The 56,695-nt window shown below is 65.7% G+C and carries 49 protein-coding genes; 29 read left to right on the plus strand and 20 right to left on the minus strand.

The window, feature by feature from the left end:
* The 6 genes from BLS55_RS10150 to sucD form a co-directional block, all read left to right on the plus strand.
* Positions 1-216, plus strand: a 216-nt coding sequence (locus BLS55_RS10150) for an indolepyruvate ferredoxin oxidoreductase subunit alpha (RefSeq protein ID WP_257243200.1), incomplete at its 5' end; no start/stop codon positions are given.
* A complete protein-coding gene (locus BLS55_RS10155; protein ID WP_092153120.1) occupies positions 213-1,364 on the plus strand; it encodes a 2-oxoacid:acceptor oxidoreductase subunit alpha in 1,152 nt (383 codons plus the stop codon). The genes BLS55_RS10150 and BLS55_RS10155, both read left to right, overlap by 4 nt.
* Before the next feature lies 1 nt (position 1,365).
* Positions 1,366-2,163: a 2-oxoacid:ferredoxin oxidoreductase subunit beta gene (locus BLS55_RS10160; protein WP_092153121.1), complete on the plus strand. Its 798-nt coding sequence runs from the start codon at positions 1,366-1,368 to the stop codon at positions 2,161-2,163.
* A gap of 4 nt (positions 2,164-2,167) precedes the next feature.
* On the plus strand, positions 2,168-2,725 hold the full coding sequence (locus BLS55_RS10165; protein ID WP_092153122.1) for a 2-oxoacid:acceptor oxidoreductase family protein: 558 nt from the start codon (positions 2,168-2,170) through the stop codon (positions 2,723-2,725).
* A 215-nt stretch (positions 2,726-2,940) separates the two neighbouring features.
* Complete coding sequence (gene sucC / locus BLS55_RS10170; protein WP_092153123.1) at positions 2,941-4,113, plus strand: ADP-forming succinate--CoA ligase subunit beta; 1,173 nt, start codon at positions 2,941-2,943, stop codon at positions 4,111-4,113.
* Positions 4,110-4,985: a succinate--CoA ligase subunit alpha gene (gene sucD, locus BLS55_RS10175; protein ID WP_092153124.1), complete on the plus strand. Its 876-nt coding sequence runs from the start codon at positions 4,110-4,112 to the stop codon at positions 4,983-4,985. Before sucC ends, sucD begins: the two co-directional genes overlap by 4 nt.
* Positions 4,986-5,224: 239 nt before the next feature.
* Here sucD and BLS55_RS10180 read toward each other — a convergent pair whose 3' ends face one another.
* A complete protein-coding gene (locus tag BLS55_RS10180; protein WP_257243215.1) occupies positions 5,225-5,686 on the minus strand; it encodes a nuclear transport factor 2 family protein in 462 nt (153 codons plus the stop codon).
* Positions 5,687-5,933: 247 nt separating this feature from the next.
* Here BLS55_RS10180 and cysK point away from each other — a divergent pair, with 247 nt between their 5' ends.
* Positions 5,934-6,848, plus strand: coding sequence for a cysteine synthase A (cysK, locus tag BLS55_RS10185; protein WP_092154867.1), 915 nt, complete (start codon positions 5,934-5,936; stop codon positions 6,846-6,848).
* Positions 6,849-7,081: 233 nt separating this feature from the next.
* On the opposite strand, the gene BLS55_RS10190 is transcribed toward cysK, so the two are convergent.
* Together BLS55_RS10190 and BLS55_RS10195 are read right to left on the minus strand one after the other, a co-directional pair.
* Positions 7,082-7,306, minus strand: coding sequence for a hypothetical protein (locus BLS55_RS10190; protein ID WP_092154869.1), 225 nt, complete (start codon positions 7,304-7,306; stop codon positions 7,082-7,084).
* A 62-nt stretch (positions 7,307-7,368) separates the two neighbouring features.
* Positions 7,369-8,859 (minus strand): M23 family metallopeptidase, encoded by a 1,491-nt coding sequence (locus BLS55_RS10195; protein ID WP_092154871.1) that lies wholly within the window; start codon positions 8,857-8,859, stop codon positions 7,369-7,371.
* A gap of 240 nt (positions 8,860-9,099) precedes the next feature.
* Here BLS55_RS10195 and BLS55_RS10200 point away from each other — a divergent pair, with 240 nt between their 5' ends.
* The 12 genes from BLS55_RS10200 (at position 9,100) to BLS55_RS10255 (ending at position 26,639) form a co-directional block, all read left to right on the plus strand.
* A complete protein-coding gene (locus tag BLS55_RS10200; protein WP_092154873.1) occupies positions 9,100-10,413 on the plus strand; it encodes a helix-turn-helix domain-containing protein in 1,314 nt (437 codons plus the stop codon).
* A gap of 145 nt (positions 10,414-10,558) precedes the next feature.
* Complete coding sequence (dnaN, locus tag BLS55_RS10205; RefSeq protein ID WP_092154875.1) at positions 10,559-11,713, plus strand: DNA polymerase III subunit beta; 1,155 nt, start codon at positions 10,559-10,561, stop codon at positions 11,711-11,713.
* Positions 11,713-14,118, plus strand: coding sequence for a DNA topoisomerase (ATP-hydrolyzing) subunit B (gyrB, locus tag BLS55_RS10210; protein WP_092154877.1), 2,406 nt, complete (start codon positions 11,713-11,715; stop codon positions 14,116-14,118). Before dnaN ends, gyrB begins: the two co-directional genes overlap by 1 nt.
* Positions 14,119-14,328: 210 nt before the next feature.
* Positions 14,329-16,869, plus strand: coding sequence for a DNA gyrase subunit A (gyrA, locus tag BLS55_RS10215; protein ID WP_092154879.1), 2,541 nt, complete (start codon positions 14,329-14,331; stop codon positions 16,867-16,869).
* A gap of 135 nt (positions 16,870-17,004) precedes the next feature.
* Entirely contained in the window at positions 17,005-17,766 is a 762-nt protein-coding gene (locus BLS55_RS10220; RefSeq protein WP_257243218.1) for a tetratricopeptide repeat protein, read from the plus strand.
* Positions 17,767-17,772: 6 nt separating this feature from the next.
* Complete coding sequence (gene purF / locus BLS55_RS10225; protein WP_092154881.1) at positions 17,773-19,176, plus strand: amidophosphoribosyltransferase; 1,404 nt, start codon at positions 17,773-17,775, stop codon at positions 19,174-19,176.
* Positions 19,177-19,413: 237 nt separating this feature from the next.
* Complete coding sequence (gene hisS / locus BLS55_RS10230) at positions 19,414-20,679, plus strand: histidine--tRNA ligase (protein WP_092154883.1); 1,266 nt, start codon at positions 19,414-19,416, stop codon at positions 20,677-20,679.
* The gene (aspS, locus tag BLS55_RS10235) at positions 20,672-22,549 is read left to right on the plus strand and encodes an aspartate--tRNA ligase (RefSeq protein WP_257243216.1); all 1,878 of its coding nucleotides are present in this window, start codon (positions 20,672-20,674) and stop codon (positions 22,547-22,549) included. The genes hisS and aspS overlap by 8 nt, the downstream gene beginning before the upstream one ends.
* Before the next feature lie 159 nt (positions 22,550-22,708).
* A complete protein-coding gene (gene def / locus BLS55_RS10240) occupies positions 22,709-23,227 on the plus strand; it encodes a peptide deformylase (RefSeq protein ID WP_092154885.1) in 519 nt (172 codons plus the stop codon).
* Positions 23,200-24,189 carry a methionyl-tRNA formyltransferase gene (gene fmt, locus BLS55_RS10245; RefSeq protein ID WP_092154887.1) on the plus strand — a complete coding sequence of 330 codons (990 nt, stop codon included), beginning with the start codon at positions 23,200-23,202 and terminating at the stop codon, positions 24,187-24,189. The genes def and fmt overlap by 28 nt, the downstream gene beginning before the upstream one ends.
* Positions 24,190-24,426: 237 nt before the next feature.
* The gene (locus BLS55_RS10250; RefSeq protein ID WP_092154889.1) at positions 24,427-25,293 is read left to right on the plus strand and encodes a DUF116 domain-containing protein; all 867 of its coding nucleotides are present in this window, start codon (positions 24,427-24,429) and stop codon (positions 25,291-25,293) included.
* Positions 25,293-26,639, plus strand: coding sequence for a transcription antitermination factor NusB (locus tag BLS55_RS10255; protein WP_092154891.1), 1,347 nt, complete (start codon positions 25,293-25,295; stop codon positions 26,637-26,639). Before BLS55_RS10250 ends, BLS55_RS10255 begins: the two co-directional genes overlap by 1 nt.
* A gap of 50 nt (positions 26,640-26,689) precedes the next feature.
* Here the strand turns inward: BLS55_RS10255 and BLS55_RS10260 are convergent, their stop codons facing one another.
* The 5 genes from BLS55_RS10260 to BLS55_RS10280 form a co-directional block, all read right to left on the minus strand.
* Positions 26,690-27,700 carry a glycosyltransferase family 2 protein gene (locus BLS55_RS10260; protein ID WP_092154893.1) on the minus strand — a complete coding sequence of 337 codons (1,011 nt, stop codon included), beginning with the start codon at positions 27,698-27,700 and terminating at the stop codon, positions 26,690-26,692.
* A gap of 5 nt (positions 27,701-27,705) precedes the next feature.
* A complete protein-coding gene (locus BLS55_RS10265; RefSeq protein WP_092154939.1) occupies positions 27,706-28,842 on the minus strand; it encodes a DegT/DnrJ/EryC1/StrS family aminotransferase in 1,137 nt (378 codons plus the stop codon).
* A gap of 28 nt (positions 28,843-28,870) precedes the next feature.
* Positions 28,871-29,389, minus strand: coding sequence for a chemotaxis protein CheW (locus tag BLS55_RS10270; RefSeq protein ID WP_092154895.1), 519 nt, complete (start codon positions 29,387-29,389; stop codon positions 28,871-28,873).
* A 102-nt stretch (positions 29,390-29,491) separates the two neighbouring features.
* A complete protein-coding gene (locus tag BLS55_RS10275; RefSeq protein WP_092154897.1) occupies positions 29,492-30,319 on the minus strand; it encodes a glycosyltransferase in 828 nt (275 codons plus the stop codon).
* Entirely contained in the window at positions 30,316-33,138 is a 2,823-nt protein-coding gene (locus tag BLS55_RS10280) for a sensor histidine kinase (RefSeq protein WP_180365450.1), read from the minus strand. The genes BLS55_RS10275 and BLS55_RS10280 overlap by 4 nt, the downstream gene beginning before the upstream one ends.
* Before the next feature lie 129 nt (positions 33,139-33,267).
* On the opposite strand from BLS55_RS10280, the gene BLS55_RS10285 reads away from it, so the two are divergent.
* A complete protein-coding gene (locus BLS55_RS10285) occupies positions 33,268-34,185 on the plus strand; it encodes a DMT family transporter (protein ID WP_092154941.1) in 918 nt (305 codons plus the stop codon).
* A gap of 295 nt (positions 34,186-34,480) precedes the next feature.
* On the opposite strand, the gene BLS55_RS10290 is transcribed toward BLS55_RS10285, so the two are convergent.
* From BLS55_RS10290 to BLS55_RS10310, 5 genes are all read right to left on the minus strand, one after another.
* A complete protein-coding gene (locus tag BLS55_RS10290) occupies positions 34,481-34,843 on the minus strand; it encodes a hypothetical protein (protein ID WP_092154900.1) in 363 nt (120 codons plus the stop codon).
* Positions 34,844-34,947: 104 nt separating this feature from the next.
* Positions 34,948-35,325 carry a NifB/NifX family molybdenum-iron cluster-binding protein gene (locus tag BLS55_RS10295; RefSeq protein WP_092154902.1) on the minus strand — a complete coding sequence of 126 codons (378 nt, stop codon included), beginning with the start codon at positions 35,323-35,325 and terminating at the stop codon, positions 34,948-34,950.
* A 24-nt stretch (positions 35,326-35,349) separates the two neighbouring features.
* Positions 35,350-36,282 carry an ATP-binding protein gene (locus BLS55_RS10300; protein ID WP_092154903.1) on the minus strand — a complete coding sequence of 311 codons (933 nt, stop codon included), beginning with the start codon at positions 36,280-36,282 and terminating at the stop codon, positions 35,350-35,352.
* The gene (locus tag BLS55_RS10305) at positions 36,275-37,189 is read right to left on the minus strand and encodes a nucleotide-binding protein (protein WP_092154905.1); all 915 of its coding nucleotides are present in this window, start codon (positions 37,187-37,189) and stop codon (positions 36,275-36,277) included. The genes BLS55_RS10300 and BLS55_RS10305 overlap by 8 nt, the downstream gene beginning before the upstream one ends.
* Before the next feature lies 1 nt (position 37,190).
* Positions 37,191-37,559 (minus strand): NifB/NifX family molybdenum-iron cluster-binding protein, encoded by a 369-nt coding sequence (locus BLS55_RS10310; RefSeq protein ID WP_092154907.1) that lies wholly within the window; start codon positions 37,557-37,559, stop codon positions 37,191-37,193.
* Between the two features lie 367 nt (positions 37,560-37,926).
* Between BLS55_RS10310 and BLS55_RS10315 the strand changes: the two genes are divergently transcribed.
* The 5 genes from BLS55_RS10315 to BLS55_RS10335 all read left to right on the plus strand — a co-directional run bounded on the left by BLS55_RS10315 (position 37,927) and on the right by BLS55_RS10335 (position 42,273).
* Positions 37,927-38,178 (plus strand): hypothetical protein, encoded by a 252-nt coding sequence (locus BLS55_RS10315; RefSeq protein ID WP_092154909.1) that lies wholly within the window; start codon positions 37,927-37,929, stop codon positions 38,176-38,178.
* A gap of 278 nt (positions 38,179-38,456) precedes the next feature.
* Positions 38,457-39,617, plus strand: a complete 1,161-nt coding sequence (gene hflK / locus BLS55_RS10320; protein ID WP_092154911.1) for an FtsH protease activity modulator HflK — start codon at positions 38,457-38,459, stop codon at positions 39,615-39,617.
* Positions 39,617-40,462 carry a protease modulator HflC gene (gene hflC / locus BLS55_RS10325; protein ID WP_092154913.1) on the plus strand — a complete coding sequence of 282 codons (846 nt, stop codon included), beginning with the start codon at positions 39,617-39,619 and terminating at the stop codon, positions 40,460-40,462. Before hflK ends, hflC begins: the two co-directional genes overlap by 1 nt.
* A gap of 36 nt (positions 40,463-40,498) precedes the next feature.
* Positions 40,499-41,191 carry a LexA family transcriptional regulator gene (locus tag BLS55_RS10330; protein ID WP_092154915.1) on the plus strand — a complete coding sequence of 231 codons (693 nt, stop codon included), beginning with the start codon at positions 40,499-40,501 and terminating at the stop codon, positions 41,189-41,191.
* A 68-nt stretch (positions 41,192-41,259) separates the two neighbouring features.
* Positions 41,260-42,273 carry a lytic murein transglycosylase gene (locus BLS55_RS10335; protein WP_257243217.1) on the plus strand — a complete coding sequence of 338 codons (1,014 nt, stop codon included), beginning with the start codon at positions 41,260-41,262 and terminating at the stop codon, positions 42,271-42,273.
* Positions 42,274-42,612: 339 nt separating this feature from the next.
* On the opposite strand, the gene BLS55_RS10340 is transcribed toward BLS55_RS10335, so the two are convergent.
* From BLS55_RS10340 to BLS55_RS10350, 3 genes are all read right to left on the minus strand, one after another.
* A complete protein-coding gene (locus BLS55_RS10340; protein ID WP_092154919.1) occupies positions 42,613-44,202 on the minus strand; it encodes an NFACT RNA binding domain-containing protein in 1,590 nt (529 codons plus the stop codon).
* A 123-nt stretch (positions 44,203-44,325) separates the two neighbouring features.
* Positions 44,326-44,688 carry an RNA polymerase-binding protein DksA gene (dksA, locus tag BLS55_RS10345; protein WP_092154921.1) on the minus strand — a complete coding sequence of 121 codons (363 nt, stop codon included), beginning with the start codon at positions 44,686-44,688 and terminating at the stop codon, positions 44,326-44,328.
* A 165-nt stretch (positions 44,689-44,853) separates the two neighbouring features.
* Positions 44,854-45,921: a tRNA(5-methylaminomethyl-2-thiouridylate) methyltransferase gene (locus BLS55_RS10350; protein WP_092154922.1), complete on the minus strand. Its 1,068-nt coding sequence runs from the start codon at positions 45,919-45,921 to the stop codon at positions 44,854-44,856.
* Between the two features lie 134 nt (positions 45,922-46,055).
* Here BLS55_RS10350 and BLS55_RS10355 point away from each other — a divergent pair, with 134 nt between their 5' ends.
* The gene (locus BLS55_RS10355) at positions 46,056-47,516 is read left to right on the plus strand and encodes a sigma-54-dependent transcriptional regulator (protein ID WP_092154924.1); all 1,461 of its coding nucleotides are present in this window, start codon (positions 46,056-46,058) and stop codon (positions 47,514-47,516) included.
* A 726-nt stretch (positions 47,517-48,242) separates the two neighbouring features.
* Here BLS55_RS10355 and BLS55_RS10360 read toward each other — a convergent pair.
* The 4 genes from BLS55_RS10360 to BLS55_RS10375 all read right to left on the minus strand — a co-directional run bounded on the left by BLS55_RS10360 (position 48,243) and on the right by BLS55_RS10375 (position 52,954).
* Complete coding sequence (locus BLS55_RS10360; protein WP_092154926.1) at positions 48,243-50,681, minus strand: penicillin-binding protein 1A; 2,439 nt, start codon at positions 50,679-50,681, stop codon at positions 48,243-48,245.
* A 310-nt stretch (positions 50,682-50,991) separates the two neighbouring features.
* Positions 50,992-51,672 (minus strand): septal ring lytic transglycosylase RlpA family protein, encoded by a 681-nt coding sequence (locus BLS55_RS10365; RefSeq protein WP_092154943.1) that lies wholly within the window; start codon positions 51,670-51,672, stop codon positions 50,992-50,994.
* 74 nt (positions 51,673-51,746) lie between these two features.
* On the minus strand, positions 51,747-52,688 hold the full coding sequence (locus BLS55_RS10370; protein WP_180365451.1) for a hypothetical protein: 942 nt from the start codon (positions 52,686-52,688) through the stop codon (positions 51,747-51,749).
* Positions 52,685-52,954: a hypothetical protein gene (locus BLS55_RS10375; protein WP_092154947.1), complete on the minus strand. Its 270-nt coding sequence runs from the start codon at positions 52,952-52,954 to the stop codon at positions 52,685-52,687. The genes BLS55_RS10370 and BLS55_RS10375 overlap by 4 nt, the downstream gene beginning before the upstream one ends.
* Positions 52,955-53,568: 614 nt before the next feature.
* On the opposite strand from BLS55_RS10375, the gene dsrA reads away from it, so the two are divergent.
* The 3 genes from dsrA to BLS55_RS10390 are packed head-to-tail and all read left to right on the plus strand — an operon-like array spanning position 53,569 to position 56,338.
* Positions 53,569-54,882 (plus strand): dissimilatory-type sulfite reductase subunit alpha, encoded by a 1,314-nt coding sequence (gene dsrA / locus BLS55_RS10380; protein ID WP_092154927.1) that lies wholly within the window; start codon positions 53,569-53,571, stop codon positions 54,880-54,882.
* Positions 54,883-54,900: 18 nt separating this feature from the next.
* Entirely contained in the window at positions 54,901-56,046 is a 1,146-nt protein-coding gene (dsrB, locus tag BLS55_RS10385; RefSeq protein ID WP_092154929.1) for a dissimilatory-type sulfite reductase subunit beta, read from the plus strand.
* 55 nt (positions 56,047-56,101) lie between these two features.
* Positions 56,102-56,338 carry a dissimilatory sulfite reductase D family protein gene (locus BLS55_RS10390; protein ID WP_092154931.1) on the plus strand — a complete coding sequence of 79 codons (237 nt, stop codon included), beginning with the start codon at positions 56,102-56,104 and terminating at the stop codon, positions 56,336-56,338.
* Positions 56,339-56,695 lie beyond the last annotated feature (357 nt).

A 56,695-nucleotide genomic window follows, 5' to 3' on the forward strand; every position in this document is an offset into this window, starting at 1 on the left:
GTCTACATCAATCGCCAATGGTGCAAAGGCTGCGGCATCTGCGTGGCCTTTTGTCCCAAGAAGGCGCTGTCTCTGGATGACGCGGGCAAGGCCTGCCATGATCCTGAGCTGTGCGTGGAGTGTGGCATGTGCGAACAGTACTGTCCCGACCTGGCCGTGACGGTGGAAAAAACCGCCAGGGCAAGCAAGGCCGGCAACGGCAAGGAGGCCGCATGAGCGAGGGCGAAATCCGTTTCGTGCAGGGCAACGAGGCCTGTGTGCGCGGCGCTCTGTATGCCGGGGTGCGTTTTTTTGCGGGCTACCCCATCACCCCATCCACCGAGGTGGCCGAGCACCTGGCGGAGCAGCTGCCCCGCGTGGGCGGCAAGTTTGTGCAGATGGAGGATGAAATCGCCTCCATGTGCGCGGTGTGCGGGGCTTCCCTGGCCGGGTCCAAGGCCATGACCGCCACCAGCGGGCCGGGCTTTTCCCTCAAGCAGGAGGCCATCGGCTATGCGGTCATGGCCGAGATTCCCTGCGTGGTGGTCAACGTGCAGCGCGGCGGGCCTTCCACAGGCCTGCCCACCAAGGTGGCCCAGGGCGACGTGAACCAAGCCCGCTGGGGCACCCACGGCGACCACGCCATCATCGTGCTCACGGCGTCCACCATTCAGGACGTGTTCAGCATCACGGTGGAGGCCTTCAACCTGGCCGAAACCTACCGCACGCCGGTCATCCTGCTGTTTGACGAGGTGGTGGGCCACATGCGCGAAAAGCTCTTCATCCCGCCGGCGGGCGAGCTGCCCGTGGTGGAGCGCCTGCGTACGGACGTGGCCGCGGGGGTCAACTACCACCCCTACCTGCCGCGCGAGGACGGCCGCCTGCCCATGTCGGACTTCGGCGGCGTGCACCGCTACAACGTCACGGGCCTGTTCCACGACATCTGGGGCTTCCCCACGGAGAATCCGGAACAGGTCAGCAAGCTGGCCTACCACCTGGTGGACAAGATCGAAAACCGCGCCCACCTGCTGGCCCGCTGGAAGGAATTCTACCTGGAGGATGCGGAGCACATCATCATCTCCTACGGCTCCTCGGCGCGCAGCGCGCGGCACCTGGTGGAGACCCGCCGCGCCAAGGGCGACCGCATCGGCCTGCTGGAGCTGCAGACCCTCTGGCCCTTCCCGGCCCAGCTGGTGCGGGAAAAAACCGCCCACGCCCGCAACATTTTTGTGGTGGAGATGAACATGGGCCAGGTCACCACCCAGGTGAAGCAGGTGGTGCAGAAGCCGGACCGCGTGTTCCTGGTCAACCGCATGGACGGCATCATGGTCACGCCCACGGATATCGGCAAAGTCATGCGGGTTATTGAAGGAAGGGGGTTCTGAGATGAGCGTGCAGAATATCCGGGAGCGGTTCTTCCCCCACATCTGGTGTCCCGGCTGCGGCCACGGCACCATCCTTAACAACCTGCTGCACACCGTGCAGGAACTGCAGATAGATCCCTCCAACATGTGCATGGTTTCGGGCATCGGCTGCTCGGCGCGCATTTCCGGCTATGTGGATTTTCACAGCATGCACACCCTGCACGGCCGGGCCCTGGCCTGCGCCACGGGCATCAAGCTGACCCGGCCGGAGCTCAACGTGGTGGTGCCCATGGGCGACGGCGACGCCATGGCCATTGGCGGCAACCACTTTATCCACGCCTGCCGCCGCAATATCGACATGGTGGCCATCATCATGAACAACCGCATCTACGGCATGACCGGCGGGCAGTACTCGCCCCTTTCCGGCGAGGGCATCCTGGCCACCACCGCGCCCTACCACAGCATTGACCACGCCTTTGACACGGTGAAGCTGGCTACTGGCGCGGGGGCCTCCTTTGTGGCCCGCACCACTACCTTCCACGTCAAGGAGATCGTGAGCCTGCTCAAAAAGGCCTTTGCCCACAAGGGCTTCGCCGTGGTGGAAATCCTCACCCAGTGCCCCACCTACTTCGGGCGCAAGAACAAGATGGGCGGGGCCGTGCAGATGCTGGAATGGTACCGCGACAATACCGCCCCCCTGGGCTCCAAAAAGCTGGAGGAGAACCCCAACCTCATTCCCCGCGGCGTGTTCGTGGACGAACAGCGCCCCGAATACTGCGAGGAATACGCCAAAATCATCGCCAAGGCCCACAAGGAGTAGCCCCATGGAAAGATACCGTTTTCTTCTCTCCGGCTCCGGGGGCCAGGGCATCATCACCATGGCCATCCTGCTGGCCGAAGCGGCGGCCCTGTACGAAGGGCTGGTGGCCGTGCAGTCCCAGTCCTACGGCCCGGAAGCCCGCGGCGGGGCCACCCGCTCGGACGTGATTATCGCGGACAGCGAGATCTTCTTCCCCAAGGTCAACCAGCCCAACGTGCTGGTGGCCCTTACCGACGAATCCGCCGCCAAGTACCTGCCGCTTATCCGGCCCGGCGGCATGTGCCTTTACGACAGCGACCTGGTGCACCCCTCGGCCCGCATCGACGCCCGGCGCGTGGGCCTGCCCCTGTTCCACGCCGTAAAGGAAGCCTTTAACGGCAAAACCCAGGCCTTCAACATCTGCGTGCTGGGGGCCCTGGCTACCCTGACCAAGGCCGTGCGCCTGGAATCCCTGGAAAAAGCCCTGGCCGACCGCTTTGCTCCGGCCTTCCACGAAAGCAACAAAAAAGCCCTCCACCTGGGCGCGCAGATGGCCGCGGCCGCGCCTTCGGCCCAGGCGTAAGGGGAAACTGCCTCCGGCGGCCAGGGGGGCACGCCCCCCTGGACCCCCTTTTCACCGCTCCTGGTCCCACAAGGCTTGTTTCAGGGTACGCCCAGCGCGTTTCCTGAGAGAATAAAAGTTTTTGGGGGTGGGGGCGTGGGGGAGGAGACCCTTTTTCAAAAGGGTCCCTCCCCCACAAAAAAACAACAAAATAACAACATAACAAAGGCTTATCCATGAATATTCACGAATACCAGGCAAAGGGCCTGCTGGGCCAGTTCGGCGTGCCCGTGCCCGCGGGAGCGCTGGCGGCCACGGCGGCCGAGGCCCGCGCCGCGGCGGCAGGCCTGCCGGGCCCGGTGTGGGTGGTCAAGGCGCAGATCCACGCGGGCGGCCGGGGCAAAGGCGGCGGCGTGCAGGTCTGCAAGAATCTGGACGCAGTGGAGGCCGCGGCCGGGCACATCATCGGCATGCAGCTCATCACGCACCAGACCGGGCCGGAAGGTAAGAAGGTGCACAAGGTCTGGGTGGAGCAGGGCACGGAGATTGCCCGCGAGCTCTACCTGGCCGTGGTGCTGGACCGGGGCGCGCAGCGCCTGACGGTCATGGCCTCGCCCGACGGCGGCATGGACATTGAAGACGTGGCCGCGCGCACGCCGGAGCGCATTTTTACCACCAGGCTGGACGGCGGGCACCACATCTGGCCGTACCAGGCGCGGCAGCTCTTCTTTGGCTGCGGGCTCACGCCGGAGCAGGTGGGCAAGGGCGCGGCCCTGGTGCAGAACCTGGTGCGCCTGGCCGTGGAAAAGGACGCCGTGCTGGTGGAGATCAATCCCCTGGCCGTGACCACGGCGGGGGACATTGTGGCCCTGGACGCCAAGATGGATTTTGACGAAAGCGCCCTCAAACGCCACCCGGACGTGGCCGCCATGGACGACCCAGAGGAAGGCGACCCCCTGGAGCGCAAGGCGCGGGAGCTGGGCGTGAACTATGTGCGCCTCTCCGGCTATGTGGGCACCATGGTCAACGGCGCGGGCCTGGCCATGGCCACTATGGACGCCATCAAGCAGGCCGGGGCGGCGCCCGCCAACTTTCTGGACGCGGGCGGCGGGGCCAACGAGCAGATGGTGGCCGCGGGCTTTGAAGTCATGCTCTCCGATCCGCATGTGCGGGGCATCCTGATCAATATTTTCGGCGGCATATTGCGCTGCGACATCGTGGCCCAGGGCGTGGTCAACGCGGCCCGCAAGGTGGACCTGCGCCTGCCCCTGGTGGTGCGGCTGGAAGGCACCAATGTGGAAGAAGGCCGGCGCATCCTCAGGGAAAGCGGTCTGAACTTTGAAACGGCGGCCTCCATGAGCGAGGCGGCGCACAAAATTGCGGCCCTCACCGCTGGAGGTGCGGCATGAGCATATTGGTCAACAAAGACACGCGCGTGCTGGTGCAGGGCCTCACGGGGCGCGAAGGCCGCTTCCATACGGAGCAGATGCTGGCCTACGGCACCCAGGTGGTGGCGGGCTGCACGCCGGGCAAGGGCGGACAAAGCGTGCTGGGCGTGCCCGTGTTCAACACCGTGGCTGCGGCCGTGAAGGCAACGGGCGCGGACGTGAGCGTGGTTTTTGTGCCCGCAAGCGTGGCCGCGGACGCCGTGTGTGAGGCCGCAGACGCGGGCCTGCGCCTGGTCATCTGCATTACGGAGCACATCCCGGTGCTGGACATGGTGCGGGTCAAGGCCCGACTCAAGGACACGGGCACGCAGCTGGTGGGCCCCAACTGCCCAGGGGTCATCACTCCCGGCCAGTGCAAGATCGGCATCCAGCCCGGCTACATCCACAAGCCCGGCTCCGTAGGGGTGATCAGCCGCTCCGGCACCCTGACCTATGAGGCCGTGCACCAGCTTACAGCGCAGGGCCTGGGCCAGAGCACCTGCGTGGGCATCGGCGGCGACCCCGTGCCAGGCCTGTACTTTACGGATCTGCTCAAAATGTTCCGGGAAGACCCGGAAACCGAAGCCGTCTGCCTGATCGGCGAAATTGGCGGCGACGGGGAAGAAAAGGCCGCCGCCTACATCAAAGAAAGCGCCTACCCCAAGCCGGTGTTCGGCTTCATTGCCGGGCTTACGGCCCCCAAGGGCAAGCGCATGGGCCACGCCGGGGCCATCATCAGCGGTTCCAAAGGCCGGGGCGAGGACAAAATCGCCGCCCTGGAGGCTGCGGGCGTGACCATCATCCACGAGCTCGGCCGCCTGGGCGAAACCGTAGCCGGAACGTTGCGGGCTTAGCCCTCCAGGCCCGCAGGCGGAGGGGCCTTGTCATGCCGCCCCTTCGCCTTCCATGCGTCCAGCCGGTCAACATGTCTGCACACAGCACGCTTTCAGGCCGCTTTCACGCGCCGTGCGCAGAAGATAAGCAGTGGCCGCTGCAGGCCGCGGGGCCAGCGCACCCCCGGCCTGACGCTCTACGCTACGCCAAAGCGGCGTCTGCCGCCCTTGCGAAAAGGTCTTCGCAAGGGCGGCAAAGTTTATTGGATTTTGCAGTTGCCGTCGGCGCAGTCCACCGAAGGAATGACCGGCGTGGCCTGAAACAGCACCACTTCATCCCGGCCCTTATTCTTGACCAGCACCAGCGTAAAGCGCATCAGGCCCTGGGGCAAAGGCGGCTCGGCCCGGCCCATCAGCGTGCCGTTGCCGGTGATCAGCGTGGCGTCGCCGATAATGGTGGTGCGGGCATTGGTGAAAGAAAGACGGTCAATGACCATTTCCCGATTTTTGATGGTGGTGATGAAGTGCTCCCTATCCTGAATATGCCCGTTGGCGTTGATATGCCAGTAATTGGGGGCCAGCAGGGTTTCCAGCGCCGGGATGTCGCCCGTCATAACGGCTTCGGTGTACAGAGATACGGTGTTGGCCTTGGCCTGGGCCATGGCGGAAATGCCCAGCATCAGAGTCAGAACCAGGGCGGCGGCAGAAAAAATCTTCATCATGTTTTGCTCCGCTGTTCCGCCGCGTCGCCAGCGCGGCACAAGGTGAAATGCTCCCCGCCCCTTGCGGCGGCCGCTTCCGGAACCGGGGTTGCGCGCCCGCCTGGGACTCGGCGTAGGGAAAAATTGCCAAGGCGCGCGCTTTCCTCTATTCTGCACCTCAAGTTTCAGGGAAAAAACATCCGATGTAAAGCGGATTACAATTTTTACGACGGCGCGCACGCCGCTGACGCAACGCGAGGCTTGCACCATGCTGACTACCATTCTTCAGACTATCGGCAATACCCCCATACTGCGGGTAGAACGCTCCCGCGATCTGCCGGGCACCGTCTGGCTTAAGCTGGAAAACCGCAATCCCGGCGGCTCCATCAAAGACAGGGTGGCCTTCCACCTCATTGAGGACGCCCTCCAGGAGGGCCGGGTGGAACCCGGCGGCCTGCTGGTGGAACCCACCAGCGGCAATATGGGCATCGGCATTGCCCTGGTGGCCGCCGTGCGCGGGCTGCACTGCACCCTGACCATGCCTGAATCCATGAGCATTGAACGCCGCAACCTGCTCAAAGCCCTGGGGGCTACCGTGGTTCTTACCCCCGCCGCCCAGGGCATGAGCGGCGCGGTGGCCGAAGCCCAACGCATCGCCGCCGCGGAAAACGGCTGCATCCTCGGCCAGTTCACCAACCCGGAAGCCGTCCAGGCCCACTACAAAACCACCGGACCGGAAATATTCAAAGACAGCGTGGGGCGCATGGACGCCCTGGTGGCCGGCGTGGGCTCCGGATCCTCCATTACCGGCGCGGGCCGCTTTCTCAAAGAACACATCAAGGGCTTCAAAGTCATCGCCGTAGAGCCCGCCGCCTCCCCCGTGCTCTCCGGCGGCAAGGCCGCCCCCCACCTCATCCAGGGCATCGGCGCAGGCTTTATCCCCGACATCCTCGACCGCAGCCTGCTGGATGAAATCCTCCTCGCCGACGGCGAAGAAGCCATGCAAACCTCCCGCGAGCTCATGCGCCAGGGCGTGGTGGCCGGCATCTCCACCGGTGCCAACGTGCGCGCCGCCCTCAGCGTGGCCGCCCGGCCAGAAATGCAGGGCAAAAACATCGTCACCTTCGCCTGCGATACTGGCGAACGCTACATGTCCACCCGTCTGTTCACGGATATGAAGTAACAATATGCGGGGGTAGGGGAAACTTTTGCGCGCTGCTGTCTTAGCCCGAGAGATGGGGAAAGCCTGCGGCCAAGGCGCGGAGAACCGCTGCCCGCGAAGGCTGCGGAACATGAGACATGGAAACAGAGTTTGGCTGTAGGGCCTGCGGTTGTTGCGCCCGGCATAAAGGGGCGCGGGAGCGCAGCTACCCGCGCCAGCCGCGCCAGGCATAGCCGGGCTGTCCTGAACAGCAGTTACGCCCAGCCGCCGGCAATAATCCCTATGCCCAGCATGTTGGCCGCAGCCATGCGCCACTGCGTCTGCATGAAGGAGGCAGCGCTGTCCTGCGAAAGCAACTGATCCGCGGCAGCGGTACTGTCACTGATGATGGAAGGATAGAAGCCAATGACCTCGGTGCTGTCCGGCGGGGTATTCTGCAACACCAGGGTAAGCCCCGTCATGGGGACGAAAACGGTCATGCGTCCTCCGATGGTTGGGCACAGCGCCGCGCATAACGGGCTGCCGGACGCGGCGCGAACCTTCAACGCCGACGGTGGCGACGGGGTTTCTCCCGCTCCGGCGCGGCGTCCTTGTCCGGGCCTGTGCTGAACACGGGCGCTTCCGGCACAATGCTGTCCACCGTGTACAGGCTCAATGACTGCTCGCCCTTGAGGTAGGCCAATTCCTGCGCCTTTACCTTGTCAAAGGCGGACAAGGATTTTTTGCTCACCGGCGCGCCGCGGGGGTTGATGGCTTTGACAGGATTGATGAATTTGCCCCCCTGGCGCAGACGAAAATCCAGGTGCGGCCCGGTGGAAAGGCCCGTGCTGCCCACAAAACCAATAACCTGCCCTTGGCGCACCTTCTGCCCCTGGCGCAGCCCGCGCGCAAAGCCGGAAAGGTGCGAATACAGGGATTCCAGCCCGGAACCGTGGCGCACAATAATCTGGTTGCCGTAGCCGCCTGCCCAGCCCCTGCGGGTCACCACGCCCTGTCCCACAGCCTTGACCGGCGTGCCCGTAGGCGCGGCGTAGTCCACGCCCTGGTGGGGACGGCTATACCCCAATATGGGATGCTTGCGACTGTTTGTAAAGCGGGAAGTGATGCGGGTAAAGGCCAGAGGGGCCTGCAACAGGGCTTTACGCAGATTTTCGCCCTTGGCGTTGTAATACTGCGCCGGATTGTCGCCGTCGCGAAACAGATAGGCCTCGTAGGTGGTGCCCTTATTGGTGAAATGTGCTGCCAGAACGCGGCCGTAGCCTTTGTAATCGCCCTCGCGGTAGCGTTTTTCCACCAGGACGGTAAAACTGTCCCCCGGCTGCAGATCGCGGATAAAGTTGATCTCCGCGCCAAAAAGCTCGGCCATTTTAAGGGCCATCTGCGGGCTTTCGCCTACGTCGGCCACAGCCTGAAATAGATTGTCGCTGATGGTGGCCGTTACCGTGCTGAGCAGGGTAACGTACTCAATGGCCTCCACCCTGGCGGCGGGTTCTTCCAGCCCCTCCACCACCAGCCGCCGCCGGCTGTCGATTTCGTATTCAAAGCGTTTGACCCGGCCCGTGGCCGCGTCCGTGACAATGACGTAGGGCTGCCCCTCCCGAAAAGCCCGCATGGAAAACACGCTGCTGGCGGCGCTCACATATTCCTGCACGCCGTCGCTGCCCGCGTCGGCCAGGAGCTTGCCTACCGTGTCCCCTTTTTCCAGGGTGCCGCGCACCACTTCCTCGCCAGGGGCCGCCCCGGCGTCAGCAGCGTCAGCGGCCTGATCTGCTGCGGCCGCTTCTTTCTCTGCCGGTGCGGCGGCTCCGCCCGCCTCCTGCGGGCCGGAAGCGGTGCCCTCAGCTTCAGGGGCGGGCGCGGCCGGCTCCTGCGGGCTTATCGCCGCGCCCTGTTCCGCTGGGGCCTCTGCCGCCGGGGCCTCTGCCGCCGGGGCCGGATGCGGCGTCTGCCCGGCCTGGCGCACCAACGCCACGGCCAGCAATGCCGCCGCCAACAGTGCTACCAGCCAGATCTTTTTCTTGGGGAACCACATCCTTGCAGCATACCCGCATCAAAATCCCTTGTCCAGACGTCCCCGGCAAGGAGCCAGGGCTTCCGCAAAGCCGCCGCGCCCAAAGATCCGGCGGCCCCACGGCCTTCGGGAAGCCGGGCGCACTTGTTTCATGACTTCTTCTATGGTATGCGCTATCTTTGTTCTTCCACAAAACGGCAGCGGGCAGCCAGAGGAAAAACACGATTTTTGCGCAGGGCCGCGGCAGGGCCCGACCAACCTATGCTGAAACAACCATTGCGGGACATACTGGCGCAACATCCGGCCCTGGCCGGGGAAACCTGGCTGGAGAGCCTCAGCCTGCGCCGGGAAAAAAATATTCTGCTGGTGGGTTTTCCGCACCGGTATTTTGCCCTCTGGTTCGGCCAGCACAAAAAAAAACTGTTTGAGGAAGTCTGCAACCGCTGCTTTGCCGCTGAAAGCCGTCCCCTTATTCTGTATGAACAGGACGCCGCTCCGGCAGGGCCGCCAGCAGAGCGCGAGCCCCTTCCCGCCAACGAAGACGCCGCCCCTCGCCCGCCCGCAACGGAGCAGGAAGAAGATAACCTGTTCGCGGCCTTTCTCTGTAACAACAAAAACCTCTTTCCCCTCACGGCGGCGCGGGAAATAGCCGCCGGCAGAGCCGGGCGCAACTATAACCCCTTTCTGCTCTGCGGCCGCAGCGGCACGGGCAAAAGCCAGCTGTTGCGCTCCATGGCCGCCACCCTGGCCGCAGTCAGGGGCAAAGGCAACGTCATCCACGCCGGCGCGGCCCGCTTCTGCGCAGAAAATCAGGCCATGGCCCGCCAGCCGGAACTGCTCTGGGAGCGGTACCAGGTTCTGATACTGGACGACATTCAGGACTTGGCCGGCGAAACCGCCTGGCAGAGCAAACTTATTGCCTGCATGGACGCCTGCCCCCGCCCCCATGCGGCGGACGCCCCGGCCCCACAGATGGTTTTTGCCTGCTCCGGCAAGCCCCAGGCCCTCAAAGTGCTGGACGAGCGCCTGCGCTCCCGCCTGGAAAGCGGCCTGGTGGTGGAGCTGATGGAACCGGACCTCGACGTGCGCCTGCGCTACCTGCAGCTCTGCTGCAAAGAACGCGGCCTGCGCCTGACCCGCGATCAGCTCCTGTTTCTGGCCCAGCGCTGCACGCAGTTCCGCCTGCTCCAGGGCCTGCTTCTCAAGGTGGAGGCCTTTGCCACGGTCAAGGGCCGCGCCCTGACCCGCACAGACCTGGAAAACATCGTCCGGACGGGCCTGGTAGACAAAACTCCGGACTGTCGGGAAATTCTCAATGAGGTGGCCCTGGCCCTGAACCTGGACCCGGAAGAAACCCTGGCCGGCAGACGCAGGCCGGATCTGGTCCTGGCCCGGCAGGTGGCCATGTACGTCTGCCGCCGCAAACTGGGCCTTTCCTACCCGGAACTGGGGCGGGCCTTTGGCGGCAAAGACCACAGTACAGTCATCCATGCTATTAAAAAGATTAACAAACTTTTAGTTAGTAACAAAAGTGTCCAGCAATTGGTGACAAAGGTGGAAGCAAAGCTGCCATAACCAGCAATACAGCCCGGAGGCCCGCCCGCCTGTGCCTTGCGTTCCTTGCGGCGGCGGCGGCGTGTTCCTAAAAAAATATGTTATTTAAAGCTGTTGCAAAACTTACGAACAAACCGACAACCCTAATAACAAGTAAGGAAATTTTATGAAACTTACTGTAAACAAAGAGCAGATCATCGAAGGCCTGCTGAAGGCCGCGGCCATTCTTCCGGCCAAGGCCGGCACGCAGTACCTGCGCTCCATCTGGCTCAAGGCCGAGGACGGCCGTCTGGAAGTCATGGCCACGGACGCCACCCTGGAATTCACGGGCCGGTATCCGGCGGAAGTGGAGGAACCCGGCCTGGTGGGCGTGCAGGGCCGCGCCTTTGTGGATCTGGTGCGTCAGCTGCCCGGCGGTGTGCTGCGGCTTTCTCTGGACGCGGCCACGGGCAACCTGCACCTGGAGCAGGGCCGCCGCAGCTACAAGCTACCCGTGAGCGGGGCGGAGTGGTTCCAGAACGTTTCCGCTTTTCCTGAAGAGAATGCCGTGGCCTGGTCCGGCGATTTTCTTCAGGACTTGCTGGACAAGGTTTCCTTCTGCATTGACGATGACGACAGCCGCGACGCCATCGCCTGCCTGTGCATGAAGCCGCAGGCCAACGGCCGCATTGACGTCTGCGGGCTCAACGGTCACCAGTTTGCCCTGGTTTCCTTTATCCACGACGACCTGGCCGCCCGCCTGCCGCAGGAGGGCATGCTTATCCAGAAAAAATACCTCCAGGACATCAAAAAATGGCTGGGCGTGGACGAAATTGAGCTCAACCTTACGGACAAACGTCTCTACCTGCGCACGGTCAATGGCGACGAAACTCTGAGCCTGCCCCGGGCCGCCTACCAGTATCCGGACTACAACGTTTTTCTCAGCCGCCTGAGCGAGGAGGACATGCGCCCCATGAGCCTGGACCGCAAAGAGCTTATGGAGGCCCTGGGCCGCATCCTGATTTTTAATACGGAAAGCGACCGCTGCACCTATATGGACCTCAGCGCCGCCGAGGCGCAGCTTTCCGCCCAGGGGCAGGACGTGGGCTCGGCTAACGAAAGCCTGGAAGTGGCCTACAGCGGGGATATTAAGCGCATAGCCTTCCCCACCCGCAACCTGCTGGACATTCTGGGGCACTTTGTTTCCCCCAAGGTGGACATGCTGCTCACGGGCACGGAAGGCCCCTGCGGCATCCGCGGCGCGGACGACTCGGACTACACGGTCATCATCATGCCCATGCGCATTTCTGAAACGACCTATTACAGCGAGGAAGACGTTTAATGGCTCCCGACACCTTCGGCAATGGCGGCTACAACGCCTCTTCCATCACCATTCTTGAGGGCCTTTCGGCCGTGCGCAAGCGCCCGGCCATGTACATAGGCTCCACAGACGCGCGCGGCCTGCACCATCTGGTCTATGAGGTGGTGGACAACTCCATTGACGAGGCCATGGCGGGCTACTGCTCGCACATAACCATTATTCTGCACGCGGACAACAGCGTCACCGTGCGGGACGACGGCCGCGGCATCCCTGTGGACATTCACCCCAAGGAGGGCGTGCCGGCCGTCCAGGTGGTCATGACCAAGCTGCACGCCGGCGGCAAGTTTGATAACTCCAGCTACAAGGTTTCCGGCGGTCTGCACGGTGTGGGCGTCTCCTGCGTCAACGCCTTGTCCGAGGAGCTTACCGTTACCGTGCGGCGCGACGGCAAGCGCTACCGCCAGCACTATGCCCGCGGCGTGCCGCAGGATACCCTTGCGGTCATCAGCGAGGGCGTGGAAGGCCACGGCACCACTGTGACCTTCAAGCCCGACGAAGAAATTTTTGAAGTCCTGGAATTTTCTTACGAGACGCTCAAAAAGCGGTTTGAAGAGCTGGCCTACCTCAACAAAGGCCTGATCATCGAGTGCGTGGACGAACGCACGGGCGAAAACCACCTCTTCCACGCTGAAGGCGGCATCCGCCAGTTTGTGGGCGATCTCAATTCGGGCGAGCAGGGCATCCATCCCATTATCTTCGGCGAGGGCGTGGTGGACAACGTCACCGTGGATTTCGCCCTCCAGTACAATGCAGGCTATAAGGAAAATATCCTTACCTTTGCCAACAACATCCGCACCAAGGAAGGCGGCACCCACCTGGTGGGCTTCCGCACGGCCCTGACCCGCGCCATCAACGCCTATATCAAGAGCCAGCCGGACCTTTCCAAAAAAATGAAGAATACGGCCCTCTCCGGCGACGACGTGCGCGAGGGCCTTACCGCCGTGGTCAGCGTCAAGCTGCCTCAACCCCAGTTTGAAGGGCAGACCAAAACCAAGCTCGGCAACAGCGAAGTGGCCGGCCTGGTTGCCGGCGTGGTCTATGACCGCCTGAACGTGTATTTTGAAGAGAATCCCAAGGACATCCGTCTGATTATTGATAAGGCCGTGGACGCCGCCCGCGCCCGAGACGCCGCCCGCCGCGCCAAAGAGCTGGTGCGCCGCAAAGGCGCGCTCTCGGACAACGCCCTGCCCGGCAAACTGGCGGACTGCCAGAGCAAGGATCCGTCGGAATCCGAACTGTTCATCGTGGAGGGCGATTCCGCAGGCGGTTCGGCCAAGCAGGGCCGCAACCCCAAAAATCAGGCCATTCTGCCCTTGCGCGGCAAAATCCTTAATACTGAGCGCACCCGCTTTGACCGCATGCTGGCCAACAAGGAAGTGAAGGCCCTTATCACGGCCATGGGCGCTGGCATCGGGGAAGAAGACACGGACCTGGACAAGCTGCGCTACCACAAGATCATTATCATGACGGATGCCGACGTGGACGGCGCGCACATCCGCACCCTGCTGCTGACCTTCTTTTTCCGTCAGTATCAGGAAATGGTGGAACGCGGCTTTGTCTACATTGCCCAGCCGCCTCTTTATCGCGTCCACAACGCCCGCCTGGAGCGCTTTATCAAAGACGACGCGGAGCTCAACGAGTTTCTGCTCTCCCGGGTGAGCGAAGACGTGGCCGTGCTGGCCTCCAACGGCAAGACCTACAGCGGCGACGTCATGGTGGAGCTTATGGAACGCATTGAAAAACTGGAAAACCGCATCAACGATGCGGAGCTGGGCGGCAACCCGCGCGAGCTCTTCCTGGCCCTGGTCACCTACCCCCGGCGCATTGATCCGGATTTGCTCCAGAACAAAGACGAAGACCTGATCCAATGGCTCAATGCCCACAACTACATGCTGACCCTGGAGCGGGAACAGAGCGAAGACGAAGAAGAACGTCTTTTTGCCGTCTTTGAGAACACCGGTGGGCACCACACCCGGCGCGGCATGGAATTTTTCAGCTCGCGCCTCTACCGCCAGACCTGGCAGATGTTTGACGACCTGCGCCAGGAGTGCGGCGGGCTCAACTTCCGGCTGCGCCGCAAGGACGGCGAAGCCGAGGCCGAAAGCCTTTTCGGTCTTATGGGCATGGTGCTGGACGAGGCCCGCAAAGGCATCAACATCCAGCGCTACAAAGGCCTGGGCGAAATGAACCCGGAACAGCTCTGGGTTACCACCATGAACCCCGACAACCGTGTGCTCCTCCAGGTCTCCGTGGAGGACGCCAACGAGGCCTCAGACGCTTTTGAAGAGCTCATGGGCGACCGTGTGGAACCCCGCCGGGACTTCATTGAACGCAATGCCCTGGCTGTGCACGATCTGGATATTTAGGATGGAAAACATTGCGGGATGCGGGCCTGTTGTAAAAGGCTCCGGACCCCGCGCCGCAGCTCTGAAAACTGTTATTTTTGGTTCGCAGTGCAACATTCTGGCATAAGAATGTTGCAGCATGCGAGCGTAATAAAGGGGGTTCGGGGGCTTGTTCGCCCCCCGGCCGCCGGAGGTTCTTCTCCCTCCGCATAAAAAGCAACGAGGCCTGTAGTGGCAGAAACGCAGCAGCAAGTCAGTATTGAGAAAGAGCTCCGCAAGTCGTATCTGGAGTATTCGCTTTCAGTGATCATCGGGCGCGCCATACCGGACGCGCGCGATGGTCTCAAGCCCGTGCACCGGCGTATTTTGTATGCGCAGTATGAGCTTTCCAACGCCTATAACCGGCCGCACAAAAAGTCGGCGCGCATTGTGGGCGACGTCATAGGCAAGTACCATCCGCACGGCGATTCTGCGGTTTACGACGCCCTGGTGCGCATGGCGCAGGATTTTTCCATGCGCGATCCCCTGGTGGACGGCCAGGGCAACTTCGGTTCCATTGACGGCGACGCCCCGGCGGCCATGCGTTATACGGAAGTGCGCATGTCGCGGCTGGCGCAGGAGTTTTTGGACGATATCGACAAAAACACCGTCGATTTCCGGCCCAACTACGACAACACCCTGCAAGAGCCTTCGGTAATGCCCACCAAGGTGCCTAATCTGCTGCTCAACGGCAGTTCGGGCATTGCTGTGGGCATGGCCACCAATATTCCGCCGCACAACCTTGGCGAGCTCTGCGAGGCGCTGCTCTATTTGCTGGACAACCCCCAGTGCGGGGTGGACGACCTCATGGACTTCGTCAAAGGGCCGGACTTCCCCACCCGCGGTTTTGTCTATGCGGGCAAGGGCCTGTACGACGCCTACCACACGGGGCGCGGCACGGTGAAGGTGCGCGGCCGGGTGGAAGTGGAGGACCGCAAAAAGGGCGCGCAGGCCATTATCATCAGGGAAATCCCCTTCGGGCTGAACAAGTCCTCCCTGGTGGAAAAGATCGCCGCCCTGGTCAACGACCGCAAGATCGACGGCGTGTCCGATCTGCGGGACGAATCGGACCGCAAGGGCATCCGGGTGGTCATTGACCTCAAGCGCGGCACCATTCCGGATCTGGTCATCAATGGCCTGTACAAGTTCACGCCGCTGGAGACGAGCTTCGGCATCAACATGCTGGCCGTGGTGGACAACCGGCCGCAGCTGCTTACCTTAAAGACGGCGCTCTCCTGCTTTGTGGACCACAGGCGCGAGGTGGTCATCCGCCGCACGCGCTACGACCTGGAAAAAGCCGAAGCCCGCGCCCATATTCTGGAAGGCCTGCGCATTGCCATTGACAATATTGACGAGGTGGTGGCGCTTATCCGCGCCTCGGCCAGCCCGGACGAGGCCCGCGCGGCCCTCATGGCCCGGTTTGAACTTTCCGAGGTGCAGGCCAAGGCCATTCTGGAAATGCGCCTGCAACGCCTTACGGGCCTGCAGCGCGATGAGCTCATGGCCGAATACAAGGATCTTTTGCAGAAAATTCAGTTCTACAAGTCCGTGCTGGACAATCCGGAAGTGCTGCGCGGGGAGCTGAAAAAAGAAATTACGGAAATCCGCGACACTTTTGCCACGCCCCGGCGCACGGAAGTGCTGCGCGAGGCGCTCAACAGCATAGACATCGAAGACCTTATCCCGGACGACGAAATGGTCATCACCCTTTCGCGGCGCGGGTACATGAAGCGCACGGCGCTGGAAAACTACCAGCAGCAGAAGCGCGGCGGCAAGGGCATTGCGGCGCTGCACATTTCTGATGACGACTATGTGCAGGAATTTCTCACCACCACCAACCACCAGTATCTTTGCCTTTTTACCAATAAAGGCCGCATGCACCAGCTCAAGGTGCATCAGGTGCCGGAAGGCAGCCGCACGGCCAAGGGCGTGCATATCAACAATCTGCTGCCGCTGGAGGAAGGGGAGTGGGTCACCACGGTGCTGGCCCTGCGGGAATTTGCCGAGGACAAGTTTTTCCTGTTCGTCACCAAGCGGGGCATGGTCAAGCGGTCTTCGGCTTCCCTGTACGCCCGCTGCCGCAAGACGGGCCTTATGGCCGTGGGCCTGCGTGAGGACGACGAGCTGGTGGTGGTGCGGCCCATCCGCGACAACAGCCACATTGTGCTGGCCACGGCCGACGGCTACGCCATCCGCTTCGCCTGCCAGGACGTGCGGCCCATGGGCCGCGTGGCCACGGGCGTCAAGGGCATTGCCCTCAGGCGGCACGACGCGGTGGTGGCCGGGGTCATCCTTAAGGATGTGGACAGGACCACGGAAATCATGTCCATCTCCGTCAATGGCTACGGCAAGCGCACCAGCGTGGACCTCTACCGGGTGCAGAGCCGCGGCGGCAAGGGCATTATCAACTTTAAGGTGACCGCCAAGACGGGCCCCGTGGTGGGGGCCATGCCCGTGCGGGACAGCGACGGCCTCATCCTGCTCACCTCTACCAACAAGGTAGTGCGCATCGGGGTGGAAGACGTGCGCAGCAAAGGCCGGGCCACCATGGGCGTTATGCTGGTGCGCCTGGACGAAGGCGCGCGGGTGGTGGGCTTTGACCGCGTGGACGAAGGCGGCCAGACCGGCCGGGACGCGGGCGAGGATATGGACGAAGCGCCTCAGGCGCCGCCTGCGCCCGTAACGGAGAAGCCGGCAACGCCGGAATCCGGCCCCGGAGACGGGGAGGACTAGCCCGTGGGGGGGCAGCGGCTTCCTGCGGCGGCCCCCTGGGGCGACCCGGCCCGGCCCGGCCGCGCGATCGTGCCTGCCGCTGCGCCGCTGGCCGCACAAATCGCGCGGCAGCCGCTGTGGGCCGCGTTGGCTGTAGTGCTGCTCTGCCTTGCGTGGATTGCGGGCTGCAACCGGGATCTCACCGGGGACGACCTTACGGAGGCCCGCGCCGCCATGGCCCGGCAGGACTGGTCCCTGGCGGAACGGCTGCTGGAGCGCTTTCTGCGGGAAGAGCAGGATCCGGACCAGCGCTGGGAAGCCTGGCGGCAGCTGCTCACCGTGGTCAACGCGGCGGGGCAGGAGCCCAGGGCCAGCCTGGAACTGCTGGAAACCATGCTGGAAGAATATATGGATAACGACGCCCGCGCGGCCGTCATTCTGCGGCGCATGGGCGAAGTTAACGAGGTTATGCACCGGCACGAGGCCGCGGCCGACGCCTGGAACGCTTATATCGGCCTGGCCGGGCTGACGCCGCGGCAGAGCGTGGAAGGCTACCGCAGGCTGGCGGGCATGCAGTTCAAGCTGCGGCGCTTTGACGCCGCGGAGGATACCTTGCAGCAGTGCCTGGCTCTGCCCGTGGCGGAAAAAGAGACGCTGCTCTGCGCCTATGACCTGGCGGATCAGAATACGGCGCGGGAACGCTGGCAGGAAGCGGCGGACCTTTCGCAGCAGATTCTGGACAGCGACGCGGAAAAGCCCTTGCGGGGGCTTGCTGGCTACCTGCTTGCGGACGCCCTGGAGCAGCTGGGCAAAACCAGGGAAGCCCTGAAACAGTTTGAACTTGCGCGGGACGCCTACCCCAACCCCCCGGTCATTGACAACCGGATTGCGCACCTGCGGAAGAAAATGAAGAAGTAACAGCGTATGATCAAGCACGAATGCGGCGTTTTCGGCATCTATGATCATGAGGACGCGGCGCGTCTGGCCTATTTTGCGCTCTACGCGCAGCAGCACCGCGGGCAGGAAAGCGCGGGCATCGTCACCTGCGACGCGGCGGGCGTGCACGAGCACAAAGGCATGGGCCTTGTGCCGGACGTCTTTGCCGAAGCGGACCTGCAGGCCCTGACCGGGCGCATCGCCGTGGGCCATGTGCGCTATTCCACCACCGGGCGCTCCGTCAGCGCTAACGCCCAGCCTTTTCTGGTGCGCTACAAAGGCCACGACGTGGCCCTGGCCCACAACGGCAACCTGGTCAACGCCGGCGAGCTGCGCGAAGACCTGGAAAACGAAGGGGCCATCTTTTCCACGGGCAACGATACGGAAGTGTTCATGCACCTTCTGGTGCGGGCCCTGCGCCACAACGATATGCCCGGAGCCATCAAGGAGGCCTGCGCCCGCGTGCGCGGGGCCTACTGCCTGCTGGTCATGGTGGACGGGGTGCTGGCGGCCGTGCGCGATCCCCTGGGCTTCCATCCCCTGGCCATGGGCCGCAAAAACGGCAGCGTGGTCTTTGCCTCCGAAACCTGCGCCTTTGACCTCCTGGAGGCCGAATACGAACGCAGCGTGGAGCCGGGTGAGATCGTTATTGCGGATAAAACCGGCGTGCGCAGCGAGTGGCTGCTGGGCCAGCGCCCCGCCCACAAGCGGCAGTGCATCTTTGAGCTGGTCTACTTTGCCCGGCCCGATTCTTACGTTTTTGACGAGCAGGTTTACCTCTGCCGCAAAAAAATGGGCTGGAACCTGGCGGAAGAATCCGCCCCGGATGTGGATTACGTTATGCCCTTCCCGGATTCGGGCGTCTACCCGGCCCTGGGCTTTGCCCAGCGCTCCGGCCTGCCGTATGAGCATGCCATGATCCGCAACCACTATGTGGGCCGCACCTTCATCCAGCCTTCGCAGAGCATGCGCAGCTTCGGCGTGCGGGTCAAAATCAACCCCGTGCGGGCCATGATCGAGGGAAAACGCCTTTGCATCATTGACGATTCCATCGTGCGCGGCACCACCATGACCACCAGGGTCAAAAAACTGCGCGAGCTGGGCGCCAAAGAAGTGCATATCCGCATCTCCTGTCCGCCCGTAAAGTTCCCCTGCCACTACGGCATAGACTTTTCCTCGCGCGGCGAGCTCATCGCCGCCCAGCACAGCCTGCCGGAAATCACCCGCCGACTGGGCGCGGATTCCCTCCACTACCTGAGCGTGGAGGGCCTGCTGGGCTCCGTAAGCCATCCTGAGGATTACTGCCTGGCCTGCTTTACCGGCGATTACCCCGTGCCCTGCGAGGAATGCGGCGGCAAATTCCGCTTCGACGCCCCTTGCGGCCAGCGCTAGTCCAGGATAACTTTACCAAGTTTTGCAAAAATGGAACGCGCAAATGTGTTGCGAAGGGGCTGCAGAAAGCCGCCTCCGGCGGCTAGGGGGGCTTTGCCCCCAGCTTCCCAAATTTTTTGCGACTTCCTTGGGTTTATTGAAGCAGCAGCAAACGTTTAGGGGGTGGGCGCGCGGGGGAGAGACCCTTTTCAAAAGGGTTCCTCCCCCGCACTTCTCCCCGCCTCCCCAGAGGACAGCATGAGCATTACGCGCATCAAGGGTTTTGCGGATATGTTTCCGCCGGAGAGCGACACGTTCACGCGCCTGGAGAACACGGCGCGGGAGGTGTTTTTTCGCTACGGCTTTGTGGAGCTGCGCACGCCCATTGTGGAGTTTACGGAGCTGTTTCAGCGCTCCATCGGCGAGGAAACCGATGTGGTGCAGAAGGAGATGTACACCTTTCCGGACCGCAAAGGGCGGTCGCTCACCCTGCGGCCCGAGGCCACGGCCGGGGTCATGCGGGCGTATATTGAAGCCGGGCTGGTCAACAAGGAGGCCGTGAGCCGTCTGTTCACCACGGGGCCCATGTTCCGTTACGAACGGCCGCAGAAGGGGCGCATGCGCCAGTTCCACCAGATCAACTGCGAGTGCCTGGGCAGCCACAGTCCGTATGCGGATGCGGAGCTCATCAGCATGCTGCTGCGGTTTCTGGGCGCGCTGGGCCTGCGGGAGCTGACGCTGAAGGTCAATTCTCTGGGCTGCGCCCAGTGCAGGCCCCGGTTTCGTGAGGCTTTGCTGGCCTATCTGGCGGGGGTGGACAGGGCGGCGCTCTGCCCGGATTGCGCCCGCCGGGTGGAGACCAACCCGCTGCGCGTGCTGGATTGCAAGCAGCCCGGCTGCCGGGCCATTACGGATCAGGCCCCGCATCTGCTGGACTACAATTGCCCCGATTGCCGGGCGCACTTTGACGTGGTGCTGGATCTGCTTGCCGCGGCGGGCGTGGCTTATGAGCTGGACCACCGCCTGGTGCGCGGGCTGGACTATTACTGCCGCACCACTTTTGAGGTGGTGAGCGGCAGCATCGGCGCGCAGGCGGCGGTGGCGGGCGGCGGCCGGTACGACGGCCTGGTGCAGAGCCTGGGCGGGCCGGACGTGCCCGGCGTGGGCTTTGCCTGCGGCATGGAGCGTCTGGCCCTCATGCTGGAGGCGGGCGCGGCCCCGGCCCCGGCCCCGGATTTTTATCTGGTCTGCATGGATGGGCCGAGCCGCCGCGAGGGCTGGCTGCTGGCGCAGCAGTTGCGTGGCGCGGGCCTGCGCGGCGAGATGAATTTCAGCGAAGGCGGGTTCAAGAGCCTGATGCGCCAGGCGGGCAAATCCGGAGCGCGCTATGGTTTGATTCTGGGGCCGGACGAGCTGGCTCGCGGCGAAGTGGTGGCCAAGCATCTTGAAAGCGGCCGGCAGCAGAGCGTGCCCAGGGCCGGAATTGTGGACTTTTTGCAGGCGGGAGCCGAAACCAATGACTGAGCAGATGGATACGGCGGCGCAAGACCGCCAGCAGCAGGACGTGCAGCAGGAGCACCGCAAATACGTTACCGACCTGGGCGACTGGCGGCGCACGCACCACTGCGGGCAGCTGACCATTGCCGACGACGGGGCGGAGGTCTGCCTCATGGGCTGGGTGCAGTACCGGCGTGACCACGGCGGGCTGATTTTTGTGGACCTGCGCGACCGCGAGGGCCTTACCCAGGTGGTTTTCAGCCCGGATATGGCCCCGGAGGCCCATGCCAACGCGCATATCCTGCGTTCGGAATATGTGCTGGCCGTCAAGGGCAAGGTGCGGCCCCGGCCAGAGGGCATGGTCAACCCCAATCTGGTCACGGGCCAGATTGAGGTGGTGGTCTACGAATGGAAGCTGCTCAATACCTCCAAAACGCCGCCTTTCCCCATTGAGGACCGTTGCGACGCCGGCGAGAACCTGCGCCTGATCTGGCGCTATCTGGACCTGCGGCGGCCACGCATGCAGGCCAACCTGCGCCTGCGCCACCGGGTGGCCCAGTGCCTGCGGCGGTACCTGGACGAGGAGGGCTTTACGGAGGTGGAAACCCCGGTGCTCACCAAATCCACGCCTGAAGGCGCGCGGGACTTTCTGGTGCCCAGCCGTCTTAATCCGGGCGAATTTTACGCCTTGCCGCAGTCTCCGCAGATTTTCAAGCAATTGCTCATGGTGGCCGGCCTGGAGCGCTACTTCCAGATTGTGCGCTGCTTTCGCGACGAAGATCTGCGCGCCGACCGGCAGCCCGAGTTCACCCAGGTGGACATGGAAATGAGCTTTGTGGACGAGGAGCAGGTCATGGCCGTGGCCGAGGGCCTTATGGAGCGCGTGTTCCGGGAGGTCATGGGCCTGGAGATTCCCCGGCCCTTCCCGCGCCTGACCTGGGATGAAGCCATGAGCCGCTACGGCGTGGACAAGCCCGACACCCGCTTTGGTCTGGAGCTGGCGGACGTGACCGCCATTGTGCACGGCAGCGGCTTCAAGCTCTTTGCCGCGGCTCCGCTGGTCAAGGCCATGAAGGTGCCCGGCGGGGAGAGCCTGAGCCGCAAGGAGATCGACGGCTTTACCGAATTTGTGAAGATCTACGGCGCGCAGGGCCTGGCCTGGATCAAAATCAAGGCCGCCGAGTGGCAGTCGCCCATTGCCAAGTTTCTGTCCGAGGAAGAGCGCCAGGGCATCGCCAAAGCGCTGGACCTGCAGGTGGGGGACATTGTCTTTTTCCAGGCGGGCGATCCGGCCATGGTCAACGCCGCGCTGGGCAATCTGCGCGTGCATCTGGCCGGGCATCTGGGGTTGATCCCGGAAAACAGCTTCAATTTCCTCTGGGTGACGGATTTTCCCCTCTTCGAGTACGATGCGGAGGAAAAGCGCTATGTGGCCTGCCACCATCCTTTTACCGCGCCCGCGCCCGGCCATCTGGAGCTCATGTCCGCGGATCCGGCCAAGGCCCGCGCCCGCGCCTATGATATGGTGCTCAACGGCAACGAGGTGGGCGGCGGCTCCATCCGCATCCATACGGGCGAAGTGCAGCGCCGCATGTTCGCGGCCCTGGGCTTTTCGCCGGAGCAGGCCGAGGCCCAGTTCGGCTTTCTTATCCAGGCCCTGGAGCAGGGCGCGCCGCCCCACGGCGGCCTTGCCTTCGGCCTTGATCGCCTTATCATGTTGTTGACAGGGGCGGGCAGCATTCGCGATGTCATCGCCTTCCCCAAAACCCAGAAGGCCACCTGCCTTATGACGGAAGCGCCTTCCCCCGTAGCGGCCAAGCAACTGCGCGAGCTGGGCCTGCGCCTGCGCGAACAGCCGGCGGCGGCCCAGGAAAAAACAGCCGCGCCGCAAAGCTGACCGCCCGGCAGGACAACCGTTCCGGCGGCGTCAGGCCTGCGCCCGCAGCCTTTGGCCGGGAAAAGGCCTGACGCCGTGCAAGGCGGTTTGCGCCTGTTGCGCGCCTGAAGCGCGGTCGGCGCGTTGGCCCTTGCGGCGCGCCGCAAGAAGGATATTGCCATGCTGCTGGACATTGTGACTTACCCGGATCCGCGCCTCAAAGAGGTCTGCGCGCCCGTGCTGGAAGTGACGGAAGAAATCCGCCGCCTGGCGGCGGATATGCTGGAAACCATGTACGCCGCGCCCGGTGTGGGCCTGGCCGCCCCGCAGGTGGGGCGCAGCATCCGGATGCTGGTCATGGATCCCACGGTGCAGGACGGCGAAAAGAATCCCCGCGTGCTGGTCAACCCCGTGCTTTCCCTTTCGGGCGAGGAAGTGCGCAGCGAGGCCGAAGGCTGCCTTTCCGTGCCCATGAATTACCGGGCCGACGTCAGGCGCATGAGCAACGTGCACCTCTCGGCCATGGATCTGGACGGCAACCGTATAGAGGAAGACCTGGAAGGCTTCCCCGCCATTGTGCTGCAGCACGAGTACGACCATCTGGACGGCATCCTGTTCATCGATAAAATCAGCCGTCTGCGGCGCAGCCTGTACGACAGCAAGGTAAAAAAGTGGCTCAAGCGCAAAACTGCCGCCTAGTTTTTATGGGCACGCCGGATTTCGCCGTGCCCACGCTGCGCCGCCTGGCCGCCTGGCCGCACGGCGCGCTCGTCGCCGTCTATACCCAGCCGGACAGGCCCGCCGGGCGCGGGCACAGGCTCGCCATGCCGGCCGTGAAGCAGGCCGCTCTGGAACTGGGCCTGCCCGTGGAACAGCCGGAAAATTTTAAAGATCCCGCCGCCGTGGCCCGGCTGGGCGCTTACGCGCCGGACGTGCTGGTGGTGGCCGCTTACGGCCTGCTGCTGCCCCAGGCCGTGCTGGATCTGCCCCGGCTTGCGCCGCTCAATGTGCATGCCTCCCTCCTGCCGCGCTGGCGCGGGGCCGCACCCATCCAGCGCGCCGTCATGGAGGATTGGCAGCCAGGGGCCCGCACGGGCGTTTCCATCATGCGCGTGGTGCGCCAGCTGGACGCCGGACCCGTGTACGCCCGCGCCTCCCTGCCCCTGGACGACCACACGGCGGGCAGCCTGCACGACGCCCTGGCCCGGATGGGCGCGGAGCTGCTGCCGCAAGTGCTGGACGCCCTGCTGGAGGGCCGCGCCGCGGCTGAGGAGCAGGACGCGGACAGCGTCACCTACGCCGCAAAAATCACCCGTGAAGACAGCTGCATAGACTGGAGCCGCCCCGCCGTCCAGGTCCACGCCCATATCCGCGGCGTCACGCCCTGGCCTGGGGCGCGCGTTGCGCTGCGCTTTGACGGGCAGGACAAAACCTTTCCCTGCACCGTGGCCCCTGGCGCGCCCGGCGCGGCCTGCCCCGGCGCGGCCCCCGGCACGCTTGCCTATGCGGACGAACAACTGCGCGTGGCCTGCGCTGACCGCTGGTATGCGCTTGGCCCCCTGCGCCCCCAGGGCCGCAAAAGCATGTCCGCCCGCGACTTCGTCAACGGCGCGCTGCGCGGCCTGCGGCCCGGCCCGTGCGGCCACGCTGCGGCAGAGTAAGATGCCGCGGCGCTGTGAACTTGCAAAAACGGGAAAGCTGCCTCCGGCGGCCAAAGGGGCGTGTGCCCCCTTGGAATTCCCGCTTCAGGGGCGCTACGGGCAGCACAGGGTCTCTGTCGGTCTGTTTCCTCTGTAACTATCTGCTGCCTGTTCGGATGCCCGCTCGCTGCGCCCCGTAAAGAAAAGGTTTTTCTTCCTCACCGCTTTTCCCCTCCCAACCGTTTTAACCGAGGCCGTATGGCGTTGCTGCACAAGTCTCCGTATTCCTTGCCTCCGACGCAGTACGGCGGGGCGCGCAAACGGGTGTTCATCGGGCTCATGCTGGGTTCGTGCCTGCTGTTGTGCGTGGTTCTGGCGGTGTTTCTCATTTTGCCCTGGACGGGGTTTCTGGGGGTGCGGCACTGGCTGCCGGCGGTGAGCGTTACGGTGGCGGTGGCGGGCATGCTGGCGGTGCTCTGGCTGTGCCTGAGCCTGGTTTTTCATATTTACACGGGCCGCCCTTTGCCGGGGTGCGGCGGTGTGCGCCATGTAACGGTGCGGCTGTTTTTTCCGCTCATGGAGCTGCTGGCCAAGCTGGTGGGCCTGGACAGGGCAGTGGTGCGGCGCTCCTTTGTGAAGGTCAACAATGAGATGGTGCTGGCGGCGCGCGGGCCGGTAAAGCCGGAAGCGCTGCTGGTGCTTTTGCCGCATTGCCTGCAGCGCAGCGCCTGCCCGCACCGGCTGGTGCACAATGCGGACCACTGCCGCCGCTGCGGGGCCTGCCCTGTGGGGGCGCTGCTGGAGCTGCGCGACGCCTACGGCGTGCGCCTGGCCATTGCCACGGGCGGCACCATTGCCCGGCGCATTGTGGTGCAGGCCCGGCCGCGCTGCATCATTGCCGTGGCCTGCGAGCGCGACCTGACCTCCGGCATTCAGGACAGTTATCCCATTCCCGTGTTCGGGGTGCTTAACGAGCGGCCCCACGGCCCCTGCCTGGACACGCTGGCCCCGCTGGACGCCATTGAGTCCGCCATCCGGCTGTTTCTTGGTCTGGGCCCCGCGCCGGGCGCGGCGCTTTCTCGCGCGGCCGCCGGAGCGGGGCGGAACGCAGGGGAGGGGCGCTGATGGGTTTGCCGAAGGGCTGGAAAAGGCTGCGGCTTACGGCCCGCAATGCGGCTTTGCGGACCTTGCTGCTGACGGATGGCGGGCAGCCCGTGCAGGCGGCTCTGGACGCCGTGCTGGCAACGACGGGCGCTGGCCGGGATGACGAGAGCTTGTCCGCGCGGGACAGACACTTGTGCGCGGAACTGGTCTACGGCTGCCTGCGGGCGGAAATCCGCCTTGACTATGTGCTGGGGCAGGTGCTGCCCCGGCCGGGGGATCTGCCGCGGCCTTTGCGGCATGTGCTGGCCCTTGGGGTTTACGGCCTGCTGCTGCAGGAGAAGGTGCCGGACCACGCCGTGCTGCACGAGGCCGTGGAACAAGCGCGGGCTTTGTACGGCCAGGGCCTGGCCCGGCTGACCAACGCGGCCCTGCGCGCGGTGCAGCGCCTGGGGGACGCCCCGCGCGGCGAGGATTTTTATGCCCAGGGCGCGGCGGACGCGCTGGCGGGCCTGGCCGTTTTTTGCGCGGCCCCGGAGTGGCTGGCGCGGCTGTGGGCTCAGGCCTACGGGGAGGCGGACGCGGCTCGGCTGCTGCGGCGCTCCTGCGCCCGGCCCTGGAGCGGCCTGCGGGTCAACGCCCGGCATGTGCGGGCCGCAGCCCTTTTGGCGGCCTTGCGGGCCCTGCCCGGCGCGACGGCCGTGGGCGCTTGGGGCGCGGCACTGGGGCCGGGAAAGCTGCCGGAGGCGGTTCTGGAGCGTCCTTTGGCCGCCTGGCAGGCCGAAGGGGCGCTCTCTTTTCAGGCCGCCGGTTCGCAGGTGGCGCTGGCGGCGCTGGGCGCGGCCGATCTGGCGGGCCCGGTGTGGGACATGTGCGCGGGCTACGGCGGCAAAAGTGCGGCGCTTCTGGAGCAGGGCGCGGCCGTGGGGCTCTGCACGGACAACAGCAGCGCTCGGCTGCGCTCCCTGCCGGGGCTCTGCCGCCGCCTGGGCCTGGACGCGCCGCCCGTGTGCCTGGCGGACGCCGCGCGGCCTCCTCTGGCCCGCTGGCGCGGGGATATGCTGCTGGACGTGCCCTGTTCCGGCCTGGGCGTGCTGGCCCGCCGCCCGGATATCCGCCGCCGCGGGCCGGAGCGCCTGACAACGCTGACCGCCCTGCAGGAACGTTTGCTGCGCAGCGCTGCAACGCTGCTGGAACCGGGCCGCCGCCTGGTTTACATTACCTGCACCCTGAACCCGGCAGAAAACGACCAGGCCGTGGCGCGGCTGCTCGGGGCCTGCCCTGGCCTGCGGCTGGAACAGACCTGGCAGACCCCCCACGACCACCCCTGGCTGGAAGGCATGTTCGGGGCGGTGCTGCGCAGGGGGTAGCGCGTGAGGCTCGCCGCACATCTGCGGCGGGAATTTGAAACGGTTTTTGGTCAGCGGCGCAGGGCGGCGGGCAGGGCGAAGTAGAGGCGGGCGGCCAGGTCAAAGCAGGCTCCTGGCAGGTAGCTGGCCCACCAGAAAAGGCGGTGCTTGCGGCTGGCGCTGCGCCAGGGGCGCAGCACGCTGCGGGCTGCGGCGTTGCGGCCCTGCCGCCAGAGGTCCACGGCCTTCTGGAAGGCGGCGCGGCGGGTCAGCAGGGCTGCCAGGTCGGCGTAGTCCGCATCATAGCCGGGGTAGAGGCGGCGGTGTTTGTCCAGGATGTACAGGGTTTCGTCCGCGAACTGGCCGAATTTGCGGAAGGTGGTGTTGGCCCCGTGCACGCGCCAGAGGGTCAAGGGGGCGTCCACATGGTCCAGTTCCCAGTCGTGGGCGATGCGGTAGAAGACGTCGGCCTCTTCGCAGACGTTGAGGCTCTCGTCAAACCAGCCGCCGTTTTCGCCCGTGCCGGGGGCCACGCCTTTGGGGGAAAGGCCCGTGAGGGCCGTGGCCCGGATCATGGCGGAGGACATGGAAATCCACTGTCGCTCCATAAGGGCGGCAAAGGCCATGCCCCGCTGGGGCGCGGTGGCGGCAAAAAGGCGGCGGCGCATGCCCCGGCCGTCGAAGATTTCCGTATCAGTGCAGACCAGGCCCACGCGGGGGTTGGCATCGAAGAGCGCCATCTGGGCCGCCAGTTTTTCCGGCCGCCAGAGGTCGTCGCAGTCCAGAAAGGCCAGGCAGCGGCCGCGGGCCTGGGCCAGGGCCAGGTTGCGGCCCGCGCCCAGGGGCACAATGGTTTCGCCCCGGAAGTAGCGCACCTTGGGGCCGTAGCTCTGGGCAATGGCGGGGCTTGCGTCTGTGGAGGCGTTGTCCCAGAAAATAACCTCAAAATCCGTAAAGGTCTGGGCCATGAGGCTGTCCAGAGCTTCCCGCAGATGGCGGGAGCTGTTCAGACAGTTCATGACGACCGAAACGGCCGGGGCCTCCGGGGCCAGGGCGGGGCTGGGCGCGGCGTGAGCGGCCATGACCGTCAGCTCAGGGCCGCCGCAAGGGCGTCGCAGACCGCGTCCACGTCCGCGTTGCTCAGGCCGGGGTGCAGGGGCAGGGTCAGGATCTGGGCGTAGAGGGCTTCCGTCACGGGCAGGCTGGGGCTGCCGCCGCCGAAAAAGCTCAGCAGGTGGTTGGGCTTGTAGTGCACGCCCGTGGGGATGCCTTTGTCTGCCAGGGCGCGGACCACGGCGTCTTTGCGGCCGTCCAGCACGCGCACGGGCAGGATGTGGGGCACGATGTGGTCCTGGGGATCCGTGGCGAACAGGCGCAGGCCCTTCACCGGGGCAAGGCGCTGGGCGTAGCGGGCGGCCAGGGCGCGCCGCGCCGGGGCGAATTCGTTTTCCAGGCGGCCCAGCTGCACGCGGCCCACGGCGGCCATGATGTTGCTCATGTGGTAGCGCCAGCCCTGGCGTTTGACGTCCGGATCCCAGGAGCGCGTGCCGGAAAAGCGCTTCTGGGCGTCGTTTTCCACCGAGAGCAGGCGGGCGTCCGAGGCCAGGCGGGCCACTTCGGGGTCAAAGGCGACCAGGCAGCCGCCTTCGCCGCAGGTGATGTTCTTGATGCCGTCGAAGCTGAAGCAGACCACGTCGCCGAAGCTGCCGATTTTGCGGCCGTGGCGCAGGCAGCCGAAGGCGTGGGCCGCGTCTTCCACCACGCGCAGGCCGTGGCGGCGGGCAAAGGCGTAAACTTCTTCCAGCTGCCAGGGATTGCTGGCGTAGTGCACGGGCATGACGGCGATGGTGCGGGGGCTTAAGCGGCGGGCGGCGTCCTTAAGGTCCAGGGTGCCCGTTTCTTCCAGAACGTCGCAGGCCACGGGGCGGCAGCCCGCGGCGCTGATGGCCTGGAAGGAGGCCACAAAGGTCAGGCTGGGCACCAGCACCTCTGGTTTGCCGTCCTGGAGGCCGCAGCCGGCGGCCACGGCGTCCACGGCCAGGTGCAGGGCCGCGGTGCCGGAATTGACGGTCACCACCTGCGCGGGCGCCACGCCCAGGTAGGCGGCCAGCTCTTCTTCAAAGCGGCGCACTTCCGCGCCCATGCCCAGATAGCCGTCCTCCAGCAGGACGCGCGCCACGGCGCGCGCCTCCGCCTCGCCCACGATGGACCGGGACAAACGCATGGCCGACATACACAGCCTCCTTGTGGGGCTAGCCCACTTCGGCCTTCGTGTCGCTCAATAACGTGTCCAGGTCAAGCAGAATCAGCAGCCGGTCGTCCAGCTTGCCCACGCCGCGGATGTATTCCGAGCCTATGCCGCAGACCACGGGGGGCGCGGGCTCCACGGTGGAGGCGGGGATGCGCAGCACCTCGGAGACGCCGTCCACCAGAAAGCCCACGATTTTCTGGTTGAATTCCATGACCACAATGCGGGTGCGGCTGTCGCGTTCCACCGGGGGCAGGTTGAAGCGGGTGCGCATGTTGATGACCGGAATGACCTTGCCGCGCAGGTTGATGACGCCCTCAATATAATTGGCCGCGTGCGGGACCATGGTGATCTGCATGGGGCGGATGATCTCCTGCACCGAGAGGATGTCTACGCCGAACTCCTCGTCGCCGATGTGGAAGGTGACCAGCTGCAGCAGGTTGTCCTCATGGGCGGGCGCGGCGGCGGATGCCGCCGGGGACGCGCCAGGGGCGTTGGGTGGCGTGGGTGTGGTCTGCGTCATAATGGTGCCTCCGTCTTTTCCGGGGATGTCCGGCCCCAGGCGTTCGCGCGGGGCGGACCATAAGCCGCCGCGCCTATCTTATCGGCAAGCTGCGGCAGGACTTCAGGCCTTTGCTTCCCAGCTTTGGGCCAGGGCGCGCTCGTCGGGCCGCAGCCAGTCAAGCCAGACCCGGCGCATGTAGTCAAAATGGTTGATGCGCAAATCCGCCAGGGGGCCGTGCGTCTGCCAGGGCTTGGGCCCGTGGAAGTGGACAATGTGCGCGGCGGCGCGGCATTCTTCCCGGTAGGGCGGGCAGTTCCAGCGGTCTTCCAGGCGGGTGATGCGCTTGCCGAAAAAATAGTTCAGCAGGGATTGGTCCAGGTTGCCTATGTTCCGTTCGTTTTGCCGGCAGAAGGCCAGAAAGTGCTCAATAAGCCCGTGCCGCCGCAGGCGATCCAGGTTGAACAGCGCCACGCCGCTGGAAAAGGTCCAGATGGGAAAAGGCATGGGCGTCACATATTCGCGGCCCTGATACGTATAGCGCAGTTCCTGGTGCGGATGGAAGAAAGGGGCGGTGTACTCCCTGGCCATGGCCATATGGCGCGGGGTCAGGGCCAGGAGTTCGTCCAGGGGGCGGCGGAAGAGTACGTCCGTATCGCAGTAGAGCGCCAGGGGGTCGCGGCTGAGCTCTGGCAGCAACGCCAGCTCCAGTTTGAGGAAGCAGCCCGCGCAGCGTTGTCCTTTGGGGGAGAGTGCGTCCGGCGTGATGCGGGGCTTGTGGCGCGCTACGGGGATGTTTTCCGCGGCCAGGGCCGCCAGAAGGGCGTCGTCCGCGCCGGCGTAGACGCAAAGGCACTCCGCGTGGGGCTGCACGGCCCTGAGGGAGCGCACCGCCGCCTTGAGCAGGAGCAGGTAGGCGGGCTTGTCGTCCAGGCAGAAGACCACTTTCATGGCCGGGCTTCCTCCTCTGAGCGGGCGGCGGCCTCCAGTTTTTCCAGCAGCAGTTCCGTGCGGCGGGCCATGCCTTCGGTGTCGAAATCGCGGAGCCGGTGCAGGACTTCCGTCACGTCCCCGGCGTAGGGCGTGCCTTCCACCAGGGGCACAAAGCGGGCCAGGGTCGCCTCTGCGCTGCCCCAGTCCGTGATCATGCGTTCGGGCAGAGTTTCCAGCAGGGCGAACAGCTCCCAGCGGCGGGCCGCAGAAAGGCAGAGCCGCCCGTCCGTGGCTGTTACGCTGTGCCCCTGCAGGGTGCTGATGCAGGCCAGGGCCTCGGCCATGCTGTGGGCAAAGTCCGCCATGAGCGCCGGGGGCGGCGCGCTGTGGGGCAGGTTGGCCTCCATAGCCGCAGTGAGCTTGCGGATGCGCTCCACCCCCAGGTTGGCGGCCACGCCTTTGACCGTATGGGCCAGGCGCGCGGCGGCGCGGTAATCCCCGGCGGCCAGGAGACCTTCCAGCTCGCGCGGGCTGTCGCCGTAGTGCTCCATGAAGCGCAGCAGCAGGTCGTGGTACAGACGGTTGTTGCCGCCCACGGTGGCGAGCCCGGCTTCAAAATTGACGGGCGGCGTCTGCGCCGCTGCGTCAGCCGGGCCTGCCGCTGCCGCATGGGGGTCGGCGTCCGCCGCCTTTGCGGCCTGCGGCAGCGGGGCGGGTTCACCGGGCGCGGGCGGGGCCGCCGTCTCCTGCGGGGCGTCGGGCCGGGCGGGCAGCCCGTCGGGCAGGCAGCGGCACAGGGCGTCGTAAAGGGCGGCCGGGTCCACGGGTTTGGTCAGGTAGTCGTTCATGCCCACGGTTTTGCCGTCGTGGCGCGAGGCCGCGTCCGTGTGGGCGGTCATGGCAATGACGGGCAGGCGGGCAGGGGAATAGCCCATGGCGCGGATGCGGCGGGTGGCTTCCAGGCCGTCCATGACCGGCATCTGCACGTCCATGAGCACGACGGAAACGTCGCCGCGGCGCACCGCCTCCAGGGCTTCCTGGCCGTTGGCGGCCAGGCGCACTTCCAGGCCCGCCCGGAGGAGCAGCTCCTGGGAAATCTGGGCGTTGATTTCGTTGTCGTCCACTACCAGCGCCACAGGGCGTTCCTGGGCCGGGGCCGGAGCGGGCGCGACCGCCGCCGCGGCCTGAGGCGGCGCGAAGGTCAGGGAGAAAAAGAAGGCCGTGCCCTTGCCGGGCGTGCTTTCCACCTGCAGTTCCCCGCCCATAAGGTGCACCAGTTGCCGGGCCAGGGCCAGGCCCAGGCCCAGGCCGTTGCCCGCGCGGGTCAGGGATTCGTCCCCAGGGGTGAAGGGCTCGAAAATGGTGGCAAGCTGCGCCGGGCTCATGCCCGGACCGGTGTCGGACACTATAAAGCGCAGGCGCGGCCCGGCGGCGGGGTCTGGAGCCGCGTTGGCGGGGTCGGGCAGCACCCGGCATTCCACAACGCCCTGGCGGGTATAGCGCACGGCGTTATCCAGCAGAATGCGCAGGGCTTCTTCCAGGTGGCGTTCGTCCCCTGTGACGGCGGCGGGCAGGTCGGGGTCAAGGGCTACGCGCAGGTCCAGCTGTTTTTCCAGGGCCGCCCCGGCCACGCTCTGGCGCAGGAGCTCCACGAATTTGGCCAGCACAAAGGGCTGGGGCTCCATCTGCACAATGCCTTCGCTGGCGTTGGAAAAGTCCAGGATGCGGTTGACCATGTCCAGCAGCACGCTGCCGGATTTGTTGATCTGCGCCAGGTAGTCGCGCTGCACGCCGCTGAGCTCCGTTTGCAGGCTCAGGTAGCTCATGCCGATGATGGCGTTGAGCGGGGTGCGGATTTCATGGCTGACGCGGCGCAGAAAGTCGTCCTGCACCCGGGAGGCCCGCTGGGCCAGCTCCAGGGAGGTGAGGGCCTGAGTCCTGGCCTGCACGGCCTGCCTGCGGTTGTTGTGGGCTGTGAGCTCCGCCGCCTTGAGCTCGTTGATGCGGGCGAACAGCGTGGCCTGCATGCCCTGCAGGGCGGCAAACATGCCGGAGAGCTCGTCCTGGTGCGTCAGGCGCAGGGGCGATGGATCTTTGCCGGCGGCCACGGCCGCCGCGTAGCGGCTTACGGCCCGCAAAGGGCGCACCACCCGCGTGTGGCAGACGTACATGTTGACCACCGCGCTCACGGCCAGCAGGCCCAACCCCGCCAGCACCGCGGCCAGCAGGGGGAGGAGGCCGGCCTGGCGCGCCGCAAGCTCATTGAGGAACGTGCCGCGCCATTCCTCGCGCAGGGCGCGCAGGCGGGCTTCCAGCTTCAGGGGCAGGCGGTCCAGACCCGTGCTGCGGAGCATGCGCCGCGCGCCTTCCGGGTCCGCCGGGCGCCCTTCGGCTTTGGCCTGGCCCAGGGCGCGGCCTACGGTGGTTTCCGTCAGATAGGCGATCTGCGCCGTTGCATCGAGCAGTTCGCGCAGCTGAGTCAGAATTTCCGGCGGGGCGTGGAGGCCGTCAGCCAGGGCGCTCAGAGAAATTTTTTGTCCTGGGGCCAGGCGGGAGTTTGCCGGGCGCGGCGCTTCCCCGCGGATGACCTCCACGCCCTGCCGCCAGGCCTCCAGGCTGGACCTGTCGCCCGTAACCACAAAGGCCAGGGCGTCGGCATAGGCCTGCTGCACGGTGGAGCCCATTTCGCCCAGCAGAGTCTCAAAATGGGAAAACTCGCGCACCATACCGTTGAGCGCGTGCTGCCCCCGCGCCAGCCAGAGCAGGCCGGTTGCCAGAACGGCCAGCAGCGCCAGCTGGGTAATGTTGGCCATGCGGAACAGACCACGGATGCTCATGCCTCGCCTCCGGTGCGGCCCCTCCCCGCGGCGCGCGGCAGGGAGGGTTCTTCTTGAAGTTCCCCCAAGCATGCCATAGGCTGCCGCAAAAATCACCTCCAACCGGCACTGCCGTCCCCCCCGGTCGCCATGTCCCCCACCCGATCCACCCTGCTGCCCCATCTTGCCCTGCTTACGGCCATGGCCTTCTGGGGCTCCACCTTTGTGGTTCTGCGCGTGGCGCTTGCCGCGTTCACGCCCCTGCAGACCATGACCGGCCGCATGCTGGTGGCCTGCCTGGCCCTGCTGCCCTTCTGGCCGCGCCTGTTCCGGGAGCTGCGGCGCAACGGGCACTGGGGCCTGCTCGCCCTCATGGGCCTCTGCGAGCCCTGCCTGTTTTTTTTGTTTGAGACCCACGCCCTGGGCCTGACTACGGCCTCCCAGGCTGGCATGGTCACGGCCCTGCTGCCCATGCTGGTGGCCGCCGCGGCGTATGTGGCCCTGGGGGAGCGCTCCGGCCCGCGCGTGTGGCTGGGCTTTGCCCTGGCCGTGGGTGGCGTGGTCTGGCTGAGCGGCACGGCCACCGCCGAAGCCGCCGCCGTCAATCCGGCCCTGGGCAACCTGCTGGAAGCCGCGGCCATGTGCTGCGCCACGGGCTATACCCTGCTGGCGCGCCGGCTCTCGCCTTTTTACAGCCCACTGTGCATTACGGCCGTACAGGCCGCCGCAGGGCTGATTTTTTTCAGCCTGCTGCTCTGTTTTGTGCCTGAAAGCCCCGCCAGGGTAGATCTGGGGCGGACTTTTCCCGCCTGGGCCCCCTGGGCCTGCGTGCTCTATCTGGGGGGCTGCGTGACCTTTGCCGGGTACGGCCTGTACAACCTGGGGGTCAACCGTCTTTCCGCCGGGCGGGCCGCGGCCTACACCAACCTGATTCCAGTTTTTGCCTTGTTTTTCGGCATCCTGCTGCTGGACGAACGCCTTAACCCCGGCCAGTACGCTGGCGCGGCGCTCATTGTGGCGGGCGTGGCGTGCAGCCAGCGGCGCGGAGGAACGGGAAGGAGGCCATAAGCGGACGGGGCCAGGCTGTCGGCGCAGCGGGAAGCGGCTGGGAACGTTGCGGCGGCCGGGCCTGCAAGACGTCGGTCCGGGCCGCGGCTGCTCCTCCGGCAAAGCCTCCGGTCCGGGCAGGCCGGGAGAAGGAAAACCCCCGGCATGGACCAGAAGCCATGCCGGAGGCGGGTACGGCGCAAAGCGTACCGGGGGGCAATCGGCCCGCGTCGGCGGTTGGAGGAGGGCTCCGCCGCGCGGGGCCTTGCGCCGTTTTCGCGGCAACGACGCCGGAGTGCGCCGTTCCGGGAAAAGCTCAGTTCAAAGCGTCCAGAAGCTGCAGCAGGCGGGCGGCGTCCGCGGCGTCGGGCGTTTGCGGCAGGGCTGTCAGGATGCCCAGCCCTTCGGTGCTTTCATGAAATTCTGCCGCAGGCAGAGGGCTCGCCACGGCAGTGGGCACGGCGGCGTTGACCAGCAGCAGATCCGTCACAGCCCGCCGTGCGTCCGTGCCGGGTTCGGGGTCCAGGATCATCAGGTCCGGCGGCTGCGTGCGCAAGAGCGCCTTGCAGTCGTCCAGGCCGGACACCAGCACCACGTTGTGCCCCGGCGTTTCCAGGCCGGCGACAAAAGCCGCCAGATCTGCGGGGCGGCGGGTTTGCACCACCAGATTTCTGCGCATAAGGTTCCTTTCCCCAGGTTTGGCCGGGGCAGCCCGTGAGTGTTGGGCGCAGCGCCGGGCCGCCGTGCGCAGCGGCCCGGCGCGCCTTTTTGGCGGGAGAGGGGCTAGTGCCCCCCGCCGCAGGTGTTCTCTACAGTAAAGGGCGTAAGCCGGCCCGCGGCGAAGGCTTCCACAGCCTTGCCCACGCTGGGCTGATCGCCGGCGAAGAAAACCTGGATGCCCATCTGATTGAAGCCCATGAGGGGCCGCATGCCCATGCCCCCGGCCAGCAGGGCCGTGACGCCGTGCTGGGCCAGGTACTGCACCGGGGCCATGCAGCCGCCCTGCTGATGGGGAATGGGGGGCAGGGTGGACTGGGCCACTATTTTGCCGTCTTCCACTTCCACCACGGTGTAGATGTCGCAATGGCCGAAATGCATGCCCATGCCCGCTTCCATGCCGCCGGGCAAAGCCGAGGGAACGGCTACTACTGTCTTGCTCATACCTTGCATCCTTGATTGTTTTGGTTAGAGGTGCGTAAGTGCGCCCGCGGGCCGCCGGGGGGCGGCGAGGGCCAGGCGGCGGATCTGCCGCCACATGTCCGCCAGGGAGGCGTTCAGAACGGCGTTCTGGGGCGAGGTCTCTTCGGTCAAGGCATGGCGGCGCAGCATGGCCTGGGGAACCAGGGGGCTGAAGGGCAGCTCCCCCGCCACCGTATGGCCGTTCTTTGCCGCATGCGCGCGGATGGCCGCCGCCTCTTCCGGGTTGAGGTCCGCCTTATTGATGCACACGGCCACGGGGATGCGGAAGTGGGCGCAGAGTTCCGCCACCCGCGCGAAGTCGTGCCGGCCGGCCGGGGTGGGCTCCACCACGGCCACGGCCAGGTCCGCCCCGGAAAGGGAGCTGATTACCGGGCAGCCCACGCCGGGGGAGCCGTCGCAGAGCAGCCAGTCCAGCCCGCGCCTGGCGGCCAGCTCCCGCGCCTGGCGTTTGAGCAGCGCCACCAGGCGGCCGGAATTTTCAGCCCCTGGGGTCAGCTGGGCGTGCACAAAGGGGCCCAGCCGGGTTTCGCTCACATACCAGTGGCCGCAGTGCTGTTCGGGGAAGTCTATGGCCTGGGCCGGGCAGAGGCTCCAGCACACGCCGCAGCCCTCGCAGGCCAGGGGGTCTACGGCCGCCGTGCCGTCCGCCGCAAGGCTGACGGCGTCAAAGCGGCAGAGCGCCGCGCACTGGCCGCAGCCCGTGCAGCGCGCGGGGTCGACCACGGCCGCATTGCCGGAAACAAAGTCCTCTTCCTGGATGCGGCGCGGATCCAGCAGAATGTGCAGGTCCGGCACGTCCACGTCCAGATCCGCAAGTGCCAGGCCCAGCCCCTCCGCGTGGGCCAGGGCCGCAAAGGCGGCGCAAAAGCTGGTTTTGCCCGTGCCCCCCTTGCCGCTGATGACCACAATCTCAGGCATGGCGCGCCTCCGCCGCAAAGGTTTGTACGCGCCTCGCCAGGCGGGCGCTGATCTCCCGCCAGCGTTCCCCTGTGGCCTGGGGGGCCAGGGTGGGCGGCAGCCCGCGCGCGCCAGCCGCGGCGGCTTCCCCGTCAAAGGGCAGCTCCGCCAGGATGGGCAGGCGCTGTTCCCGGCACCAGCGGCGCAGCTCCGCTTCGCCGGCGTCGTTGCCCGCCATGCCCACGCGGTTCAGCGCCACGGCCGTGGGCACGCCCAGCGGCTCCAGGGCCGCGCGGGCCAGGCGAAAATCGTGGATGCCGAAGGGCGTGGGCTCCGCCACCAGCAGCACGGCGTCGGCCTTGCGGGCAATGGTTATGGTGGGGCAGCTCACGCCGGGGGGGCCGTCCACAATCGCGTCGGGCGCGGCCTGGCCTGCAGAGGGCAGAAGGCTGTCCAGCCGCGCGCTCAGGGCCCGCAGCAGGGGCGGGGTCATGGCTTCGCCCACCCGGCTGCGGCCCATGAGGAAAACCGCGCCTGCAGCGACCAGCGGGGCAACGCCCTGGAGCAGCACGCCCAGCTCCCGTCGGCTCCGGCTGACGGCCTGGGCCGGGCAGACGGCAAAGCAGCCGCCGCAGCCGTGGCACATCTCCGCAAAAAACGTCGCCTTGCCGCCCAGCAGGGCCACGGCCCCGAAGCGGCAGAGCTCCCGGCAGGCGCCGCAGGCCGTGCAGCGGTCGGGAACCGCCTGCGGCACTTCCATAAAGACCGGTTCGGGCGCTGCGAGCTCAGGCTTCAGGTAGAGGTGCAGGTTGGGGGCCTCCACATCGGCGTCCGCCGCCAGGCACGGTCGGCCCCACTGCGTAAGCAGGCAGGCGGCCACGGTGGTTTTGCCCGCGCCGCCTTTGCCGCTGGCCACAAGCAGACGCATTTCAGGCCCTGCCGCCCGCGGCCCTGTTGGGCGCCTGGGCCTGGGCGGCCTTGCCGCTTTCATACAGCGCCACGGCCTCGCCCACGCTGCCTTTGTCCAGATCCTGAAACACGGCCACGCCCGCGGCCTGGAGCGCCGTAAAGGCCTTGGGCCCCACAAAGCCGCTGAGCACGGCCTGCACGCCCGCGTTGGCCAGGCGTTCCGCCGTCTGGATACCCGCGCCCTGGGCCGCCGCCTGGGAGGCCCCGTTGTCCAGATACGTCGTCTGGCGGGTCTGGGTGTCCAGAACCACAAAGCCTGCGGCCCGGCCGAAGCGCGGGTCCACCTGGGCGTCCAGCCCCGGTCCCTCGCTGGAAATGGCGATCTTCATGGGTAGCCTCCTATCGTTGGGGCATTTTCGCTGGAAAATGCCGTGGGGGGATGCCTGCAAGCGCAGGCTTATTGTTTTGCTCAAATGAGCATAACTATACCCGCGTCGGTGTCAAGGGGAAAAAGCGGAAAAATCTGCCCCGGCAAAATTTTCCTAGTCCGCCCGGCGGCGGGGCAGGGGGGCGCAGCGGCGGAACTGCTGCGCTGGCGGGCCGTGGGGGTGAGGCGCGGCGGAGGCGTCGGCTTGTCTGCGGCCAAAAGCGGGCAGCGGCCGTCGCCAAGGGGGAAAATTTTTCCGGCATATTTTTTGCTTATCTGCTTGCCGGTTGAGCAGGAAGGAACAAGCAGACCTTTTCCCGGGAGGCCCCATGCCGCGTTCGTTGTATTTGCACCGGTTTTCATACGCTGTTTTTGCGGCGCTTCTTGCAGGCAGCGCCCTGTTTTTGCTGACCATGCTGGGCAAGGCCGTGGAGCCGGAGCCTGCGGCCGCCGGGTATGCGCCGGGCTTTGCCGTGCGGGCCGACCATGTGCGCGTGGTACAGGTGGTGCCCCTGGCCGGGGCCAGCCTGCGCAGCCCCAGCGCCTCGCCGGACAGGGCCGCCGTAGCCTTGCCCTACTGACGCCCCGCAGAGGTTTTTGCCGTGCCCGACCATAGTTGCGGCCGCGGCAGCGCGGACGCTGCAATAGATATGTGTTGTCGCAAAGGATTATCTCTTGCGTTTTTCCCGCCCTTGACCGGCGCGCATGGATACCGTATGGATGACATGTGGTTTCATGCCGCAGGCCTTTTCTTGACCTGACTCTATGCATATCGTATTTTCCTTTCTTCGTGCTTTTTGCAACAAAGGCGGCCCCGTCCGGGGAGCGCCGCACTTCCAACACAAGGTATAACAGCATAATGAACTGGGACTGGGACAAGCTGCAGGAAAAACGGCAGAAACAGCAGGGCGGCCAGCCGCCTCGCCCGCCGCGGGAACCGGAAACCGAAGACGAACCGCGGGAAGAAGAACCCCGCCGCGCCCGGCGCTCCGATTTCGGTGCAGGCCGTCCCCCCCTGGGCGACAATCCCTTCAAAAAACTGACGCAGATCAAACTTCCCAGGGGCAGGGCCGTCTGGCTGGTTGCGCTGGCCGTTGTGGGCCTGTGGCTGCTTTCGGGCATCTATATTGTCAACCCTGACGAACAGGGCGTGGTGCTGCGCTTCGGCCAGTACAACCGCACCGAAGGCCCCGGCCCGCACTATGCCTGGCCCGTGCCCATTGAAAGCGTTTACAAGCCGCAGGTCACCCAGGTGCTGCGCAGCGAGGTGGGCTTCCGCTCCGTGGGGCAGAGCGCCACCTTCCAGCAGGGCCAGCTGCGCACCATCCCGGAAGAAGCCTCCATGCTTACGGGCGATGAAAATATCGTCAACGTGCAGTTCAGCGTGCAGTACAAGATCGGCGACCCCGTGCAGTACCTCTTCAACGTGAGCGCCCCCACGGCCCTGGTGCGCAACGCGGCCGAGGCCGCCATGCGCGAGGTTATCGGCAACAGCCAGATCGATTCCGCCATTACCGACGGCAAACTCCAGATCCAGAGCGAGGCCACCCAGCTTCTGCAGACCATCCTTGACCGCTACGGCGCGGGCATCCGTGTGCTGGCCGTGCAGCTGCAGGATGTGCACCCCCCGCGCGAGGTCATCGACGCTTTTAAAGACGTGGCCAGCGCCCGCGAGGACAAAAGCCGCATCATCAATGAGGCCGAAGCCTACCGCAACGAGCTGCTGCCCAAGGCGCGCGGCCAGGCCGCGGCCCTGCGCAACGAGGCCCAGGCCTATGCCGCCACCCGGGTGCGCGCCGCCGAAGGCGAGGCCGCGCGCTTTGACGCCCTGCGCGTGGAGTACGAAAAGGCCCCCAAGGTCACGGAACAGCGCCTCTACTACGAAGCCGTGGAAGAAATCCTGCGCGGCGCTCAGGATAAGGTGGTGCTGGACGGCGCCGCCGCGGGCCGGGCCCTGCCCTACCTGAACCTGCCCGGCCTCAGCGCCCCCGTTGCCCCCAAGGCCCTGGAGAAAAAGTGATGCGCAGAAATCCCTTATCCGTAGTGCTGGTGCTGCTGGTGCTGGCCGTTGCGGCAAGCCAGACCCTGTTTACCGTCCACCAGACCCAGCGGGCGCTGGTGCTGCAGCTGGGCGAGCCCTTGCAGCGGGTCTACGGCCCCGGCCTGCACGTCAAAATTCCCTTTATCCAGAACGTGGTCTACTTCGACGCGCGCGTGCTGGACTATGAAGCCCGCTCGCGCGAGGCCTTCACCGTGGATAAAAAAGCCATCGTGCTGGACAACTACGCGCGCTGGCGCATCATCGACCCCCTGCAATTTTACCGCACTATGCGCAGCATTCCCGGCGCGCAGGCGCGGCTTGACGACGTTGTCTACTCCCAACTGCGCGCTCTGGTGGGCGCGTACACCCTTACGGAAGTGGTGTCCTCCCACCGGGCAGTGATTATGAAGGAAGTAACCAACAAGGTTTCAGCCTTGATGCACAATTATGGCGTGGAAGTGCTTGACGTGCGCATCAAACGCACAGACCTGCCCACCGAAAACCAGCGGGCCATTTTTGGCCGCATGCGGGCGGAACGGGAACGGCAGGCCAAGCAGTACCGATCGGAAGGCGAGGAGGAATCCACAAGAATCCGTTCCGACGCCGACCGGCAGCGCGCCGTCATCCTGGCGGAAGCCGCACGTGCGGCGGAGGTGGAACGCGGCAAGGGCGATGCCCAGGCCGCCGCCACCTACGCTGAGGCTTATAATAAGGCGCCCCAATTCTACGCCTACCAGCGTTGGCTCACTACCCTGCGCGCATCCCTTAAGGATCACAGCAGAATGGTGCTGAGCACGGCGACGCCCCTTCTCAACCAACAATAGCCGCACGGGGCGCGCCCCCGTGTTTACGGAGTCCTTATGCCTGCTTTCGCAGAAATCTATGAACGCATCAAACTGGCCACCAACAGCCGTACGCAGGTGGAACTGGCCGAAGTGCTGGACATCCGCCAGTCCAGCATTTCCGATGCCAAGCGCCGCAATTCCGTACCTGGCGACTGGTATATGAAGCTCTTTGAAAAATTCGGTCTGAACCCGGATTGGCTCAAACAGGGCGTGGGCCCCATGTACCTGCGCACCGAACAGGGCTATGTGCCCCAGGACGCCCCCGCCGCCCTGGCCGAAAGCGCCGCCCACTACGGCGACGCCCTGGCCCGCAGCACCGTGGCCCCCCTCTACGATACCTTCTGCGCCTACGCCGACGGCCAACCCCGCCCCGAACTGGAACTGGTGGGCAAAATTGCCCTGTCCGTCTCCTTTGTGCGCGAGGGGCTTGTGGCCTTGCACCTGCGCGCCGACAACATGGCCCCCCTCATGGCCGCTGGCGCGTATGTGGGCGTGGATACCCTGGACAATGAAGTGGTCTCCGGCCACGTCTACGCCGTCTTCACCCCCCTGGAGGGCGTGGTGCTGCGCCGCGTTTTCCTCAACAGCGCCCAGGACGGCTACGTCCTCCGCTCCGAAGCCAGGGACTTCCCCGAAACCTCCCTCACTTCCGACCTGTTGCGCCAACGCATGCTGGGCCGCGTGGTCTGGGTGCTGCAAGAAATCTGACCATGCCCCCTTGCTCCTTCCCGGCGTGTAGCGCCGTTGTCTGTCGCCTCTGTGCGCTGTTGCTCTGTTTGCTCTGTACTGCCTGCGGCGCGCGTGAATCCCCAGAGGCCGCCGGCCTGGAGGAAACCTCCCTGCCCGCACCGAGAACCGCCCCCCGCGGCGCTTCCGGTGCGGCGCAGGCCGCCCCTGCGGGGGCGGCCCTTGCGGCCGTCAATCCGCAACCGGCCGCCGCCGACCTTGCTGCCGCCGCGGGCGTGGCCCCTGTCTGGCTGCCCCTGGCCCAGCGCCTGGCTGCGGACGGCCTTTCCGGCCCCAGGGTGACGGCCTTGCTCCAGAGCCTGGGCCCCACGGCCAGCCAATCCCCCATGGGCCGCAAAATGCGCGAGCTGTATCAGCGCCGCTTTTTCCCCAAGCCTCCCGCGCCCAAGCCCGCCCAGCAGTACTATAAAGGCGTGGTCACCACGGCCAACGCTCGCCTCTGCCGCGCCTTCGTCGCCGAACATCAGGCGGACTTCGCCATGGCCGAAACCCGCTACGGCGTGCCCCCTTCCGTGGCCGTGGCCCTGCTTTTTGTGGAAACCCGCCTCGGCAAGGTGCTGGCAGACGTGCCCGAAAACGCCTTCCATACCCTGGCCAGTATGGCCGTGAGCCGCAGCCCGCAGGACATTGCAGACTGGCTGCCCCGCATGCCCGGCTATGAAGCCCACCTGGACTGGTTTGCCGAAACCATGCCCAAACGGGCGGACTGGGCCTATAAAGAAACCCGCGCCCTGGTGGAGCACATGCTGCGCGACAACGTGCCCCCGGAACACCTGCCCGGCTCCATCTACGGGGCCGTGGGCCTTTGCCAGTTCATGCCCTCCAATATCGCCGTCTACGGCGCGGACGGCAACGGCGACGGCCGCGTGGACCTCTTCGATACCCCGGACGCCATCGCCAGCCTCGCCAACTACCTGGCCCGCCACGGCTGGAAACCCGGCCTGCCCCGCACCCGCCAGCATAAAATCCTCATGGCCTACAACCACTCCGTCGTCTACGCCAATACCATCCTCGCTCTGGCCGATCTGGTGGAAAAACAGTAGCAGGGGATTTATTTTTTTTGTGGGGGGAAGGGGAGATGTTTGTGAACAAAATCTTTCCCTTACCCCCACACCCAGCCCTTTCAAAAAACTTTTTCCCCTCAGGCAAGGCGCAGGGCGCACCCCTGGAGCAGAGTACCTTTGAGCATATGCATTCTCAAAGTTTGCGGCACGCTTGTTTCGGCGTTTAACAGCGCAAATAAATTGCGCTTACGCCTCCACAGCGGGCGTCTGCTCACGCAGCCCCAGGGCATTTCAAAGTTGAAATGCTTCAGGGTAAGGCATGGTTTTTGGAGGGAAATGCGGGCGTGGCGGCGGGCACAGCCAGCCGGGCCGGGGCTGTTATGCCGCCGGCCGCGGCAAAAGGGCGATTTCCAGGCCGGGATCCACGGGCACTTCGCGCGAGGCCAGCACCTTATCCACCCGCACGGTGCCTGCCGTGGCGCGGCGCATGGGCTTTACATGGCGCACCTCCGCGTACTGGATGCGGGCGCGGGCCGCGTCCTTCTGCCAGCTTTTGCAGGCGGCCAGGGAGCCGGCCTGGTCCAGGGTGCGCGCGGGCACTTCCTGCCCGGCGTAGGCCCGACGGATGATCACATGCGCGCCAGGGCCGTTTTCCGCGTGCAGCCAGATGTCGTGCGGGGCCGCCAGCCTGCGGGCGGCCAGATTGCCCTTGGCGTCCCGGCCGCGCAACAGCACAAAGCCGTCGTCGCTCACAAAGACCTGCACGTTTTTGGGCGCAGCAGCCGCAAGGGCTGGTTGGTCCGCCCCTGTCCCGGCCACAGGCGTAGGGGCTGCGGGCAGGCCCAGGCCGCGGGCGGCCCGCAGGGCGGCGAGCTCCGCTTCCAGGGCGGCGCGGCGCGCGGTCAGGTGCACGAGCCCCCGTTTGCCGCGCGCGGCCGTGTGGAAAAGGCGGGCCATTGCTTCCCGCACGCTGCGGCGCGGGTCCAGGGCAATCTCTCTGGCCGGGCCGTGCGCCCCGGCGCTTACGGCGACGCTGGCGGCGCGCAGCTCCGGCGGCCAGCGCCAGAGCTCGGCCTGCAGGGCCAGGGCGTCGGCCCCGGCTGCGCACATGGCCGTAAGCCGCGCTTCTTCCTCCCGCAGTTTATCCAGCAGACGGCGCAGCTTGCTTTCCCGTCTGCTCAAAGGGCGGTCGGCCTCCCTGGCCGCGTCCGCCGCCACGCGCGCCAAGGCCAGGTCCGCGCCCGCCCGCTCCAGCAAGGGCAAGACCTCTGCGCCGCTTTCTTCGCCTATCCGGCGGCCTTCCTCCGCCTCTGCCGTCGTGCGCAGCCCGTCTTGCAGGGGCGCGGGCAGGGGCCAGGCGCTCACCGCGCGGCAAGCGCCGCTGCCTTGCATGTGGTAAAGGAAAATATCGCCGCCGCCTTGGCGCAGGTCTTCCAGCAGGGCCCACTGTTCCGGCGGCTCCAGCAGGGCGAGGGTCCGCCGCAGGGCCGGGGTGAGCACAGGCCAGCGCCGCCAGTCTTCCAGCGCTGCGGGCAGCTCCGGCGGGCTGGGCCAGGCGGGGCGTTCCTCCTCCGGCGTGGCGTCCGGCGGCAAAAAACGCAGCCCAGGGCCTTCCTTCAGGTCCAGAACCAGCCAGGGCAGGCTCGCGCCGCCCGCGCCCGCGGGCAGAAGCCAGAGCTGGCGAGCCCAGTGGCGCGGCACGCAGGCCGCCACGCGATGGCCGGCCGCGTATTTGCGCAGCCGCATGATCGCCGCCGTGGGCGCGACACCGGCCGTAAGGCGGCGTTCTGTGACAAAAAGCAACGGGTCTTTGCGGCCGTAGCGCAAACACAGGGTGCGCTTGCGCCCGCCGCCGAAAAAGGTCAGCGCCAACAGGCCCGGCGCGGGCTCCTGCAGCTTTTCCAGGCGCGCGCCCAAAAGCAGGGGGACCAGGGCGTCGCAACAGCGGCGAAAAAGGTGGGCATCCATGACGCCTCCCGCAAAAAACGCCGCCGCGGCCTTTAGGGCAGCAACGGCGGCGGTCCGTGGTTGGGGGATGGTGGACGGCGGAAGTTGGGGCCAAAGCGCCCCGGAAGCGCAGGGTGCGTGCGGCTAATCGCCGCGCAGGTGCTCGTCTTCTTCCTGCTTGGCCTTGCAGTTGATGCACAGGCGGGTCACGGGGCGGGCTTTGAGGCGCGCGATGCTGATGTCGTCGCCGCATTCCTCGCAAATGCCGTAGGTGCCGTCGTCAATACGGGTGAGCGCGGCCTGAATTTTGCGGATCAGGCGGCGTTCCCGGTCGCGGATGCGCAGGGTAAAGGCCCTGTCGGACTCCGCCGTGGCGCGGTCCGCCGGATCGGCGAAAACCTCGTTGCTGTCTGTAAGTTCTTCAATGGTGCTGTCGCCCTTTTGCTGGGCTTCTTCCAGCATCCCGGTGAGCAGCTTGCGAAAATACTCCAAATCCTTGTGATCCATATACTCCTCCGGCGGATGCCGCTGGGGGTCGCGGAATGGTCTTCAACGTAATGGAACTCTATAGCGTTATACACGACCTTTGTAAAGCGTGCTGCGCCGCTGCCATGAAAGCGTGCGCACAATGACGCAACCGGGCCGTCATAGAGGGCCCGGCAGCGCCGGGGCTTACCCCGCGCGCGCGGCCCTGGCCCGCGCTTCGGCTTTGACGGCGGCCTTTATTGTCTCCCAGGCGGGTTCGCCCCACTGCGCTTCCAGGCGCACGGGCGCCACGCGCAGCTCCTGCGCTGTTGCGCCTGCAAGAAGGCGCACAACCGTCAAGCCGCCCTGGGCCACGGCCTTGGGCGCGTAAGAGGCCGCGTGGGCCGCGGCGGACTCCAGCACGGGCCGGGGCCAGGCCGCGCCGCCCCGCGCCAGGGCCAGGGGACCGGGCAGGTCGCGCAGGCGCAGAAGGCAATCGTCTGGCCGGGCCGCGGCGGCCAGCTTTTCATTGTCCGCGCTGTTGCGGCCGATGCAGAGCCAGTGGGCCGCGCCGTCCTCCAGATGCCAGAACTGTCGGCCCAGATTGGCCAGGGCAAAGTCCGCGCCTGTGGGTTCCGGCACAAGGGTCAGCACCTGCCAGTAGCGGCGGGCGTTTTCCCGTTCCGTCAGGCGGCAGCCGCCGCCGGGGGTGGGGATCTCTTTGATGCCCATGTCCCGCGCCAGGGCCAGTTGCTCCTGACGGCCGCGCCCCCAGATGCCCAGGAGGCGCTCCCGGTCCACCAGGCCGCTTTCCTCCAGGGGGGTGGGCGGCAGGCGCAGGGCGCTCAAAGGCCGCAGCAGCACATCCTTCACGTTTGCGTCGCGCAGAATAACGTTGAGCGTGTCCCGCCGCTGGGACATGGGGCGCTGGCCCAGCACCTCGCCCGTGGCCAGGCCCTGCGCGTCCACGGCTTCCATATACTTTCTGGCTTCGCGCAGCAGCAGGATTTTGCAGTCCACGCAGGGGTTGAGCACCTTGCCGAAGCCGTGCGCGGGCCGGGCCCGCAGCAGGGCCGCAAAGGCTTCGCTCACGTCCAGGGCGTCAATATCCAGGCCGTATTCCTTGCGCCAGTGGGGCAGGGCCGCGGCATTGCCGAAAAAAGGCGAGGTAAAGTGCAGGCAGCGCACCGTCAGCCCCTGGCGCTCCAGCAGCTTGGCGGTGAGCAGGCTGTCCAGCCCGCCGGAAAACAGGGTGATGATTTGCGGATTTTTCATGGATGGAAGGGATAAAGATAAAAAGCTCTGTGCCGGAAGGCCTCCGCGCGTTGCGGACCCGCCGCGCGCGGCTTCAAAGGCCGCCGCCGCGTCCCGTGTTGCAATGTGGCGCGCGACACGATACACAGCATTGCATGGCCACGCAACGTCTGCTTTTTCTCACCCCCGCGCAAGCCGTGACCGGCATCTTTCCCGCGTTGCGCGATGCGGGCTTTGAGCTGGGCATCGCTGAAAATCTCAAGGGCGCGTCGGCCTTCATCAGCAAGTCCGGACCGGGCATCATCTTTGCCCGCCCTGTTCTGCCGGGTTTTCGGGTTGAGGATCTGCTGGCCGTGGGCGCGGAAGACCCCCACTTTCCCCCGGTCATCGTGGTGACGGACAAAGGCACCCCTCAGGAAGCCGAACGCCTGCTCAACCTGGGCGCGCGCGACTACTGGCTGGAACCTCTGGATGTGGCGCGCGTCAAGGCCGCCGCCGGGGCCTCGCGTCGTCCCCCCGCGGCCGCGCCCGCCGCCTCCACCCTGGGGGGCCGCAAGCCCGTCTGCCCCCAAGGCTCCGGCCCGCGCATTGTGGGCAGCCACCCCAGCATCCGGCGCGTGCTCCAGCTGGCCAGACAGGTGGCCCCCTCCCGCGCCACGGTGCTCATTACCGGCGCTTCGGGCACGGGCAAGGAAATGTTTGCCCGCTATCTGCACGCCATGAGCCCGCGCGCCGCCAGGCCCTTTGTGGCCGTCAACTGCGCGGCCCTGCCCGAACATTTGCTGGAAAGCGAGCTCTTCGGCCACGAAAAAGGGGCCTTTACCGGGGCCATTGCCCGCAAACCGGGCAAATTCGAGCTGGCCGACGGCGGCACCCTGCTGCTGGACGAAATTTCTGAAATGGACCTGGCCCTGCAGGCCAAGCTCCTGCGCGTGCTCCAGGAGGGCGAAGTGGACCGCGTGGGCGGCACCGAACCCCTCAAGGTGGATGTGCGCGTGCTGGCCACCACTAACCGTAATCTTGAGGACTGGGTGGCCCAGGGCAACTTCCGCCAGGACCTCTACTTCCGCCTCAACGTCATCCCCCTGCGGCTGCCCTCCCTGCGCGAACGCGGCGACGACGTCCTGGACCTGGCCCGCTTCTTCATCAACCTCTACACCCGCGAGTACGCCCTTCCAGGCACAGACCTGGCCCCCAGCGCCGTGGAATGGCTCAAAAACTACGAGTTCCCCGGCAACGTGCGCGAACTCCAGAACCTCATGGAGCGCGCCGTGCTCCTGGCCAACGGCCGCCCCGTGGAACCCCGCCACTTTCTCCTCCAGGACGAAGACTGGCCCCTCTTTGAGGACGACGCCGCGCCGGAACCCGCGCCCCAGGCCGTCAGCGCCGCGCCTGACGCCGCGCCTGCAGAAAGCGCCCCCCCCGCCGCGGCCCAAAGCGCCGCTACCATTGGTTCCGTCATCCCCCTCCACGAAATGGAACGCATCATGATCCTCAAAGGCCTGGAAGTTACCTCCGGCAACCGCACCCAGGCCGCCGAACTCCTCGGCATCTCCGTGCGCACCTTGCGCAATAAGCTCAACGAATACCGCGCCGCCGGGCATCCGGTGGAATAAGGGCTTTTGTGGGGAGAAGGGGAAACTTTTGACGCTGCTGCCTTCACCCGTAACTAGCTCTGCCGTCTTCGCCCGTAACTAGCGCTGCTGTCTTCGCCCGTAACTAGCGCTGCTGTTTTCGCCCGTAACTAGCGCTGCTGTCTTCGCCCGTAACTTCCTTCGTCGTAACGGGCTAAGCTCCTGCGTCATAACGGGCTAAGCTGACCAAAAGTTTTTCCTTCCCTTTTCCCATAATTACGAGATCCTTCCCCGGCAGTTGAGCGCGGCATAAAGGGGCGCGGGAGCGCAGCGCCCCGCCCCAGCCGCGCCAGCCATGAACCCGTTGACGCCCAACCGGCAGCTGGGGAAGGCCTGCGGCCAAGGCGCGGAGAACCGCTGCACAACGAAGGCTGCGGAACACGGGACGCGGGAACGGAGTTTGGCTGTAGGGCTTCTGATTGTTGCGCCCGGCATAAGGGGCGTGGGGGCGCAGCGACCCGCCCCAGCCGCGCCGTCCATAGCTGGGCTGTCCTGAACAGCGGGGGGTTATGGGGGTTGTAGGGGGTCTAAGGGGGGGCGCAGCCCCGCCCTTGACCCCCTGCATAAAAACACGCCGTCAGAGGATGCAAACCCCTCCGCGCAGCGGATTTGCCGCAGAGGCAGGCAGGGGGGGGGGGCGCAGCCCCGCCCTTGACCCCCTGCATAAAAACACGCCGTCAGAGGATGCAAACCCCTCCGCGCAAGGCCCTAAAACATCTGCCGCATCAAATCCTCTCCCCCTTGGGAGGTATCCACCACGCTGCCGTCCTCAGTGCCGGGGGCCGTGGCCGACGCGCCCTGCATGGGTTCGTCGGCCTTGAAGGCCAGGCCGTCGGCCATGACAATGCCTTCAGGCATAGTGAAATCGTCGTTGGGGTAGAGGTGTTCTATGGCGCTGCGGTAGTAGCGGAAGATGGGCGCGGCCGTGCGGCCGCCCTGTTCCAGGCGGCCCAGACTGCGCAGCTGGTCGTAGCCCACATAGACGCCCGTGACCAGATAGGGAGAAAAGCCCACGAACCAGGCGTCGTGTTCGTCGTTGGTGGTGCCGGTTTTGCCCGCGATGATCCGCCCTTCCACCTTGGCCCGGGCGCCCGTGCCCTGGTTGACCACTTCCTTGAGCAGGGTGGCCATGATGTAGGCGTTCTGCGGGCTGATGGCCTGCCAGTGTTCCACGTCCTGGCGGTAGAGTTCCCGGCCTCTGGCGTCCGTGATGGAGGTGATGATGCGCGGGCGCACGCCCAGCCCCTGGTTGGCAAAGGCCGCATAGGCCTGGGTCAGGTTCAGGGGCGAAACGGCCACCGCGCCCAGGCTGATGGCCAGCTCTTGCGGGAAGTGCGGCTCCAGCCCCAGGGCCTTGGCCCGCTGCACCACATTGGCGATGCCCACCTGCTGGGCCACGCGCACGGTACAGGTATTGCGGGAAAGGGCCAGGGCCGTGTGCAGGGGCAGCTCCCCCTTGTAATTGTGCTCGTAGTTGGAGGGCCGCCAGACTTCGTTGGTGTAGGGATTGACGTAGACGAAGGGCGCGTCCAGCACGGTGGAGGCCGCGGTAAAGCCGTAGTCCAGGGCCGTGGAGTAGACCACGGGCTTGAAGCTGGAGCCGGGCTGCCGCCGGGCCTGGGTGGCGCGGTTGAAGTGGCTGTCCCCGAACTGGTAGCCGCCGATGAGGGCCACCACGTCGCCGCTGCGCGCCTCTACAGAGGCCAGCGCGCCCTGTACGTCGGGTTCCTGCTGCAGGCGCAGGGTCACGGGTGCGCCCTTCTGGACCTGTGCGGGGTCAAAGGGTTCGGTTTTTTGGGTTTTGCGGCCTTTGGCGTCTTTGTCCGCCAGGGTCTGGCCCACAGCGGAAACCCAGACCACGTCGCCGGGGGCCAGCACCTGGCGGGCGTCTTTGACTGCCGGGGCATAAATGCCCGCCACCTTGGAATTGGGCTTGCGCGCCCAGGACATCTGCGCCACGGGGATGACCCCCGCGTAGCCCTGGCCCAGGGCCACGCGGGCTTCGCGGGCCTCCACGCCGGTGACCAGAGCCTTGACCCAGTCGTTGCCGGCCAGGTCCAGTGGGGTAAAGGCGCTGGCCCGCAAAAAGGCCTGCTGCCCGGCCTGGTCCAGCTTCTCCAGGGGGCCGCGCCAGCCCTGGCGTTTGTCCAGCTCTTCCAGGCCCCGCCGCAAGGCCGCGCCGGCGGCCCCTTGCTGCGCGGGGTCCATGGCCGTGTGCACGGTGAGCCCGGCCTCATAAACGTAGTCCGCGCCGTATTTGCGCGTTTCCACGCCCAGGGCCTTGAGGTTCTGCTCCGTAAAAAATTCGATGAGCAGGCGGCGGGCTTCCTCCAGATACCAGAGGGCCGCGCCGCCCATGCCTTCGGGCATGCTCCAGTAGACCAGGGGCTCGGCCGCGGCCTGGGCGTATTCCTCCGGCGTAATCCATTTGAGGTCGCGCAGGCGGCCCAGCACATACATCTGGCGGGCCTTGGCCTCTTCTGGCCGGCGGAAGGGATTGTAGCTGCTGGGGGCCTTGGGCAGGCCGGCGATGACCGCGCTCTCGGCCAGGGTGATATCCGCCGCGTGCTTGCCGAAGTAGGTGCGGGCCGCGGCTTCCACGCCGTAGGCGTGTTCACCCAGGTAGATCTGGTTGAGGTAGACGGTAAGGATCTGGTCCTTGGTGTAGCCTTTTTCCACCTGGTAGGCCAGGATGGCTTCCTTCATTTTGCGGGTGTAGCTGCGCTCGGAGGTAAGCAGCAGCTGCTTGATGAGCTGCTGGGTGATGGTGCTGCCGCCTTCGCCCTGGCGGCCCTTGCGGATGTTGTTGATGGCCGCGCGCAGGATGGCGACGGGATCCACGCCCATATGGTGGTAGAAGCTGTCGTCCTCTGCCGCCAGAAAGGCCATGGGCAGATAGCGCGACATGTCTTTGAGGCCGATGACGTAGCGTTTTTCATGGTAGAGCGTGCCCAGAACGGAGCCGTCCCTGGCCAGGATGACCGTGGCCTGGGGCTGCTGATATTCGGCCAGACGGTTGAGGTCCGGCAGATCGCGGGAGGCCCAGTAAAACAGCATGCCCACCGCGGCCGCGCCCAGCACGCCGCCAAGGAAGACCAGACCCGTGAGCCAGAGCAGACTTTTTTTGAGGATGCGCCGCATGTTCATGAGCAGGGCGATACCGTTTTTTGGGCTTGAGGTAAAGAACAGAGGAGAAGAAACGCGCGCCCGCGCAGCAGCGCGGACAAACGCCTGACCAGGGGCGGCCCGTTGTGCCCCTGAGGGGAGAAAAGTTTTTTGAAGGGGATGGGGGCGTGGGGGGAAGGGGAAACGTTTGCTCAGCTTAGCCCGTTACGACGAGGAGCTTAGCCCGTTACGACGAAGGAAGTTACGGGCGAAGACAGCAGCGCTAGTTACGGGCGAAGACAGCAGCGCTCAGAAGTTTCCCCTTTCCCCCCGCAAAAAATATTCCTTCCCGCTAATCTCCGACAACGAAGGCGCTGGGGTAGAGGGCGCGGAAGGCGGCGAGTTTTTGCTGGGCGGTGAAGGTATCGGGCCAGGGGCCCACCTGGACGTTCCAAAGGCTGTTGCTGCCGTAGACCAGGCGGCCGCGGTGGCCGGCGCGGCTCAGGATTTCGATCAGGTTATCGGCGTTGGCGCGCTGGGCAAAGGCCCCCACCTGGACGTAGAAGCTGCCGGCGAGGTCGCCGTCCTCGCGCATGTGCTCCACGCCGCCCAGGCTCTGCACGCGGACGCGCCCGGTGCCGGGGCCGAGGATGTGCAGGCGGCTGGCGGCGGCGCGGGAGAGGTCTATGACTCTGTCACCCACGAAGGGGCCGCGGTCATTGATGCGCACGATGACGCTGCGGCCGTTGCCCAGGTGGGTGACGCGCACCTGGGTGCCCAGGGGCAGGATTTTGTGGGCGGCGGTCATGGCGTATTGGTTGTAGCGTTCGCCGTTGGCGGTGGTGCGGCCGTGGAAGCCGGGGCCGTACCAGGAGGCCACGCCTTCTTCCACGAAGCCGTGGGCGGATTTGAGTGGATAGTAGGTTTTGCCGCGCACGGTATAGGGCTTGGTGCCGCGCACGCCGCCTTTGCGCCAGGAGGAGCGTCCGCCGCAGGCGGTCAGCAGGGCGCAGCAGAGCAAGGCCAGCAGGATGCAGAGCGCGCAACGGCCAAGGGTCTGACGGTGTGGGACGGCGCCGGGGGCGCTGGCGGGGGGCGGCGCGGGGCTCAGGAGCACGCGGGCCCCTCCAGGCCGCAGAGGCAGGGCAGGGGGGGCTGTTGGGCGCAGTCGGCGCACACGCCGGGGTCTTGCGCTTCTTCTGCCTGATGCAGGCGCTGGAGCAGGGCCTGGCCTTCCGGGCCCAGGCGGCCGTCGGCGCTGGCGCGGGCAAGCAGGGCCAGCGCCGGGGCGCGGCGGCCCGCTTCCAGAAAGTCCTGGGCGGCCAGGAGGTAGAGGCGCTCGCGGTTGCCCTGGCAGAGGGAATCCAGAAGCAGGGCGTAGCTTTGGCCGAAGGCCTGGGCCGCCAGGTCTTCCTCGCTGGCCAGCCAGCGGGCCAGGCGGGTGTTGCAGCGTTCCGCGGCCAGGTAGCGGGCCAGGAGGCGCAGGCCGTGGCTCAGCACATGCATGATGCGGGCCAGCTCGCGGGAGGAGCTTTCGGCGGTTTGGCCGCCCAGGCCTCGCAGGGGATTGTAGGTTGCGGCGCTGACGGCCATGTTGCGGGCAATCTGCACCAGACGGTTGGCGTAGTGCTGGCCCTGGAAGGCGTCTTCTTTGAGCTTGGCGCATTCATGGAAGGCGTAGCCCACGCACCAGTCGATAAGGGCTTCCAGGGCGCGCGGGTCGTCCGCGTCGCTGGGGGCGGCGTCAGCAAGGGCGTCAGCGGGGGCGTTCTGGGGGGCCGGCAGGGGCAGGGGCGGCACGTCCGCTTCGGCCATGTCTTCGGCGTGGAGGCTGTTGCGGAAGAGGTGGTGGGCGGTATCCTTAAGCCGCCAGAAAACGCCCTTGCGCATGGCCTCGCCCAGGAGGTCGCGCAGGGCGCTGTAGGAGACGGCCCCGTCCGCCTCGAAGCGGCGGCGCTGGTCGGCCAGAAGGTTGTAGACGGTGCAGTAGTCGCGCACCAGGTCGCGGACCAGAAAGTCCCGGTTGGCCACCAGCCAGCGTTCGTTCACGCTTCGGCCTCCTTGAGCAGGGCGCGGGCCACGGCCAGGTCGTAGAGGCGCAGGGGGTCGGCCCCGGTCTGGCGTTCCTGCTGGTAAAGGCGCGCGGCCTGGCGCACCACGGCCAGGCTGAGCCAGGGGTGGCGCTCCCAGACTTCGGGGTGGTCGGCCTGCCAGAGGCGGAATTCCACCTCGCCGTCGGGGCCGCGCCGCACATAGACGCGCGACGTGGCGTCGCCCGCCTGGGGATGGTAGTACAAACCGAGCTGGTCTCTCATGCGCGCCTCATTGCGGGCTTGGGTTACGGGCAGCCGCCGCAGAAGGGCCGCCTGCCGCCGGTCCGGCCTTTTGCGAACGTTACCAGTGTAAGCCCAACGGCGCTGTTTGCCAAGGGCTGCCGCTGCCGTTGTTGTGAAAAATAGCACAATAATGCAAAAATTCATTGCCATTTTTATAAAAAAAGGGGAAAGCAAAAGATGTTGCTGGGGGCGATGCCGCGCCCCGCGGAATTTTGCAGGTTTTCGGGCGGACAAAGGCCGTATTTCACGGGCGTGGAGCGGCTTTTGCGCCCTTTGGGGCGCCCCGGTTGTCATCAGGGCAAAAATGACGTATACGGGGTTTTGACCGCGTTGCGGCCCGATGGGGGCCGATGCCCGGAGCGCCTCTGGACGGCGCGCGCCTGCGGCGCACGTTTTTCATGGGCGGATGTATTCCGGCGGCAGACCGAGGATGGCCCGAAGGCCGTTATGGCCTTGGGGCCCGGCACACCCCGGCCGGCCCGCCTTGTGGCCCGCCCCCCGGCTCGCTGCACCGGACCGCTGCGCCGGATCCCTGAGTCGACCGGCACGTCACGCTGCAGCGTGATACAAACAAACCATGTGGAGGTATGGCAATGGCGAAACATGCAACCCCCCTGTTGGACCAGCTGGAAAGCGGCCCCTGGCCGAGCTTTGTGTCCGACATCAAACAGGAAGCGGCCAATCGGGCCAAAAATCCCAAGGGTCTGGACTACCAGATCCCTGCGGACTGCCCCGAAGACCTGCTGGGTGTGCTTGAGCTCTCCTACAACGAGAAGGAAACCCACTGGAAGCACGGCGGCATCGTGGGCGTGTTCGGTTACGGCGGCGGCGTTATCGGCCGGTACTGCGACCAGCCCCAGATGTTCCCCGGCGTGGCGCACTTCCACACCATGCGCGTGGCGCAGCCTTCGGGCAAGTACTACCACAGCAAGTTCCTGCGCGATCTTTGCGACATCTGGGATCTGCGCGGCTCCGGTCTGACCAACATGCACGGCTCCACGGGCGACATCGTGCTGCTGGGCACCCAGACCCCTCAGCTTGAGGAAGTGTTCCACGAGCTGACCCACAAAATGCACGTGGACCTGGGCGGCTCCGGCTCCAACCTGCGCACGCCTGAAGCCTGCCTTGGCATGTCCCGCTGCGAATACGCCTGTTACAACACGCAGGACATGTGCTATCAGCTCACCATCGACTACCAGGATGAGCTGCACCGCCCCGCCTTCCCTTACAAGTTCAAGTTCAAGTTCGACGGCTGCCCCAACGGCTGCGTGTGCGCCATGGCGCGCTCCGACTTCGCCGTGGTGGGCACCTGGAAGGACGACATCAAAATCGACCAGGAAGCCGTTAAGGCTTATGTGGCTGGCGAGTTCTCCCCCAATGCCGGCGCCCACGCCGGGCGCGACTGGGGCAAGTTCGACATCCAGAAGGAAGTGGTCGACCTCTGCCCGAGCAAGTGCATGAAGTGGGACGGCTCCAAGCTCAGCATCAAGACCGCCGACTGCGTGCGCTGCATGCACTGCATCAACACCATGCCCCGCGCCCTGCACATCGGCGACGAACGCGGCGCCAGCATCCTGGTGGGCGCCAAGGCCCCGGTGGTGGACGGCGCGCAGATGGGTTCGCTGCTGGTGCCCTTCATCTCCTGTGAAGCCCCGTACGATGACGTCAAAGAAGTCATCGAAAAGATCTGGGACTGGTGGATGGAAGAAGGCAAAAACCGCGAACGTGTGGGCGAAACCATGAAGCGTCTCTCCTTCCAGAAGCTGCTGGAAGTGACCGACACCCCGGCCGCCGCCTATCATGTGAAAGAACCGCGCTCCAACCCGTACATCTTCTTCAAGGAAGAGGAAGTGCCCGGTGGCTGGAATCGCGACCTCGCCGCTTACCGCAAACGCCATCAACGCTAGTCAAAGGGGGAGAAGAACATGGCTTTTATTTCTTCCGGGTACAATCCCGACAAACCGATGGAAGGCCGCATTACCGACATCGGCCCCCACAAGTACGACGACTACTTCCCGCCGGTCATCAAAAAGAACTTCGGCAAGTGGCTCTACCACGAAATCCTGGAGCCCGGCGTGCTCATGCATGTGGCCGAAGGCGGCGACAAGTGCTACACCGTCCGCGTGGGCGGCACCCGCACCATGTCCATCACCCACATCCGTGAGCTGTGCGACATCGCCGACAAGTACTGCGGCGGCTACCTGCGCTGGACCACCCGTAACAACATCGAATTCATGGTGGAAGACGAAGCTGCCATGAAAGCCCTGCGCGACGACCTGAACAGCCGCAAGTTCAACGGCGGCTCTTTCAAGTTCCCCGTGGGCGGCACGGGCGCGGGCATCAGCAACATGGTCCACACCCAGGGCTGGGTGCACTGTCACACCCCGGCCACCGACGCCTCCGGCCCGGTCAAGGCCGTGATGGACACCGTGTTTGAAGACTTCAAGAGCATGCGCCTGCCCGCCCCTGTGCGCATCGCCCTGGCCTGCTGCATCAACATGTGCGGCGCGGTGCACTGCTCCGACATCGGCCTGGTGGGCATTCACCGCAAGCCCCCCATGGTGGACCACGAGTGGGCCGACCAGCTCTGCGAAATCCCGCTGGCCGTGGCCGCCTGCCCCACCGCCGCCGTGCGTCCCACCAAGGTGGAACACGACGGCAAGAAGGTGAACTCCATCGCCATTAAGGAAGACCGCTGCATGTACTGCGGCAACTGCTACACCATGTGCCCGGCCCTGCCCATCTCCGATGGCGAGGGCGACGGCATCGCCATCATGGTGGGCGGCAAGGTCTCCAACCGCATCACCATGCCCAAGTTCTCCAAGGTGGTCGTGGGCTACATTCCCAACGAACCGCCCCGCTGGCCCACCCTGACCAAGACCGTGAAGCACATCGTCGAGGTCTACGCGGCCAACGCCAACAAGTATGAGCGCCTGGGCGCCTGGGCCGAACGCATCGGCTGGGAGACCTTCTTCAAGCTCACCGGCCTGGAGTTCACCCACCACCTCATCGACGACTTCCGTGACCCCGCCTACTACACCTGGCGGCAGAGCACGCAGTTCAAGTTCTAGGCATTATCCCTCTAACCCCGGCGGCGCATCCGCGCCGCCGGGACAGGAGAACACCATGGCTGACGACAAAGACGTTGTTATTGACTTTCTGAAAAGCAAATCCGCAGCCAAGTCCAAGTTCTATTTCAAGGACTTTCTGGAACTTTTCCCGGGCAAAGGCCCCCGCGACGTCAAAAAAATCCTCACCAAGCTGGTGAACGAAGAGGTTCTGGAATTCTGGTCCTCCGGTTCCACCACCATGTACGGCCTCAAGGGCGCGGGCAAGCAGAGCCACGCCGAAGGCGAAGACTAGCAGGTTTTTCCCTGCGGGGACGCCCCAAACGCTCTCCCGGCCGTCAGGCGCAGCCCGGGTGCAGCAGAACCATGCTCGTGGGGAGCCCGGCGTTGCGCGCGGCCTTCCCGCAGGCGCGGCGGCTGTGCTGGTCGGGCTGGCCTGACGGCCCTGCCGATCCCGCTCGTAAGTGTACAAGCGATGCCGCAACGCAGGTTGTGGCATTTCTTGCTTTTGCGGGCAGCCTGCACGGGGTCTGCCCTGGCGACTGCGTGAGCAGGCACCCGCCGTGTAGGCGTAAGCGCAAATTATTTGCGCTGTTAAGCGCCGAAACGAGCGTGCCTTAAACTTTGAGAATGCCTGTTCTCAAAGTTAATC

The sequence above is a fragment of the Desulfovibrio legallii genome, from assembly GCF_900102485.1.
Classification (GTDB): Bacteria; Desulfobacterota; Desulfovibrionia; order Desulfovibrionales; family Desulfovibrionaceae; genus Desulfovibrio; species Desulfovibrio legallii_A.

Coding starts and splice junctions, on each gene's coding strand:
- def (WP_092154885.1), top strand. CDS start 22,709: ATGCTGCTGGACATTGTGACTTACCCGGATCCGCGCCTCAAAGAGGTC.
- BLS55_RS10340 (WP_092154919.1), bottom strand. CDS start 44,202: ATGGATGCCCACCTTTTTCGCCGCTGTTGCGACGCCCTGGTCCCCCTG.
- BLS55_RS10360 (WP_092154926.1), bottom strand. CDS start 50,681: ATGAACATGCGGCGCATCCTCAAAAAAAGTCTGCTCTGGCTCACGGGT.
- BLS55_RS10310 (WP_092154907.1), bottom strand. CDS start 37,559: ATGAAGATCGCCATTTCCAGCGAGGGACCGGGGCTGGACGCCCAGGTG.
- BLS55_RS10165 (WP_092153122.1), top strand. CDS start 2,168: ATGGAAAGATACCGTTTTCTTCTCTCCGGCTCCGGGGGCCAGGGCATC.
- BLS55_RS10390 (WP_092154931.1), top strand. CDS start 56,102: ATGGCTGACGACAAAGACGTTGTTATTGACTTTCTGAAAAGCAAATCC.
- dksA (WP_092154921.1), bottom strand. CDS start 44,688: ATGGATCACAAGGATTTGGAGTATTTTCGCAAGCTGCTCACCGGGATG.
- dsrB (WP_092154929.1), top strand. CDS start 54,901: ATGGCTTTTATTTCTTCCGGGTACAATCCCGACAAACCGATGGAAGGC.
- BLS55_RS10195 (WP_092154871.1), bottom strand. CDS start 8,859: ATGTGGTTCCCCAAGAAAAAGATCTGGCTGGTAGCACTGTTGGCGGCG.
- BLS55_RS10280 (WP_180365450.1), bottom strand. CDS start 33,138: ATGAGCATCCGTGGTCTGTTCCGCATGGCCAACATTACCCAGCTGGCG.
- BLS55_RS10330 (WP_092154915.1), top strand. CDS start 40,499: ATGCCTGCTTTCGCAGAAATCTATGAACGCATCAAACTGGCCACCAAC.
- BLS55_RS10355 (WP_092154924.1), top strand. CDS start 46,056: ATGGCCACGCAACGTCTGCTTTTTCTCACCCCCGCGCAAGCCGTGACC.
- BLS55_RS10255 (WP_092154891.1), top strand. CDS start 25,293: ATGGGTTTGCCGAAGGGCTGGAAAAGGCTGCGGCTTACGGCCCGCAAT.
- sucC (WP_092153123.1), top strand. CDS start 2,941: ATGAATATTCACGAATACCAGGCAAAGGGCCTGCTGGGCCAGTTCGGC.
- BLS55_RS10275 (WP_092154897.1), bottom strand. CDS start 30,319: ATGAAAGTGGTCTTCTGCCTGGACGACAAGCCCGCCTACCTGCTCCTG.
- hflK (WP_092154911.1), top strand. CDS start 38,457: ATGAACTGGGACTGGGACAAGCTGCAGGAAAAACGGCAGAAACAGCAG.
- BLS55_RS10300 (WP_092154903.1), bottom strand. CDS start 36,282: ATGCCTGAGATTGTGGTCATCAGCGGCAAGGGGGGCACGGGCAAAACC.
- BLS55_RS10375 (WP_092154947.1), bottom strand. CDS start 52,954: ATGAGAGACCAGCTCGGTTTGTACTACCATCCCCAGGCGGGCGACGCC.
- BLS55_RS10270 (WP_092154895.1), bottom strand. CDS start 29,389: ATGACGCAGACCACACCCACGCCACCCAACGCCCCTGGCGCGTCCCCG.
- gyrB (WP_092154877.1), top strand. CDS start 11,713: ATGGCTCCCGACACCTTCGGCAATGGCGGCTACAACGCCTCTTCCATC.
- dsrA (WP_092154927.1), top strand. CDS start 53,569: ATGGCGAAACATGCAACCCCCCTGTTGGACCAGCTGGAAAGCGGCCCC.
- BLS55_RS10155 (WP_092153120.1), top strand. CDS start 213: ATGAGCGAGGGCGAAATCCGTTTCGTGCAGGGCAACGAGGCCTGTGTG.
- hflC (WP_092154913.1), top strand. CDS start 39,617: ATGCGCAGAAATCCCTTATCCGTAGTGCTGGTGCTGCTGGTGCTGGCC.
- sucD (WP_092153124.1), top strand. CDS start 4,110: ATGAGCATATTGGTCAACAAAGACACGCGCGTGCTGGTGCAGGGCCTC.
- BLS55_RS10190 (WP_092154869.1), bottom strand. CDS start 7,306: ATGACCGTTTTCGTCCCCATGACGGGGCTTACCCTGGTGTTGCAGAAT.
- BLS55_RS10350 (WP_092154922.1), bottom strand. CDS start 45,921: ATGAAAAATCCGCAAATCATCACCCTGTTTTCCGGCGGGCTGGACAGC.
- BLS55_RS10305 (WP_092154905.1), bottom strand. CDS start 37,189: ATGCGTCTGCTTGTGGCCAGCGGCAAAGGCGGCGCGGGCAAAACCACC.
- BLS55_RS10295 (WP_092154902.1), bottom strand. CDS start 35,325: ATGAGCAAGACAGTAGTAGCCGTTCCCTCGGCTTTGCCCGGCGGCATG.
- hisS (WP_092154883.1), top strand. CDS start 19,414: ATGAGCATTACGCGCATCAAGGGTTTTGCGGATATGTTTCCGCCGGAG.
- BLS55_RS10265 (WP_092154939.1), bottom strand. CDS start 28,842: ATGCGTTTGTCCCGGTCCATCGTGGGCGAGGCGGAGGCGCGCGCCGTG.
- BLS55_RS10180 (WP_257243215.1), bottom strand. CDS start 5,686: ATGATGAAGATTTTTTCTGCCGCCGCCCTGGTTCTGACTCTGATGCTG.
- purF (WP_092154881.1), top strand. CDS start 17,773: ATGATCAAGCACGAATGCGGCGTTTTCGGCATCTATGATCATGAGGAC.
- BLS55_RS10290 (WP_092154900.1), bottom strand. CDS start 34,843: ATGCGCAGAAATCTGGTGGTGCAAACCCGCCGCCCCGCAGATCTGGCG.
- dnaN (WP_092154875.1), top strand. CDS start 10,559: ATGAAACTTACTGTAAACAAAGAGCAGATCATCGAAGGCCTGCTGAAG.
- aspS (WP_257243216.1), top strand. CDS start 20,672: ATGACTGAGCAGATGGATACGGCGGCGCAAGACCGCCAGCAGCAGGAC.
- BLS55_RS10160 (WP_092153121.1), top strand. CDS start 1,366: ATGAGCGTGCAGAATATCCGGGAGCGGTTCTTCCCCCACATCTGGTGT.
- BLS55_RS10315 (WP_092154909.1), top strand. CDS start 37,927: ATGCCGCGTTCGTTGTATTTGCACCGGTTTTCATACGCTGTTTTTGCG.
- BLS55_RS10200 (WP_092154873.1), top strand. CDS start 9,100: ATGCTGAAACAACCATTGCGGGACATACTGGCGCAACATCCGGCCCTG.
- BLS55_RS10260 (WP_092154893.1), bottom strand. CDS start 27,700: ATGGCCGCTCACGCCGCGCCCAGCCCCGCCCTGGCCCCGGAGGCCCCG.
- BLS55_RS10250 (WP_092154889.1), top strand. CDS start 24,427: ATGGCGTTGCTGCACAAGTCTCCGTATTCCTTGCCTCCGACGCAGTAC.
- cysK (WP_092154867.1), top strand. CDS start 5,934: ATGCTGACTACCATTCTTCAGACTATCGGCAATACCCCCATACTGCGG.
- BLS55_RS10285 (WP_092154941.1), top strand. CDS start 33,268: ATGTCCCCCACCCGATCCACCCTGCTGCCCCATCTTGCCCTGCTTACG.